The sequence below is a fragment of the Tenacibaculum sp. Cn5-46 genome, from assembly GCF_022347705.1.
Taxonomy (GTDB): domain Bacteria; phylum Bacteroidota; class Bacteroidia; order Flavobacteriales; family Flavobacteriaceae; genus Polaribacter; species Polaribacter aiptasiae.
The window spans coordinates 1-57,671 of the sequence record NZ_JAKRGD010000006.1 but is presented as its reverse complement, the minus strand read 5'-3'; the positions used below and the strand labels follow the sequence as shown (position 1 = coordinate 57,671).

The window sequence follows — 57,671 nt, the reverse complement described above, 5'->3', positions numbered from 1 at the left end:
GCAAGTGGATTAAAAATAAGTTTATTATCTCCTTCTTTTGGAATGTTAGCTTTTGTAATTGCTAGGCTAGGAATAATATTACTTACTTTAAAGAAAAACTAACTTAAAATATCACAATTAATTTTAATAATATGAAGAAAGAACTTTTAGCTCTTATTGTACTCTTATGCTCTTTTTTGAGCTGTACACAGAGTCAGAATTTAGATAGTTATTTAAAAAGTTTAGAGGAAGAAAACAAGGCTATGGGTAATGTTTTTATTCTAAAGGATGGAAAACAGGTATATAGTAAATCTATAGGGTTTGCCAATATGGATTTAAATAAAAAAAACAATATAGCAACAAGGTTTAGAATTGGTTCAATTAGTAAAACTTTTACAGCTACAATTATTTTACAGCTTGTAAAAGAAAACAAGCTGTCGTTTGATACTCCATTAAGCAAATACTTTTCAGGAATAACAAATTCAGAGAAAATTACTATTTCAGATATGCTATATCATAGAAGTGGTATCTATAATATAACTAACGATAAAAACTTTGAGGTTTGGATTAGTGAACCTAGAAAAAGGAAGGAGATGCTTGATAAAATAATGAGTTATCAAAGTCTATTTGTTCCTAATTCTAAAACAGAATATTCTAATTCTAATTATGTTCTATTAGCTTATATAGCAGAAGATGTAGAGGGTAAAATGTTTGAAGAGATTCTTAAAGAAAGAATTATAGATAAACTTAGTTTACAAGAGACAGACTTTGGAAAAAATATTGATTTTTCTAAGAATGAAGCAATGTGTTATTACCCAGAAGGAGGTAAATGGCATTCGATTACTTTTCATACCAATTTAACTGGAACAATGGGTGCGGGAGGAATAATTTCTAATGCCAAAGATGTTAGTATATTTTATAATGCATTGTTCACAGGTGAGTTTTTGTCAGAAAATATGATAAAAAAAATGACAGCAGCCCAAGATGAAATAGGAATGGGAGTTTCTGTTGTAGACTTTAATGGAATGACGGTTTATGGTCATAATGGTGCTATTGATGGATTTAGGTCAGCAGTAGCGTATTTTCCAAAGTTGAAATTAACTATCTGCCTTACTTTTAATGCTTCATCAGGTTCAAGTACTCGAAAATTAATTCAGGTTTTTAAGTCTTACTTAATAACAGAACAAGAAAATAATAAATATTAATTCAAAAACATTTGTACATATGAGAATGCCTTTACTAGATTTTTTAACAAACGGAGATTTAAAGTTTGTTGTTGTTTTATATGTTTTTTTAATAGTAGCATTTATCTACTTCTTTAAGAAGTTAAAGGAGAAGGAAAATCAAGAGGTTTATAACCAAAAAATTAAAAAGTTGGTAAATTGGAGTATAGTTATTAGTGTTTTTTCTTTGATGTTGGGATTATTACATAGTTTTTATTTTATATCAAAAGCAGGAGGCGTTAATAATAATTTACTTTTTGGTGGTTTATCTAATATGTTAATTACTCCAACTTTAGGAATGGCAATAGCTATAGTTATTCAATTATTAAGTACACCATTAAAAGAGCAAAAAAAGCTATGAAAAAAAGCTTAATTATTTTACTATTTAGTATTTCTACTTTAGCTCAAAGTAAAGGAGATATTCTTAGAGATAAAGGGAGTTTAGAGGAAGCAATTGATGCTTATAAGTTAAGTTTAAAAAAAGACTCCGATAATTATAATGATACTTATAATCTTGCATGTGCTTATGCATTGTTGTATAAAAAAGATAGTGCCTTTCACTATTTAAATAAGGCGCTAAAAAAGAGTAATTCTTTATGGTGTTTGGCAGATAATGATTTTTTACCATTAACAAAGGACGAAAGGTGGGATGAGATAGAAGAAATGCAGATGGCTAAATATCAGAAAGAAAAACTAAAGCTGAAAAATCCAGAATATGCAAAACAGCTGCTAAGATTAATAATGAAAGATCAATCTTTAGATTATCAATTGGATATGGCTAAACGTTATTATATGAAAAATGGTAAAGCTCCTCATTGGTATTATCCAATAGCAGAAATGAAAAAAGAACTTACCGAAGGAAATTTTGCTGCTATGGAAAAGTTAATTTCAGAAAACGGATGGCCTTCATATTCTATGGTGGGTAAGTTAGCTGCTGATGGACCTTTGCTAATAATAAATCATCATGAAAAAGAATCTGTGCGTATTAAATATTTGCCTAAAATAAAGCAAGCATGTTTAGATGGAGAGGGAAGTTGTGTAGAATATGCTAAAATACAAGATCGTATTTTGGTAAATACTGGGAAATTACAGTTATACGGAATGCAATTTAGATATAATAAAGAGAGGAAGTTGGAGCCATTTCCACTACAAAATCCTAATAATGTAGATGAAAGAAGGAAAAAAATAGGATTAGAACCTTTAAAGAAATATCTAAAGAGAAAAATTAATTACGACTGGAAAGTAAATTAAAACGATTTATAATTAGTTAGTTGAGAAAATACCCAATTCAATAAAGAATTGGGTATTTTTGTTGAAAATAAAGAATGTATGAAAAAAGTAAATTGCTTGATTATAATTTGTTTACTACTGGTAGGTTCAGTTTCTTCTCAAGAAAGTAGATTTCAAACTATTTTGTTTGATATTGATAAGTTTGAATTAAAGCAGTCTGAAATAAATAAAATAGAGAGTTTTAAAAAACAGTTGAATTATAAGAATGATAAAATTGAAATTATAGGCTATACTGATGAATTAGGTAAAGAAGGATATAATAATATTTTATCTAATAAAAGAGCTAAAGAAGTAGCTAAGTATTTTAAAGAGTTTGATGTAGTTAAAAGTACTGGTTTAGGTGAATTAAATGGTGTAAATTTTAAGAATAGAAAAGTAGAAATAAAAGTACTTTTATCGAAGGGGAAAAATAAGGTTAACGACTTTTCAGACTTAAAAAAAGAGAATAACATAACACTACAGAACGTGTATTTCTTACCAGGGCAAGATTATTTTACAGGAAATAGTAATAAAGCTTTGAACGAATTATATGAGTTTTTAAAAATAAATTCAGAAGTTAAAATTAAAATATTAGGTCATATTTGTTGTCCAAAAACAGATAACCCTAAAGAAGATGCTTATAATTCTAGAACAGGAAAAAAGAATTTATCAGAAGCAAGAGCAAAAAGAGTATTAAAGTACTTGGTAGCAAAAGGAATAAATAAGCAAAGACTTAGTTATAAAGGTATGGCATATACAAAACCTTTAGGAGGAGAAGAGCAATTTAATAGAAGAGTGGAAATTAGTATAATAGAATAAAGAGATGAGTAGAAAAATAAAACTAATTTGGGACTTTAAAGGACCAGATGGTTTAGAAACAGCAAAACATCATTGTATACATTTGAAAGAGTTTGCACAAATTGATAACTTACCATATGATGAGGTAAATTATAAAGAAGTAAATCCAATGCATACATATGCTTTTATTACTGTAGATGAAACGCATATGAAAACTTTTAGAGATGCATTAAAACCACATAGAGGAGTATTAGCTTAAAAAAATAGAAATTAGATATGTTTTTAATAAATGCCTTAGCAAAACCAAGAAAATCATCAGAACATTACGATGAAGTTATAGGAGCTTACGTAAGTTTATATATAGATTATAAAGATATAGAAGGAGCTATACGATTAGCCAAATTTTATATTAAAGATGAAGGGTGGAAAGTAACAGAAATAGAAGAAGAGTACTTTACATTAGACTCTGTAGATGATGTGGACGAAGATCAAAAAGAATTATATGAAGAAGCGTTAGAATATGGCTACTCGATAATTTTTAATTGTTACGAAGAAGAATAGTATTGAGTTTGTTTTTTGAAAAATAAATTTAAATACAGTATCTTATTAAAAAATTTATGTTGTATGAAGAACAAGCTTATATTAATGTCTCTATTTTTAGGAACTTTTTATGGTTTTTCACAGCATAAATTTTCAACTTATTCAGCGCATAAATCTATAACGGAAGCTATTCGTATTAACAGTGAATTAATTGCAGGAAGAACTTCTTTTTTTGAAAAACAGGCAGAAGAGAAGCCTTTGATGTTTCAAAAGACAAAAACTAGAATAGAAGAGTTTAATAGATTATCTAATAATTTGTCTAAGTATATTGAGAGACTTCAAAGTGAGGCGAATACAGAACAAGTTTTATATGATTTGTTGGAGGATGATCACTATAAAAACATACTTTTTCGACAAGGAGGAGCTTTAAGTTTTAAAGGAGTTAGACTTAAAGTGAAAATAGATAGTTTGTATAATCATTCCGTTAAAATAAACGTGCACAAGTTATCACAGCTAGAAAATTTTTATAATGGTCATTTCAAAACAAATGATATTTTCTATGATCATGATGGAAATGAAATAGATTATTTTAAGTATCGTTTTTACGATAAAACAAATTATGGGATTATGATGTCTATGAATTGTTTATTGTTAGATGTAAAAACATTCCAGTTATTGTACTATGGAACAATTATGAGTTATTAGTTGTTGTTTTTATTTGAAGTAGTGTTTTCAAAAGTAGTGTCATAGTCATCTCTTATAGTTCCCATTATTCTATCCCAAAAAAGGAAGTACAATCCATAATTACCATTAAATCTTTTATGGTGTAAATTATGTGCAACAGAGGTGTTAATCCATTTACCAATAAAGGTTTTGTGAAATTTTTTAGGATACAATTCAAAACCTAAATGCCCATAAACATTATAAATAATTTGGAATAAAAAGAATAGTCCAAAAGAAGAAATATGAACAGGTAATGTAAAAGCAATTAAAGGAGCAATAAGAGCTTCTAAAAAAGCTTCAAAAGGATGAAAAGCATAAGCAGTCCAAGGTGATGGGTTGGTTGATTTATGGTGAATTAAATGAACTTTTCTATAAAGTTTAGGATGATGCATTAAACGGTGCATCCAATAAAAATAAGTGTCATGTAAGAAAAACATCCAAACCCAACTCAATATATAGTATGTGGTACCGTATTCATCAAAATTAAAATAGATGTTAGTGTAGGGAAGCAAATAGTAAAACACAAAAAGAGCTACGGTGGCAAAAATTGAAACAGATATAAAAGAGTAGATAATATCTCTTTTATAATCTTTTAATTTAGGAAGCTTTTTTTGGATTTTTCTAAACCATAAAGTGTTCTTGAAAAGAATATAGAAAAGTATAAAGGCAGAACCTGCAATAACAAGGTAGCGAACTAGAATTTGAGTAGCGTCGCGAAGCCAAAATTCAATAAAAGTTTCTTCATTCATTATTTGTTAAAAATAAATGATTATTGAAGAGAATCAAAATAAATTATTGATTAGCAATAGTAGATGCGCAAATGAACCCACCAGTCCAAGCGTTCTGAAAGTTAAATCCGCCAGTAACAGCATCAATATTTAAGACTTCACCAACAAAAAATAAATTTTCATGTAGTTTGCTTTCAAAACGTTTAAAATTTATTTCTTTTAAATTGACACCACCAGCAGTTACAAATTCCTCCTTAAAAGTTGTTCGTCCATTTGCATTAAATAACCCTTTAGTTAATTGACCAGCTAAATTGTTAAGCAGTTTATTACTCAAATCACCCCAATTCTGATTTGTTTTAATGTCAGAAGCAACAACTAAGCGTTCCCATAAACGACGAGGAATATCAGGAAAAGGAGACTTTAAACTTACTTGTTTTTTTGCTTGTTGCTTTTTTAATTGAGATAATTCGTCTAAAACAGCATCAAAATCTTGTCCAAGCCAATTAACAAGAACATTGTATTGGTAGTTTTTCTCAGCTAAAAAACGAGCTCCAAAAGCCGAAAGTTTTAAGATGGCAGGGCCGCTTAATCCCCAGTGTGTAATTAATAAAGGACCATTGTTTTCCAGATTAGTACCAACAAGTTTTACTTCAGTATTAGGAACAGAAATACCGCCTAGGTCAATGATTCGTTTGTCTTTAATATTAAAAGTGAATAACGAAGGAACGGGAGGAACAATAGAGTGATCTAAAGTTTTACATAAATCCCAAACTTTTTTGGAACTACCAGCAGCAACGACTAAAAAATCGGCTTCAAATTGCTTTTCTTTAGTGTTAACAATCCATTTGTTTTCATAATGAGAAACACTATTTACGCCATGGTTTTTTAATACTTTAATACCAAGTTTATCAACAGCACTAGTGAAGCAGTCAATAATAGCTTGTGAAGTATTAGCTTCAGGGAAAACTCTGTTGTCACTTTCAATTTTTAAAGGAACGCCTTTATTGTCAAACCATTCAAAAGTATCACCAGTCATAAACTGATGAAAAGGTCCTAATAATTCTTTTTCGCCTCTTGGATAGAATTTTGTTAGTTCCTTAGGTTCAAAGCAAGCATGGGTAACATTGCATCTACCACCACCAGAAATTTTTACTTTTTGTAAAACTTCTTTTCCTTTTTCAAGAATAGTAATGTCTAGGCCAGGATTCTTTTCTTTCGCGTTAATGGCTGTAAAAAAACCAGCTGCACCACCACCAATAATTATTACTTTCTTCATTATAAAATCATTTCTTTATATGGTAAAATGGTGTCGAATCCTTTTTGATTGAAATAATCAATAGAGTCATCGTTACCAGTAGCTAAAATAAAGTCACCACCCCAAGCACCTAAGCTTTTAATTTCACCAAAATAATCAGAAAAAAGACGTTTTTTAACAGGCTGTTGTTTAATAATTGAACTAATTATCTGTTCGTGTTCAACAATTATTTTATTTAAATCTTTAGAAGAATTGGTAGTTAAAAACTCTTGAGTTAAAGCGTCTATTTCGTGAATTAAAAGTTTAGCTTCGTTTCTATGTTGTTTGTATTGGGAAATACCTTCTCTACTGTTTTGTTTTTGGTTTAAATAAACAAAAAAGAGTTCATCTGAAAATCCCGGATTGAATGAAACTTCATTAACAATAGGCTGGTTTTCTTTTAACTGATATAAAATAGGTGAGTTATGACTAGCACAAGCAATGTCGTAACCACTACCAGAAAAAGCATTCCATAACAAGGTAAACGGATTTACTTCGGCCCATGAAGCTATATTGTTTATTAAAGTAGAAGAACTACCAAGTCCCCAGTTTTGAGGGAAAGTTAGATTTGTTTTTACAATAAAACCATGTTGGTTATCCAAAAATTTAGGGTTTAAACGTTTGGCTTCTTGTAAAATATCTCGTAAAGTTTCGGCAATAAATTCAGCACTTCCTTCTTTGTCAGAGTTAAAAGTAGCAGAGGTTAGGCGTAGCTTAGGTAAATAAAAACTAGCTTCAAACCAACATTCACCTGTATTGGTAAAGCTTCCCCAAATAAGTTGAGGTTCTTTTATCGGTTCAACAATTAAATCTTGCCCAAACTTAGTAGGTACAGCTAATGAAATAGCCTCATCTAAGACTACATATTCACCAGTTAATAGTAATTTTCCGTTGCTATAAAATGTATTCAAACTATTTTCTTAATTCGTTAAATTTATCAACAACAGCACTATGAGAAACTGTTTTGTTTTCAAAAAAAGCTACTATTTTTTCTTTTTCTTTAGAAGTAGCTTCTAGTTGATTTAAAATATTCTGCAAATGCATTTTCATATGACCATGCTGTATACCTTTGGTTGTTAAAGCACGTAAAGCAGCAAAGTTTTGGGCTAAACCAGCTGTTGCCATAATTTCCATTAATTCTCTGGCTGATGGTCTTTGCATCATGTCTAATGATAATTTAGCCATAGGATGTAAAGCTGTTAGACCACCTACAGTACCTAAAGCTAATGGAAGTTCAATCCAAAATTTAAAAATGCCATTTTCAATACTACAATGAGTTAAACTTTTGTATTGACCATCTTTAGAAGCATATGCATGTGCTCCAGCTTCAATAGCTCTAAAATCATTTCCAGTAGCTAACACCACAGAGTCAATACCATTCATAATTCCTTTATTATGAGTAACAGCTCTGTAAGGTTCTATTTCAGCAATTTTTACAGCTTGTTCAAATTTTCTAGCAAATTTATACGGATCATCACCTCCTAAATCTTCAATTTTACAACTTACTTCAGATCTAACAATACACTCAGGAACATAATTAGAAAGGATACTCATTATAATTTCAATATCATCTTTTCTAAACTGATTAGCCATTGCTTCTAAACAAGAGTTAATGAAATTAGCTCCCATAGAATCTTTAGTTTCAAAAGTAACATGAAGTTGATAGTAATTTTCAAGATCGTTAGTTTTATCAACTAATTGAATATCTAAAATACCACCACCACGTTTTTCCATGTTTTTAGTTATAGATGCTGTGGCTTTGAATAATTCTGGTTTTTGCTCTTTAAAATAAGCTTCTAAATCATTTTTATTTCCAGAATACATAAAATGAACTTGTCCAATTTTAGTAGTAGAAATAACTTCGGTTTTAAATCCTCCTCGAGTACTCCAAAATTTAGCAACTAAAGAAGCAGCAGCAACTACTGAGCTTTCTTCAACTACCATAGGAATTACGTAGTTTTTGTTGTTAATAACAAAATTAGGAGCTATACCGTAAGGCATGTAGAAGTTAGAAATGGTGTTCTCAATAAAATCGTCATGTAGTTGTTGTAATTTTTCATCTACATTCCAATACTGTTTTATAGTTTTAATAATTTCTGGTTGGTTGTTAAAATAATTAGTAGACAACCAATCTATTTTTTCTTCTTTTGAAAGCTTAGAAAAACCTGAAATAATTTTCGACATTCTTTGTTAGTTTTATAAGGGCCAAAGATAAATGAATCCTGTTAAAATAGGGTTGTTATTTAGGATTTCTACCAATTTTGGAGGGATTTTTGATGATTTTTCCGTAAACTTGGCAAACTTTTTATACAAACAACAAATCAATATGAAGAAAATATTAATGTTTTTTATAGGGATATCTACGTTTGTGCAAGCACAAAAAAAAGATATTTCTTTAGAAGATATATGGAGAAATGGCACGTTTAGAGCTGATTACATGAACTCTTTAAATTCAATGAATGGCGATTTTTACTCATTATTGAATTATGCCGATGGAAGTACTTCTGTAGATAAATATAGCTATGAAACTTTAGAAAAAGTAGCCACAATTGTAGATAGTAAAGATTTAAGTGGATTAAAAACATTTCAATCATATAGTTTTAATAACGACGAAACAAAATTGATTTTAGGTACTGCCTTCAAACCGATTTTTCGTCGTTCTTTTTTAGGTACCTTTTATGTTTATGATATCGCAACGAAATCGTTAGATTTAATTGGAGAGGACATTCAAGAACCAACTTTTTCTCCAGATAGTAAAAAGGTAGCTTATGCAAAAGGAAATAATTTATTTATTAAAGATTATTCTGAAAACAATGTAGTTTACCAAATTACAAGTAATGGAAAGAAAAATGAAATTATTAATGGTATTACAGATTGGGTATACGAAGAAGAATTTGGTTTTGTAAAAGCTTTCGAATGGAGTAAGAATAGTAAATATTTAGCGTATTTACGATTTGACGAAAGTAAAGTGAAAACTTTTTCAATGGATGTTTACGGACAAGGAAAATATCCAACACAACATGTATTTAAATATCCAAAAGCTGGAGAAGACAATGCAAAAGTTTCTTTGCATATTTTTTCTTTTGAAACAAATAAAACAGCTGAGATCACTGTAGGAGAGTATGAGTATATTCCAAGAATTAACTGGACTAACGAAGGTAATATATTATCAATCCGTACGTTAAATCGTCATCAAAATGATTTAAAAATGTATTTTGTTGATGCTAAAACATATAACAGTTCTTTGGTGTTGAATGAAACGGATAAAGCTTATGTAGAAGTTAATGATGACTTAACTTTCTTAAAAGATAATAGTTTTATTTGGACAAGTGAAAAAGATGGATTTAACCATATTTATCACTATGATAAATCAGGAAAGTTAATTAACCAGGTTACTAAAGGTAATTGGGAAGTAACTTCATATTATGGTTATAATGAAGATAAAAAAACAATTTATTACCAATCGGTAGAAAATGGTTCTATCAATAGAGGAGTTTATAGTATTTCTTTAAAAGGAGAGAATAAAAAGTTATTAAGTAACTCTGATGGAACTAATAGAGCTTCATTTAGTAAAAACATGCATTATTTTATCAATACTTTTTCAGATGCTAATACGCCAAATGTGTATACATTAAGAAATGATGAAGGAAAAGTATTAAAAACAATAAAAGATAATGCAGCTTTAAAAGAATTAGTAGCACAATACAATTTAAGTAAAAAAGAGTTTTCAACTATTAATGTAAATGGTGAAGACTTAAATATGTATACAATTAAGCCAGCTAATTTTGATCCTAATAAAAAATATCCAGTATTGATGTATCAGTATTCAGGACCAGGATCTCAACAAGTAGCCAACCGTTGGAATAGTGCAAATGATTATTGGCACCAAATGTTAGCACAAGATGGATACATTATTGTGTGTGTAGATGGAAGAGGAACAGGATTTAAAGGACGTGACTTTAAAAAAGTAACGTACATGAATTTAGTAAAGCATGAAACAGAAGATCAAATTGCAGTAGCTAAAAAATTAGCTGAGTTGCCATATGTAGATGCTAAGAGAATTGGAATTTGGGGATGGTCTTTTGGAGGTCACATGAGTACAAACTCATTATTAAAAGGAAACGATGTTTTTGCTGCGGCAATTGCAGTAGCACCAGTTACTACATGGCGTTTTTACGATACAATTTATACAGAACGTTATATGCGTACACCTGAAGAAAATCCTACAGGTTACGATGAAAATTCACCATTAAATTACCCAGAGTTATTAAAAGGAAAGTACTTGTTAATTCACGGTACTGGTGATGATAATGTACATGTACAAAATGCTTACAGAATGGCAGAAGCATTAATCCAAGCAAATAAACAATTTGAATGGGGAATGTATCCAGATAAAAACCACGGAATTTATGGTGGAAATACTCGTTTACATTTGTACACAAAAATGACAAACTTTATTAAAAACAACTTATAAAATATGGCGCAATTATCAAACAAGCAACCTCATGAAAAAGAGGTTTTCGGACATCCAATAGGACTTTATGTTTTATTCTTTACAGAACTTTGGGAGCGTTTTTCTTATTATGGAATGCGTGCATTGTTAGTGCTTTTTTTAACAGCAGCAGTAACAAGTGATAATCCAGGTTGGGGTTGGACAGAGTCTGAAGCTATTTCGCTCTATAAGTGGTACACAACCTTAGTATATTTAGCTGCAATTCCTGGAGGAATTATAGCTGATAAACTTTTAGGGCAAAAGAAAACAGTAATGCTTGGAGGATTGTTGCTATGTATTGGTCATGGTGTTTTAGCTATTGATGCACCTTGGGCTTTTTATACAGGTTTAGGATTTATTATTGCTGGAGTAGGAGGGTTAAAACCTAATATTTCTACTATGGTAGGAGGATTATATGGAAAAGGAGATGATAGAAGAGATAAAGGATTTACTATTTTTTATATAGGAATTAATATTGGAGCATTTTTAGCTGGAATTATCATAGGACAGTTAGGGGAGAATGTTAATTGGCACTATGGATTTGGTTTAGCAGGAATTGGAATGTTCATTGGACAAATAATTTACATGTGGGGTCAAAAATACTTAAAAGGTACAGGTAATTTTATTGGAGCTAAAGAAGCTACTCTAGAAGAAAAGGAGGCAATGAATAGACCTTTAACAAATATTGAAAAGGATAGAATTAAAGTAATGTTATTATCTTTTTTAATTGTAATTGTATTCTGGGGAGCATTTGAACAAGCTGGAGGTTTAATGAACTTATATGCGAAATCTAAAACTGATAGAATGTTGTTTGGATGGGAAGTGCCAGCTTCTTATTTCCAGTCAGTTAATGCCTTCTTTATTTTTACTTTAGGTATTCTAGTGGCAAACTTCTGGATTAAATGGGGAAGAAAAGGAAAAGAATCTTCATCATTATTCAAGATGGCAACAGGTGTAATTATTATGGGACTTGGTTTTGTATTTATGTCATTTGCTTCTAGTCAGTATGAAACAACGGGTACTTCAGGAATGTACTGGTTAGTGTTGGCATATTTATTTCACACAGTAGGAGAGTTATGTACATCACCAGTATCTTTATCATTCATTACAAAATTAGCTCCAGTAAAATATGCGTCGTTAATGATGGGAGCCTATTTTGCTGCTACTGGTTTAGGTAATTTTGTTGCCGGGACTATTGGAGAACAAATTAAAAACTTTTCTGAGCTACAGTTATTTACAGGAATCACGATTTTCTGTGTGATTTTTGGATTATTAATTATAGCATTATTGAAACCATTGAAGAGATTAACGCATGGAGCTGAAGATATTAATGGTTCAAAGCATGAAGAAGCAGAAGGATTTGAACTAGCTGATAATAACTAATAAAAAAAACGAAACCTTGTAATATATATAAAGTATTACAAGGTTTCTTTCATTATATAAACTATACAACAGAAATATGAATACAGATATTGAAAATCTATTTAAAGACAAGGTGTTAGGACATCCAGCAGGGCTGTTCGTATTGTTCTTTACAGAAATGTGGGAACGTTTTTCGTATTACGGAATGCGTGCATTATTAGTTTTATTTTTTACAGCATCATTACTAGATGATGGTTGGGGCTGGCCTCGTGAATGGGCGTTCGCTATTTTCGGAACATATACTTCATTAGTTTATCTTTCTACTATGGTTGGAGGGTATTTTGCTGATAATATAATTGGTATTAGAAAAGCAGTAGTTTGGGGAGCCTTATTAATGACTTTAGGACATGCTTGTATGGCTGTAGAAACACCATTCTTTATTTATGCTGGATTAGGCTTATTAGTCATAGGTAGTGGTTTCTTTAAACCAAATATGACTTCTATTATTTCTGAAATGTATAAAGGGAAAGAAGAGAAAAAAGATGGAGCCTATACAATTTTCTATATGGGTGTAAATGCAGGAGCTTTCTTAGGAATTCTTTTATGTGGATATTTAGGAGAGAAAATAGGATGGTCTTGGGGATTCGGAGTAGCAGGAATTTTCATGTTATTTGGATTGTTACAGTTCTGGTTTGCACAAGGGATATTTGGAAATATTGGTAATGGTCCTAAAAATAAAAATGTAGATGTAATTGATGATATTACAGCTGATGAAAATGAAGCAGAAGAAGGAAGAAATCCATTTACAGGAGTTCAAAAAGTATTAATAGCTATTGCTTCTCTTTTAGGTTTATTATGGATATTTAATGACCCTATTTCTAAGATTTCTGAAGGAAAATACAATGTGTTTCCATTTGAAGTAGCTGGATTATCAGGTTCTACCATAGCAATTTTAGTAGCCTTTGCCATATTTATTGCTTTATTAGTAATTCGTATACCAAAATATACACCTGTTTTAAGAGATAGAATGTTAGCAGTAATGTTCTTTGCATTTGTAACTATTTTCTTTTGGGCAATTTTTGAACAATCTCCAAGTTCATTAACAGTATTTGCAAAAGATTATACACAAAGAACTCTTGTAGGAAGTGCAGGAATGATTTTTAAAATAGTAAACTCTTTAATGACTATAGTTCCTTTAGGTATTATAACGTGGGTTTTATGGTTATTATTTAAAAAGACATTTGCAAAATATGCTTGGTCAAATATATTCTTAGGAATCAGTTTTGTTATTATTTGGTTTATTGCTTTATGGATGTTAAACGAAGAGTTTCAAAAAGAGAAAGCTGAAATTCCAGCATCATGGTTCTCAGTATTAAATTCATTATACATTATTACATTAGCACCATTATTTTCTAAATGGTGGGAAAGTAAATACAATCCAAACGCTAATATGAAGTGGGCTATTGGAATGGGATTATTAGGTTTAGGAATGGCTGTTATTGCTATTGGAGCTGACGGAATAGAGCCTGGAGCTAAAACTGCATCAGTTAGCATTATTTATTTAATTTTAGTCTATCTTTTCCATACTATGGGAGAGTTATGTGTGTCGCCAGTAGCATTATCATACGTTTCTAAATTAGTGCCAGGTAGAATGATTGCTTTCATGTTTGGTATTTGGTATTTAGCAGTCGCTATTGGAATGAAATTAGCAGGAGTATTTGCTGAGTCTTCTGAAGCAATAGCACAAGAACAAGGATTAAGTAGCTTTTTCTGGTTATTAACATTTGTTTCTTTAGGTTTAGCAGTGTTGTCAGCAGTGCTTTACCCAGTAATTAAGAAGTTAATGCACGGGGTAAAATAACCCTAAATAAAAGTTAAAACAATATTACAACCTGCTAAATATTAATATTTGGCAGGTTTTTTTGTAAATTTGGAATACTTATTGAGACTTAAGAGATATGAAGAAATTAATATTAGTAGCAGTTTTAGTAATTGTTTCAGCAGGAGTGAAGGCTCAGGATAAAGTTAATTGGTTAACTTTTGAAGAAGCAATGGCAAAAAATAAAGTAAATCCTAAACCAATTTTAATCGATTTATATACAGACTGGTGTGGTTGGTGTAAGAAGATGGATAAAACAACTTATAAAAATGAAGTAATAGTTAAATATATTAATGATAACTATTATGCAGTGAAGATGGATGGAGAAGGAAGAGAAGATATCAGTTTTCAAGGAAAAACATATAAGTTTGTTCAACAAGGGAGAAGTAAATATCATGAATTAGCAGCTGCTATAATGAAAGGAAAAATGAGTTATCCTTCAACAGCCTTCTTTAACGAAAAAGAACAATTGATTCAAACAGTACCAGGTTATATGCCAAAAGAACGTTTTGAAAAAGTGTTAGCGTTTTTTAATAATGGCAATTATAAAAAAACAAGTTGGAAAGAATTTGAAAAGAACTTTAAAGGTTCAATCTAAAATACGTTTTAGTTAATAAAATAAGCTCCGTTTTTACCAGTATAGTAAAACGGAGTTTTTTTGTTTTTACAAGTTAAATTCCATCGAGTTACATCGCTTTTATAATTGCTTCCATCAGCAATTATTAATTTAGGATTTAATGTACTTATTAGACGAACTAAATTGACTTTGGGAGAATTTTGTAAAATAACAATTGAATTTTTAATTGAAAGTTTATAAATATTTAAACTGTCAATAATTAAAATAGTATCAGATTTAAATTTAAACACATTGGTTTGAGGGGTAATTACAGTTTTATTTATAGATTCATTTGTGTTATAATTCTTAATTATATTTTTAGTAGAATTATTCAGGATATCTAACGATTGAAAAACTTGTAGTTTTTTGCCATTTCGTATTCCTATTAAGTTTTTTCGTTGATTATGAAAAACGATTACTTCTTGTTTATTTTCTTGAATATACTTTTTGAAAATCAGATGCCCTTGAAGAAATAATACTGTTGTTAATGTATAGATGAAATAATTCACCTTTTTTGAAATAATGAATTGAAAAGAAAAGATGAGTATTAAATACCAAAACATCATTTCATAAAAAGACATTGAAATTTCCTGAAATAAAAACTTCTCTTGATTGGAAATCCAGTCAATAACTTTATTCATTTTAGAAATAATAAAAGCATAAGAGTTAATTAAAAATGAAGGTGTAGAATTACAAGAAGCTAATATTATAATTAAAATCCCACCAATTAAGATAAATGTTAAGCATGGAATTATAATGAGGTTTGAAATAATAAATAAACTAGGGAATTGATGGAAATAGAATAAGCTAATAGGTAATACACTAATTTGAGCTGCAATAGATACGGTAAATAAATCCCAGAATTTTTTAAAGAAAAAAAACTTAGGTTTCCATAAGGTTGATAATCTTGGTTGTATCCAAATAATGCCAAAAACGGCTAAGTAACTTAATTGAAATCCAATATCAAATAAAAATAAAGGTTTTATTAATAACAAAAAGAACATAGAGCTAATGATAGAGAACTCGATAACTTTCTTTTTTTCAAAAACCTTTCCAATATTAAGAAAGCTAAACATAGTAACTGCTCTAACAACAGAAGCAGATAATCCAGTTATAAAAGCAAATGACCATAGCAATAAAATAACAAAGAGAGTTGTAGCTATACGACCGTATTTAAGTTTTTCAAGAGGTTTAAATAAGTTGTTTAAAATTAATAGAATAATACCTACATGCAAACCAGAAATAGCTAAAATATGAATAGCTCCTGCTTTAGTGTAGCTCTCAAGTAATTTTCTCGATATATTTTTCCTTTCGCCTAATAATAGAGCATTAATAACTGCTCGTTCTTCAGGTTTGAAATGGAGTTTGTTTAAAGAAGATTGAATCTTGTTTCTGAAATTTTCAGCAAGACCAATTAGTGAAAATGTTCTATCTTTTAAAAGTTTGAATTCATTTTTATTAATAAAGGCTTGATGATAAATATATTGTTTAGCTAAATAGTGCTTGTAATTGAATTGATAAGGATTAAGAGGAGAAAGAATATCTTTAAATTGAGCTTTCATAAAAACTCGATCATCAATTTTTAAGGAAAAAGAAGAACTGTCTTTTTTTATGTTTAAAAGGATATTACCTGTTGTTTTCTTTGTGTCAACTTGAACTATTTGAGCAACAAATTTATGATAGTATTTGTTAGACCTTAATTTTTTTCTGATAACTAATACAATAGAAGAATTCTTAGAGGCAAACTTATAGTAGAAGTTAGAATAATTTTTAGGGTTATTTATAAATGTGGTAGAAACTCCAATAAAAATAAATAGCAGGAGTGCTGTTACTGAAAATAATTTACGTAGTTTTTTTCTCTTTAAAATGTATAATATAGATAGAGTTGAAATTGTAACAATACCAGTACTAATAAAATTATATTGCCAAACTTTAAAAAAATACTGTAAGATAATTCCACAAATAATACATAAAAGGAAATGAAAAGGTAAAAAGTTCAATAGTTTTCTCATAGCATTTCTAAAGCTATGTTTTTTTTATCTACTAGCATTTACCGTTTATTACATATTTACTACCGTTTATTACGTAAATGTATACGGTTATTGTTTTTCATGAGGAAATTAGCGATATAAAACGTCACTTTGCATATTGAAATAATTGATATCCTAAATTATTAAATATGAAAAAAGTAGTACTCATAATAACTCTACTAGTCTTATTCTCTTGTAAAAGAGAATCTAAAAAAGAGCTGTTTTTTTTAGGTAAAAATGCATACGAATATCCAGTTTGGCAAGATATGCTCTTACAAGAAAAAGTTAAGTTTACGGATGTTGTTTTAGCATTTAAAGCTTATGGTTCTACTCATGATTTAGATAATGAAACCATAGAGCATTTTGAAAAATTAGAAAAAAGATTAAAACCAACATTAGATAGTGAAGGTTATTTTACTTCAGATTTAGGGTACTATAAAGAGTTAATAGCATATAGAAAAGCATTGCCAAATACTATAAAAGCATCAACAAATTATGAGAAAGCAGCAGCGTTTTTTACATCGAGTATTCCTAATAGTAATGGTTACGGAAACTGGAAAAATTTAGGACCTTTTGGTGATCCAGAAGTACGTTGGGCAGCTACGGGAAATGGAGCTATTGAATATTTAGAAATGCACCCAACAAATCCTGCAATAATGTATGCGTGTGCAAGAAATGGTGGTATGTGGAAAACAGTTGATTATGGGAAAAATTGGGAGCCGCAAACCGATTATTTTGCTACTAATAATACCTCGTGTATTGAAGTAAGTAAAGAGAACCCATCAATATTATATTTAGGAGCTGCACAAGATCAAAAAATTTGGTATTCGAATGATGATGGAGTCTCATGGCAAGATCGAAGTTCAGGATTATCTGGAACTATTTACGATATACATTCAGATCCTTCTGATGCAAGTAGAGTACTGGCAGCAACTACCAATGGAATTTATTTGAGTACAGATTCGGGAATAACTTGGAATTTGAAGTTAAGTGGAAGATACACAGATATTGATTTAACGGATAATTGGGATTTAATAGTTGTATCAGATGATAATGATAATATAGCACCTGTTTTAAACTTTTCTAAAGACAAAGGGGATACTTTTATAGAGAAAAATATTATTACACATTTAAACGAAGTTGATCGATTTTATTTAGCAATTTATAAACCACCTACAGGAGCTACTAAAGTTTTCGCTTACGGATTAAAATTATCAAATACTCCAACAAGGTTTATTGGTTTATGGAAATCAGATTATGACCCTAACCCAGCAGATAATACTTCGTTCTTTAATTTTACAGAAGTAAAGCATCCAACATATAATTATCCTAATGGAGCTGTTCCTTTGGTAAAATCAAATACAGCACCTGGATATGCAGAAGAGACATCAGATTATTATGGTAGTATTAATCCCTACCAAACAGCAACTTGGATAAGTGATTTTTATGTAAGTCCAAATAACGAAAATAGGATGTTGTTATTCAGAGAGAAGTTTTGGGGAAGTGAAGATGGAGGTGTTTTATGGGAATACAAACCAAGCTATGGAGATAGTAACTGGGCTGATAATAGATATGTAACAACTAATGTTGCAAAAGACTCAGTATTTTGGTGTAATGATGGAGGTATTTGGGCAATAAAAGAAAGTGATTTATTTCCAACAGATGCGGAAGTAACAGCTTCAGGTTTGTCAAAAAATGCTTATTTAAATAGTAAAGTAGTTTCTAAAAATGGAGGGCTTTGTGTTTCTGAAGGAAGTCAAATGGACGTAAGTCAAATGAATAAAGGAGTATTTATGACTGGGGGGCAAGATATAGGTCAAGTATTTACCAGAAATGGAAGAGATAGTCATGTGGCTTCTGCTGATGTATATAGAGGAAGAATACAGCCTAATGATGATACTAAATTTATCACAGGAAGCCTGTTGGTAAAATTAGATGGAGGCACAGATATTTTTGCTGTTCATAATAATATAGAAGCGGATAACTTTAATTCTAATAGATTGTATGGTTTTACACTTGATGATGTACGTTTAGTTCGCTCTCCATTAAATAAAGATGGTTGGTTAGTAAACGGATTTAAAGGTGAAAATCAAGCAAATTCTTCTGGGCATTCATGGACACCAGTTCATGATAATTGGGAGACTGTGAAAGTAACTTCGGCTGGAATTACAACATTACATCCTGGAACTTTTGAACAATCCAAAGCAAATAAAGAGTTAGCTTTTTTAGGAGATGAAGTAGGAAATAGACTGTTTTACACAGAGAATTTATCAGCAGCAGAACCAACATGGATAGAGTTACCAAACGCGCCTAAAGTGTCTCGTTACAGAATTGCCACACATCCTTATAATGAGAATTTAATAGTTATAGCTACAAATTCAGGAGTATATATTTCTAAAGATAAGGGAGAAACATGGAAGTTAAAAGGAAATTTCCCATCAACAAATCCTAATGCTGTTTTAATTGATAAGAATACTACCGAAGGAATTTATGTTTACACCACTTTAACAGTATATTATTCAGATGAAAATTTAACTAATTGGATAGAGTTTAATAAAGGTTTACCATTGCAAAATAATACTGATATGCGAATAGCCTATTATCCCAATAATGATAATAGATTATACATATCAAAATATGGAAGAGGAGTTTGGAGTTCAAGCTTACAATCAGTTTTAGATAAAAATGGAAACAAACCTGTTGCGGATTTTAGTATTTATGGAAACGATCCAAATGAAATTATAGAAGGTGAATCGATAACACTTGTAGATTTATCATCAAATGCAACAGAATTACAATGGATTATAGAAAACGGAAGTGATGTAATAAATGTAGGTAATGTAGCGAGTCCAAAAGTAACATTATCTACAATAGGATATTATAAAGTAACATTAAAAGCAAGTAATACAAATGGCTCAGATACCATTGTTAAAGAACAATATATCTATGTTAAAGCCAATCCAATAACGCCCAATTGCGTATTAATTAGTACTTGGGATCTTCCATGGTTTAAAGGAATTAGCACTATTAAGTTAAATGAAGAAGAATATAATGTAACGGATAAGAGTAATTATGTGTCTGCAAATAAGGTGTTTAGGTTTTTTTCAGGAGAAGAATCATCAATTTTTATAAAAGATAGTTATGCAGGTTCGTTTAACCTTTATTTAAAAGCATGGATAGATTATAATAATGATGGTGATTTTGATGATACTAATGAAGAAATAATTAGCTCAGGAGGATTGGTAGATGAATATACGTCTAATTTTACTGTGCCTAATTCAGCGGTTAAGAATAAATATCTATTAATGAGAGTAATAGGTATTGAATCTTCAACAGCACCAACCTCATGCCAAACAACAGGTACTGCACAAACAGTTGATTTGCTAGTAGAAGTAAAATCTAAAGTAAATTTCAATAATATACAACATTCATTAGTTAATAGTAATAGTGTAACCTTAGAAGCTACATTTGATGGAACGACTAATGTTATCAATTCAGGATTTGTATATTCTAAATTTAATGGAGATTTAAATATCAACAACTCATCTGTTAGTATTCATTCTTCAATAGTATCAAATAATACGATATTTCAAAATACAATAAGTGATTTAGATTATAATGGAAAATACTATTATCGTCCATTTGTTAGGGATGAAAATGGAATTTATTATGGAGATATACAAAACTTTGAATTAGTACCATATAAAATACCTTTAGCAGAAAGTTTAGTGGCTTTAAACTTGGGGAATAATCAATGGAAGTTAAAAGGAGTGGTTTTTCCCGAGAATAATAATTTAGAAGGACTATTTATAGAATATGGTATATCTAATTTTGACAATAGTATTTCATTGAATCCAAGTTCATATAGTGGTAATAGCAAGTTTAATATTGAAACAGAGATTAACACTGTTTTAGGAAATTCATATAAGTTTAGAATTAAATATATCGCAAATGGAAAAACATATTATAGTAATATAATTGAGTTTAATACCGATAAAACAATATGTACGCCTTTTATAGATAATAGTCCATGGTTTAAAGTAATTGGAAATGTAACTTTTGATGGGAACTCTAATAATAGTTCAGGAAGTGAAGGGTATCAGGATTTTACAAATATAATTTTCGAAGTTAAAGAAGGAGAAAGCTATCCAATTTCAATTACCGATTCTTATGCTCCTGGGTTTAATTTAAGTTATGCAGTTTATATAGATTACAATAATGATGGAGATTTTACAGGGTATAATGAAGTAGTGGCTAGTCAAAGTGTAGCTAGTGGAGAAACTTTTACAGGAACTATAACTATTCCTACAGAAGATGTTGTTTATGATACTACTTTAAGAATGAGGGTTATTGGTTATGAAGGAAATCTAAATAGTTGTCAAATATCAACTGGTCAAATAGAAGATTATTTAATTAAAATTGAATCAGTACAGAATACGATTACAGCAGTAACAGAAACTTTTACAGGAATCAATGGAAAAGTAGGAAGAGTCACAGCTAGCGTTTTGTCGAATGATATGTTGAATGGTGTTTTATTAAATGCTTCAGAAGTAACTTTAACAGCAGGAACTTCCCCAGCACCTCAAAATGGAAGTATTGTAATGAACTCCGATGGAACAATAACCGTAAGTTCAGAAACCACAGCTGGTACTTATGATTATGAATATACCATTTGTGAAAAATTAAATTCATCAAACTGTAGTACAATTATAAGTAAGGTAGTTGTAGATAGTTCTATAATCGAAGCAAAAAGAGAAACTTTTACAGGAATCAATGGAAAAGTAGGAGGAGTTACAGCAAGTGTTTTGTTGAATGATACGTTAAATGGAACTTTATTGAACGCTTCAGAAGTTACTTTAACAGCAGGAACTTCACCAACACCTCAAAGTGGAAATATTATAATGAATTCCGATGGAACGATAACAGTAAGTTTAGGAACCTCCGCTGGCACTTATGATTATGAATATACCATTTGTGAAAAATTAAATCCATCAAACTGTAGTACAATTATAAGTAAGGTAGTTGTAGATAGTTCAGTAATCGAAGCTAAAACAGAAACTTTTACAGGAATCAATGGGAAAGTAGGAGGAGTTACAACTAGTATTTTGTTGAATGATACGTTAAATGGAATTTTATTAAACATTTCAGAAGTTACTTTAACAGTAGGAACTTCACCAACGCCTCAAAGTGGAAATATTGTAATGAATTCCGATGGAACAATAACCGTAAGTTCAGGAACGACCGCAGGTACTTATGATTATGAATATACTATCTGCGAGAAATTAAATCTATCAAACTGTAGTACAATTATAAGTAAAGTAGTTGTAGATAGTTCTATAATAGAAGCTAAAACAGAAACCTTTACAGGAATCAATGGGAAAGTAGGAGGAGTTACAACTAGTATTTTGTTGAATGATACGTTAAATGGAATTTTATTAAACATTTCAGAAGTTACTTTAACAACAGTTGCTTCCCCAACACCCCAAAGTGGAAGTATTGTAATGAATTCCGATGGAACGATAACCGTAAGTTCAGAAACCACCGCAGGTACTTATGATTATGAATATACTATCTGTGAGAAACTAAATCCATCAAACTGTAGTATAGTTACTAGTAAAGTAGTAGTGGATAGTTCAGTAATAGAAGCCAAAACAGAAACTTTTACAGGAATCAACGGAAAAGTAGGAGGAGTTACAGCTAGTGTTTTATCGAATGATATGTTAAATGGAACTTTATTGAATGCTTCAGAAGTTACTTTAACAGCAGGAACTTCACCAACGCCTCAAAGTGGAAATATTGCAATGAACTCCGATGGAACGATAACCGTAAGCCCAGAAACTACAGCAGGTACTTATGATTATGAATATACTATCTGCGAGAAACTAAATCCATCAAATTGTAGTACAGTTACTAGTAAAGTAGTAGTGGATAGTTCAGTAATAGAAGCGAAAACAGAAACTTTTACAGGAATCAATGGAAAAGTAGGAGGAGTAACAGCTAGCGTTTTTTCTAATGATATATTAAATGGTTCATTGATAAGTAATATTTCATACATCAATTTTACAGCTGGAACTTCTCCGAACCCATTAAATGGAAGTATTGTAATGAACTCTGATGGAATAATAATCGTAAGTTCAGAAACCACCGCTGGTACTTATGATTATGAATATACTATCTGTGAGAAATTAAATCCATCAAACTGTAGTACAGTTACTAGTAAAGTAGTTGTAGATAGTTCAGTAATCGAAGCAAAAACAGAAACTTTTACAGGAATCAACGGAAAAGTAGGAGGAGTTACAGCTAGTGTTTTGTCGAATGATATGTTAAATGGAGCTTTATTGAACTCATCAGAAGTTACTTTAACAGCAGGAACTTCACCAGTACCACAAAGTGGAAGTATTGTAATGAACTCCGATGGAACGATAACTGTGAGTTCAGGAACCACGGCAGGTACTTATGATTATGAATATACTATCTGTGAGAAATTAAATCCATCAAACTGTAGTACGGTTATTAGTAAAGTAATTGTAGATAGCTCTATAATAGAAGCAAAAGAAGAAATTTTTACAAACATCAATGGAAGAAAAGGAGAAGTAACTGCTAGTGTTTTATCTAATGATTTGTTAAACGGACTGCTATTAAATGTATCAGATATTGACTTAACAGTAGGAGCTTCTCCTAATCCATTAAATGGAAGTATTGTAATGAACTCTGACGGGACAATAACCGTAAGTCCAGAAACTACTGGAGGTACTTACGATTATGAATATACCATTTGCGAGAAATTGAATCCATCAAATTGTAGTACAATCATTAGTAAAATAATGATTGAAAATGATGTTGTAGATGCAAATTCAATAACTATATATCCAGTTCCAGTTACAAATACATTATTCATTTCAACTTATGGGCTTATTGGAGATCCTTTTGATATTCATGTTTTTGATGTTAATGGTCAGTCCATTTATAGAAAACGAGAATATTATAAAGGAGAAGATTTTAAGGTTGATACTAGTAAACTATCTGTAGGAATGTATATTATAAATGTTTATGGGACAAAGTTTAAGAAAGAAACTAAGTTTATGAAAATGTAGTTGAGGTTTCATCAGTGACTATAAATTTATAACCAGTGCCGTGTATGTTTTTTATTTGAATTGAAGTTGTGTTTTTAAAGTGTTTTCGAAGTTTGGAAATGAAAACATCTAAGCTTCTTCCAATAAAGTAGTTATCATCTTTCCATACGGAGTTTAAAATATAGTCTCTTTTAAGTAAAGTGTTTTTGTTTCTAGCGAATAATGCTAAAATATCAGCTTCTTTTTGAGTTAGTTGAGTAGTTTCACTATTATTAAAATTTAATATTAGGTTATCAAGATCTAAACTATAATTTGAAAAAGGAATAATATTTTTAAATGTTTGAATAGCAGAACTTCTTTTTAAAATAGCTTTAATTCGAAGCACTAATTCTTCAATATTAAAAGGTTTAGTTACATAATCATCAGCACCAATTTTAAAGCCATTAATTTTATCTTCTTTCATAGATTTGGCAGTTAGAAAAATAATAGGGATGTTAGTGTCTAATTTTCTTATTTCTTCGGCTAAACTAAAGCCATCCATAATAGGCATCATTACATCTAATAAGCAAATGTCAAAAGAATTTTTATTGAATTCGTTTAAAGCTAATTTACCATTAGGAAAAAGAGTTACATTAAAATGGTAGTTCTCTAAACTGTCTTTTAATAAAAAGCCCATGCTTTCATCGTCTTCAACTAATAAGATATGTTTTTGATTACTCATAATTAAATTTTAAATAGGTAAAAAAATGGTAAACGTAGTTCCTAAATTCTCTTTACTTGTAAAAGTAATTTTCCCTAAATGTTTTTCTATTATTGTTTTAACATAGCTTAAACCTAAGCCAAATCCTTTGGTGTTATGTATGTTTCCGCTTTCGGCTCTAAAGAACTTTTCAAAAATACGTTCTTGAGTTTCCTTGCTCATTCCAATACCTTTATCAATGATTTCGACATTAATTCCATTATTTAAGTTCACCGTTTTAATTGTAATCTCAGGATGAACTTTTGCATATTTAATAGCGTTTTCAATTAAATTATATACAACATTAGTAAAATGAGTTTCATCTGCTCTAATAATATACTTAGAGGCTTCTAAAAAAGCCTTTATACTACCTTCTTTTTTTTCGATGATTGGTTCAAAACTTAATAATACTTTATTTATAATAGCGTGAACATCGATTTCTTGAAAAGAGATAGATTCTTCTTGTTTTTCAATAGTAGAAATTTGTAGTACGCTATCAACAAGGTTTAATAATCGATTATTTTCATTGTAAATAATATCAGCATATTTTCCTAATTTATTAGTATCCATTTTATTACTTCTATTTCTTATAGCGTCAGATGCCACAGAAATATTTGTAATTGGAGTTTTTAGCTCGTGCGTCATATTATTAACAAAATCGTTTCTTAAATGTGCAATCTTTTTTTCTTTAAGAATAGAAATTATTATAAAAATAAAAACAGCTAGTATAACAAGCAAACTAATAGAGGAATACATCCATATTCCCATAGAGTTTATAAGGTAAACTGTTTTATTATTAATTATAATTTTGAAATCCAAAAGATCAACAGTTGAGGTTCTTTTTTCGCAAGATATTTCAGTGTTCTTAGTAACATCGAAAATAGTATTCCCTAATATTATTTCATTGTTTTTAGATTTAATAATGTTATAATCAAAATCAACATTTAAGTCTCTAGAGTAAAATTCTTTTCGAAGAGTTTTATCTAGAATATCTATATTAAAATGTGTATTTGTTTTAACAAGAAATTCATTAGAAGCAATTTTAGTTACGGGTGGAATTGTAGAAATAGAATCTTTTTCGAAGATTAATAATTGATGAGCTACATTTCTTAAAGCAATATTTATTTTATCATCAAATTGTTTCTCTTCAAGAGAAAAAGACTTTTTAAACCAATATACTTGCGTAACAAATAATCCTAAAATGGTTATTAGCATTAATAGTAGTATTGTACGTATAGTTTTATTTGCCATATGAGCAAAGTTAAGTTAATTATTGTTTGGCTTTTAAATATTTACATCTCAATAACAATTATTTACACTTCATTAACAACTATTTACATCTCATTTTCAATAACTAATAATTGCTCAGATAACTTTGTGGTAAGAACCATTAAAGTATTTAAAAAATGAAAGTAAAAATATTAATAGTAGGAGTTTTATCAATTTTAGGAAGTTTAATAATTGTTGGGTTTGCAAACAAAAATAGTTCCAAAGAGAATAAACCGACAGAAGTTAAGGTGTTAAAAAAAACAACTAATAAACTAAGTTGCTTTAGTAGCGATCGTTTTAATAAATTTTCTGAAGTAACACCTAATTACTTGGTTAGAGGAGCTAGTAATAGGACAATTACTAAAGATAAACTAAGCAAAGCAAAAACATTAAAAGACATTGTAGAAGATTACCCTTCTAATTGGATAGAAAATTACATTACTGTTGAAACATATAGAATAACGAAAGATGAAGCTATAAAAGAAATTGGAGAGGATATTAATTTAAATAGTAAACAACAAGAATTATTTAATAACATACATATTGGAGATGATATTTTAATAAGAGTAGTTTATAAAGACAAAGAATCTTTAGGGACTAACAATACCAAAAAAGAAACAAATATTACTATGACAGTAGTTCCAGAAGTGTCAGCTAGTTTTAGAGAAGGTAATAAACAACTTGTTGAATATTTGAAAAAGAATAGTACAGTTGAAATTTTAAACTGGAACTTTAATCCTATGCAAAATGCAACAGCGTTGTTTACAGTGAATGAAATGGGGGAAGTGGAAAATATAAAAGTTACAAAAACAACAGGTATTATTTCAGTAGATAAAGCCATTATAAAAATGTTGTATAAAATGCCTAAATGGAATCCTGCAAGAAACAGAAAGGGAGAGTTTGTATCACAACAATTTGAATTGATTATAGGAGAAGTAGGTTGTTAAATAAGCATAAAACAACAAAAGAGCTCCCAGGGGAGCCTTTTGTATAAGGGGTGGTTAAACATTAAATTCAAATTATCTATTTCTAATTTACCTTTTATATAAGTAGTTTTTGTCAATTTTTCGATAAATGGAATAATCTGCTTGTTGAAAAGCAAAAAAATATAGATGAATAGTATTTTTTAAGCAAAAAAAAGAAGCGTCCCCCCGGATAAACTTCTTTTTTAGTGATAACTCATTTAATAAGTTATTACACTGTAAAGGTAATTGTATAAAGGGGGTGATTTTTTGAAATTAGATGAGAGGAAGGAAAGTAAAGTTGAATAACCCTGTTTATTAAGTGAAGTAAAAAGAGATTATGATTATAAAATAAAAAACCACCTATTTTAGGTGGTTTTTTATTCATATAAACATGATTTATACTGCTAAAACAAATAAACCTTCTTCAGTTTTTTCAACTTTAGCTAATTTGTTTTTGGTTAAACTTTTTATAGTCTTATCCCATTTTTTGTTAGATAAACCAGACTCAGACTTTAATTCATTTAAATCTATTTTTTCTGCTTTGTCAATTAAAGCTAATAAAGCTTTTTCATCATCATTTAATTCAATAGAAGGAGCTTTTTTCTCAGGTTTCATTTGAGGGAAGAATAATACTTCTTGAATTGAAGGATTGTTTGTTAAATACATTATTAAACGATCCATACCAATACCTAAACCAGAAGTAGGAGGCATTCCATATTCTAATGCACGTAAGAAATCTTGATCAATAAATTCTCCAGCTTCATCATCACCACGAGCAGCTAATTTTAATTGAGCTTCAAAACGTTCACGTTGATCAATTGGATCATTTAATTCTGAATAAGCATTTGCAATCTCTTTACCACAAACCATTAATTCAAAACGCTCTGTTAATTCAGGATTATCTCTATGCTCTTTACATAAAGGAGACATTTCTTTAGGATAATCTGTAATAAAAGTTGGTTGAATGTAGTTTCCTTCACATTTTTCACCAAAGATTTCATCAATTAATTTTCCTTTCCCCATGGTATCGTCAACCTCAATGCCCATACCTTTAGCAGCAGCACGAATTTCGTCTTCCGATTTACCATTAATATCAAAACCAGTAAAGTGCTTTATAGAATCAGCCATAGTAACTCTAGCATAAGGAGCTTTAAAGTCAACTTTATGTTCTCCAAAAGTAGCTTCAGTAGTTCCGTTTACAGCTATAGCACAGTGTTCTAATAGTTTTTCTGTAAAGTCCATCATCCAGTTGTAGTCTTTATAAGCTACGTAGATTTCCATTGCTGTAAACTCTGGATTGTGAGTTCTGTCCATCCCTTCGTTACGGAAGTTTTTAGAAAACTCATATACACCATCAAAACCACCAACAATTAAACGTTTTAAGTATAATTCGTTAGCAATTCGCATGTATAATGGAATGTCTAAGGCATTATGATGAGTAATAAATGGTCTTGCTGCAGCACCACCTGGAATTGGTTGTAAAATAGGAGTTTCTACCTCAAAATAACCAGCATCGTTAAAAAACTGACGCATAGCGTTAAATAACTTAGTTCTTTTTACAAATACATCTTTTACATGTGGGTTTACAACTAAGTCAGCATAACGTTGTCTATAACGCATTTCAGGATCTGTAAAACCATCAAAGGTATTTCCTTCAGCATCAACTTTAGGTAATGGTAATGGTTTTAAAGATTTACTTAATAATTTAAAGTCTTTTACCATTACAGTAATTTCACCAACTTTAGTTTTAAATAATTCTCCTTCTATACCTACAAAATCACCTATATCTAAAAGTTTTTTATAAACTTCATTGTACAAATCTTTGTCTTCTCCAGGACAAATCTCATCTCTGTTGAAATATACTTGAACTCTTCCTTCGCTATCTTGTAATTCAGCAAAAGAAGCTTTTCCTTGTATACGACGACTCATTAATCTACCAGCAATTACCACCTTTTTTCCTTCTTCAAACTTATCCTTTATGGTTTTTGAATTTGAATTTAATGGAAATAAATCAGCAGGGTAAGGGTTAATACCTAATTCTCGTAATTTCCCTAACTTTTCTCTACGTACAACTTCTTGTTCTGATAATTGCATGGGTTAATTTTTATAATTTTTTAATGAAGGGGCAAAGATACAATCAATTGAAGAATTAAACAATGAATAACAGATTCACATTTTTTGTAAAAAAACTAAAAAAATTTGCAGGTATTAAAAAAGGTTGTATATTTGCAGGCTGCTTTTTTGTAAAGTAGCATTTAGTTGTGTTGTTAGGTACTTTAAATAGTACCATGGTTTTGTTAACCAATGGAAAGCTTCCCTGAGATGGGTTGCTTTTTTTTTGCATTAAATTTGACTTAAAAGAAAGCGTTTTTGTATTCCCAGAAAGTAGTTAAGAATAGAACAAAATATACTGTAGCTACAGAAAATTTGATGGTAGCAGAAACTAGGAAGCCTAAAAATGCTCCAAAAGAAGCTTTAATTGCTCTAGAAGTATCTTTACTATCATAAATTAATTCACCAATAAGAGCTCCAAAAAAAGCACCGATTAATATTCCAAAAGGAATAGGGGAGAATAAACCTATAATTAAACCTATAGTAGTTCCATAAACTCCGTATTTACTACCTCCAAAACGTTTTGTTCCAATGGCAGGAATAAAATAATCAATAATAAAAATAAAAATAGCAATGGCTAGTGTTATACCTAAGAATGTCCAATCTTGAGGTATCGCTTTTGTTAAATGTAATAATAGTAACCCTAACCAACCTGTTAAGGGACCTGGTAAGATTGGTAAAAATGAACCAATTATACCTAAACAAACACATATAAAACCAAGTAAGGTTAGCAATATATCCATATTTTATATTCTTTTTTTAGTTTAAAATAGCTTTATTTTTCTATTTATAGGACGAGTATAATGACTATTTGTTACATTTTTACAACTAAAAAATTAGTTTAAACTAATTTTTTAGTTATATTTGTGATGAAATATTTCAATAAAAGTTAGAATGAGTAAGCAATTAACAAAAGCAGAAGAGCAGATAATGCAAGTTTTATGGAACTTAAAAGAGGCATCTGTAAAAGAAGTTATAGCAGAGTTACCTGATCCGAAACCAGCTTATAATACAGTCTCTACTATTATTAGAATTTTAGAAACTAAAGAGTTTGTTGGGCATCAACCTAAAGGAAGGGGATATGTATATTACCCATTAGTAAAAAAATCGGAGTATAGTAATGAAAGTCTACATAAGTTAATGAATGGTTATTTTGGAGGTTCATTTAAAAGTATGGTGTCTTTTTTTATGAAGGAAAATAAGATGGATATTAATGAATTGGAAAGTATTTTGAAAGAGATAAATAAAAATAAAAAGTCATGATTAATTATATAATTCAGGTAGTCTTATTTCAAGTACTGTTTGTAGCAGTTTATGATTTTTTCTTAAGTAAAGAAACTTTTTTTTCAAAGAATAGATGGTATTTATTGTCAACATCTATAATATCATTTTTATTGCCACTAGTAAAAATACCTACCATAAAAAAAGCAGTTCCTGTAGAGTATACTATTATGTTGCCAGAAGTAGTTTTATCTCCACAGAGAGTAATTGAAAAAGCTGCTTGGTATCAGTCTATTGACTATTTAGATGTGCTGTTTTGGAGTGGGTGTTTAGTGTTTTTAATAGTGTTTGTTGTAAAATTATTACGCATTGTTCGATTAATATTTAAATATGAAATTGAACGTAGAAAAACATATAAATTGGTGCTGTTACCAAAGAACTCAAAAGCATTTTCTTTTTTTAATTATATTTTCTTAGGAAAAGAGATTCCATTAGATAAACAAGAAAAAATAATTCAACATGAATTAGTACATAGTAAACAAAAACACTCAATCGATTTGTTGTTTTTCGAGTTTCTAAGAATACTAATGTGGTTTAACCCAATGGTATACGTTTATCAAAATAGAATTTCTTTAGTTCATGAATACATTTCTGATGAGAAAGTGAGCAAAGCTACTTTAAAAGAAAATTACATTAACAATTTACTCTCTGATGTTTTTCAAGTTGAAAACATTTCATTCTTAAATCAATTTTATAAACATTCATTAATTAAAAAACGAATTATTATGATGACGAAAAAAGAATCGAAACAAATTAAACAATTAAAATACTTATTGTTAATACCGGTGTTAGCAAGTATGTTGGCTTATACCTCTTGTTCTCAAGATGCAAGCGCTACTGCACCAGAACAAAAGAAAGACAATACAGTACTTTATACTGATATTAAGGAGATAAAAAAGAGAGTTTCTGAAACTAAGCAATCGTATATGGATGTATTTTTAGGTTTAGAACCACCAAAGACAAAAGAATTGCAGTTGAATGATTTAACAAATGTAGAGTTAATAGAGTTAAACAATAAGAAAGAGCAGTATGAAAAATCAGGAAAAGATATTCCACTTAGAATTTTTGAAGGAATAGAAAATAAGAAAAGAAAAATTATTTTTTTAGATTTAGAAGAAGTTGTAAGAAGGGATGGTAAAAAAGAACAAACAAATGAATATAAAAACTCTAGTTATGTTCCATTTACTTTATTAGATAAATATCCAACATATCCAGGGTGTAATGAAGGAGATAGGAATTGTTTTACCAAAAGTATTACAAGGTTTGTAGCAAATAATTTTGATGTTTCTAAAGCAAATAACTTAGGAATTAAAAAAGGAAGAGCAAGAGTTTATGTACAGTTTAAGGTAGATAAAACTGGTAAGGTTACTCAGGTAAAAGCTAGGGCTCCACATGCAGAATTAAAACAATATGCTAAGGAAGTTATTGAAAAATTACCTAGAATGAAACCAGGAGAAAAAGATGGAAAAGTAGTATCTACAGGATATACAATACCAATAACATTAAACATTGAATAGTTTAAATAAAAAAATGAAAAAGAAAATTTTAATTGTATTATTTTTAATAGGGTTTATCAAAGTCGAAGCACAAACTTCGACTTTTAAATCCATTGATAATTTATTGAGTGCAGGACGTTATAAAAAAGCCTTGAAAGAATTGAATAAGCTACCTGTAACTTTCGTGTCTAATGCAAAGAAGGCTCAAATTTATGAAGCAATAGATAATTATAAATTAGCTTCAAAATATTATGAAAAAGCACTAGAAATTAAAAATGATTACTCCATAAAAGTTAAGCTGGGAAAAAGCTATAATAAAGAGAAAAGGTTAAAAAAAGCGATATCAATTTTTGAAGAAATTGTAGAAAAAGATGATGATAATTTATTGATAAAATATCAATTAGGTAAATTGTATTTAAAGACGAAACAGCCTTTAAAAGCTAAAAATTTATTTAAAAGTTTAATTAAAAAGGATAAAGAAAATGCAAATTATCATTACCAACTTGGAGTGGTATATGCTATGTTGAAGAAGAGAAACTTAAAAATAAATAGTTTTTTAGAGGCCTATAAAAATGATGATGAGCATATTAAGGCAATTCATCAATTAGCGCTTGCTTATGTTTTATTAAGAGATAAGGATTCTTCTGCTATTTTTACAAATAGAGGGTTGCAAGTAAATCCAAATCATATAGAATTAAACAAGTTAAAAATAAATAGTTTGTATAGAAAGAAGCAGTATTTAAAGGCAATCACTTTGTTGGAAAAAATAGATACATTAAAACCAAATGAGCATTACACTCAAAAAATGTTAGGAAGAGCTTTGTACAAACTAAAAGATTATGATGAAGCCGAAAAATATTTTAATAAAGCATTAAAAATAGATCGGTCGGATTTTAAATCATATACTTATTTAGGAGATATAAATTTTGATCAAAAAGAATATAAGAGTGCAATGTATAACTATATGTTAGCAACTTATGTAGGAAAAGAATCTAGAGATATTGAATATTACCAATTAGCAAGAGTGTATAAAGAATTAGGAAAACCTAAAGCAGAAATGAAGGCTTATAAAAATTCTTATAATGAAAATAGTAGAAACTACAGAGCGCTATATCAGTTAGCTAATACTACCGAAAACTATTATGAGGATAAAAAGCTAGCCTTAAAATATTATAAAAACTATATGGATAGGTTTGAAGAAAAAGACTCTTTACTTACAAGTCAAGTTAAAACCAGAATTAAAGAAATAAAAAAATATTATTTCATGAAAGGTGATGTTATAGAATAGACTAAATTTTTGTATTTTCATCTCAAAATCAATGAGATGAAGTGTTGCTGTGTTTCTTTAATTACGATTTTATTATTTGTGTCGTGTGATTTTTTTTCTTCACCAAAAAAGAATAAAGATCAAATGATAGATACTGTTATTGATTTTTCTAAAGTAGATGTTTCTCCTTCTTTTAGTGTTTGTAAAAACCTTATGGATGAAGCTAAAACAAATTGTTTTAGAAAAGAAATTCAACAAAGAATAACCAAGGAGTTACAGTTATATAATTTTGTGAGTAATGAATTAATAGATGAGGTAGTTTTAATAGACTTGCAAATTAGTAGTAAAGGGAAGTTTGAGTTAAAAGATATTTCATCATCCAACAATATAAAAGAGTACTTACCCAAATTAGATAGTGTAATTAGGCAATCTATAAAAAAGTTACCCAAAATAACACCTGGTTTTAAAAGAGGTATACCAGTATCAACACAATATCAATTACCAATTAGAATACAAATAGAAGAGGGAATAAACTGAAAGGAAATGAAAAAATAAAGAGACTAAAAAGTATCCAAAAAATAAAATAGATTGTTTGTGTAAAATTCATTTTATTTTGACCTTCTTTCTTTATTCTTTTTTTTAAATCTTCAATAGAAAGCTTTAAGAGTTCTTCTTTGCTAAGATTTAAATCGATAATACCAGTTACTTTTAATCCAGCTTTATAACCTCTATAAACGTCTTTTGGATAGTTTAAAAGAGAAAAACCCATTGCCCAAGTACTAATTATACCAATAGGTAATTTTTTCCACATACCTGTAGCAATTTCCCACCCAGCGATAAAAGCTTCTCCTTTCCACGTTGTATCACAGTTGTATAATACATGTTGTATATCATGAATGTGAATGATATCTTTTCTAAATTGAGAATTAGGAAGTTTTAACGTAAATAATTTAAATTTTAATTCAAAGGTATTTTCATCTTCGCCTCCATTTTTTAAGAGATTGTTTTTGGTGTAAAATCCTTGTAAAGCTTCTGCTATTGTCATGTTGTAGCTGTTTTGTACAACAAAGATATTTTATCAATTTTATGTTTTTCTTGATAATTATCAAGAAATTATTTTCCTCTAATTCTACTGAAGGTTTCGGGAGTCATACCTAAGAAAGAAGCAAGGTGTTTAGAGGCTACTCTATTAAATAGAAATGGTTTCTTTTGTAATAAAATATTATAACGTTCTTGAGCAGTATGAAGTTGTAAATCATCGATTCTTTCAACAAGGTCTATATAGATTTTTTGTAAAAATAAACGACCAAATCGTTCATATTTAGGATTGGAATCAAAAAGATTTTCTAAATCTGCATGCGTAATTTTTAGAACTTCCAAATCTTCTAAAGCCTCAATGTTGTATTTACTTTTTTTACGTTGAATAAAGCTATCAATAGTAGTTATACTTTCTTGTTCTGCTGAGAAATGTACAGTTATATCTTTTCCATCTTTGTAATAAAAAACACGAGCTATTCCTGATATGATAATATACATATGGTTACAAATATGCCCAGCTTCATGTAGTATATGGTGTTTAGGATATTTTTCAGGCTTTATAATATTTTGAAAAGCTTCTGCAAGCTCAGAGTTTTCTAATAGTAAATCGGCATTCTGTTCAAAAAAAGAGTTCATAACCTATAAGTTAAGTAATTCATCTACAAAATCACGTTTATTAGAAAGACGAGGTACTTTATGCTGCCCACCAAGTTTACCTTTTTTACTTAACCAATCATAAAATAATCCTTGTCGTGCTTGATGTACTTTAGGTAATGACAAGGTCATGTTATTATAGCGCTTGGCTTCATAATCTGAATTGATACATTTTAAAGCATTATCTAATAATTCTGTAAAAGTATCTATGCTTTTAGGAGGAGTACTAAATTCAATAACCCATTCATGCCCACCACTTTTATTATCATTCATAAAAATTGGACCAACAGTATAATCTCTAATAGAAGCATTAGTTTTTGTACTTGCAATTTTTAAAGCTTCCTCTGCATTTTCAATAATTAATTCTTCACCAAAAACATTGATATGGTGTTTTGTTCTACCAGTAATTTTTATTCGATAAGGATTTAAAGAAGTAAACTTAACAGTATCACCAATTAAATAACGCCATAAACCACCATTGGTAGTAATAACTACTGCGTAATTAACATCTTTTTTAACTTCAGATAATGGAATGGCTGTTGAATTTTCACCATCATAAGAATCCATAGGGATAAATTCATAAAAAATACCATAATCGAGCATTAGTAATAATTCTTCTGAATTATTTTGGTCTTGAATAGCAAAGAAACCTTCAGAAGCATTATAAGTTTCGTAATATTTGAAACTGTCTTTTGGAATTAATTTTTTATACTGTTCTCTATATGGATTAAAGTTAACACCTCCATGAAAGTAAACTTCCAAATTAGGCCAAACCTCTAGAATATTATTTTTACCAGTTTTTTCTAAAACTCTATTTAGAAGTACTAACATCCAGCTAGGAACTCCAACTAAACTAGTAATGTTTTCGTTAATAGTTTCATTAATAATAGCTTCCATTTTTGTTTCCCATTCGGCCATTAAAGAAACTTCTTGACTAGGTGCAGAGCTATAGTCTGCCCAAAAAGGTAAATTTTCGGTTATAATTGCAGATAAATCTCCAAAGTGAGAATTGTTATCTTCATAAATAGCAGTACTACCTCCTAATTTTAATCCTTTACCAGTAAACATTTGTGTTTCTTCATTGTTGTTAATGTATAAACACAGCATGTCTTTACCAGCTTTTAAATGGCATCCTTCTAAGGCTTCATTACTTACTGGAATAAACTTACTTTTAGCATTGGTAGTTCCACTTGATTTTGCAAACCATTTAATTGTTGTGGGCCAAAATAAATTTTGTTCTCCTTTTCTACATCTTTCTATAAGTGGTTCAATACTTTCATATCTCTGGATAGGAACATTATTAGTAAAATCGATGTAGTTTTTAATTGAAGAGAAGTTATGTTGTTTTCCAAACTCAGTATTCTTAGCAGTATTTAATAATTTTTGAAGTAATTCGTTTTGAACATCGATAGGATATTTTAAAAATAATTCTACCTGATGTTTGCGTTTTTTCAAAAACCATGAAATAATAGAATTTATAAATGGAAACGACATAGTTTGACTCTTAATTCAATTTTTTTACTGTAAGTTTGTGAAGCTAAAAGTAATAAAATTTAAGACATGCAATACCAAGGAGTTTTAAAAAAAATGACGACTGAAAATTTAGATACTGTACAGTATTACTTAGATATGAAATCTGATTTTTTAAATATGAATCAGCTTTTGAATAAAAAAATAACACTAAGTTTTGTTACTTACGAATGTTTAAATTGTCATTTAGAAAAGCAAATTTACCGCCAAGGATTTTGTAAAAAATGTTTTTTTGAAACGCCGAATGCTGGAGATTGGATTATGCGACCTGAGTTAAGTAAAGCGCATTTAGATATTGAAGATCGTGATTTAGAGTATGAGAAAAAAGTACAATTACAACCACATATTGTGTATTTAGCTAACTCTAGTAACGTAAAAGTAGGTGTTACTAGAAAACAACAAGTGCCAACACGTTGGATAGATCAAGGAGCTCATGAAGCTATTGAAATTGTTGAGGTGCCTAATCGTTATTTAGCAGGAATTACAGAGGTTGCTTTAAAAGAACATGTAGCTGATAAAACCAACTGGCGAAAAATGCTAAAAAATGATATTGAAGATGAAAATTTAGTATCGTGGCAAGAACGTTTAAAAGCTTTTATTCCTGAAGAAGCTCAGCAATATTATATTGAAAACAATAAAGAAACATCAATTAATTTTCCTGTAGAGAAGTACCCAGCAAAGCCTAAAAGTTTGAATATTGTAAAGGAGCAAAGCTATACAGGAACGTTAGTAGGTATAAAAGGACAGTATTTGATTTTTGAAGATGAAACTGTTTTTAATGTTAGAGCTAATGAAGGAATTGTAGTTGAAATTACAATGGCTTAAATTTTTTCTAATAATTGAGATTCAGAATTATAAAGTTGATTTAAAACATTCATTTTTGAGTTCTCTTGTTGTTGCTTTAAGAAAGCATAGAAACCATAATTTTTTGTAAAATAATAGATAGAAAATGTTACTTCGTTTTCTGTTTTCAAATAATTATTAAGAGCGTCTGTAACTAGTAAATTATTTATTTTATCAGTTACAGGCTCTTTTATCTTATATTTCTTTTTTATTAAGTTTTCAACCTTTTTCTTGTTAGATAATGAAGGAAAGGTATATTTAAAAAAAATAAGTTTATTCTTAAAAAAATGAAGTTCAGTCGTTATTCGATAACCACCTACTTTTGTTGTAAAAAAGATGATATCACACAAATCGGGGTTTTTAATAAAACGATACGAAGTATTAATGCCTTTTTTTACAGAACTAACGCAAGCACCAAAATCAATATCATCAGAAAAACGAATAGGTACGTTACTTTCAATGATATCATTGTCTTGTAAAACACTGTTAAATATAGACGTATAATTATCTATATTCTTATATTTCTTAATTATTTGACTGTAATAATTATTATAGTACTTTCTACTATTTAGTATATTATTTATTTTTTGGATTAAAAGCATATCAATTTAATTGTTATTGAAACTTGTAATCCCCCGAACGAAGTAGCTATACTTCAATATAAATATACAATTTTTTTAATGTTTTACAATAGTATAGTTCTTATTCATTTTCAATTCACTTAATACATTAAGTGCTTCATTTATATAAATATCCTTTTTTAAATTTTTATGCCAAGCAATACGTTTCTCCTTTAAAACAGTGTCTTTTTTAAATAGGTTTAATTCATATTTAGGAGAGTCAAAAGTAAGGTTAGAATCAAATTTAAATACTTCTTTAAATTTTTCACCTTCCTTAGATTTTTTATCGCTCTCTTCTTTAAATTTATTGTAGTTTAATGAATAAATTCTTTCATCTTGATTTTTCTTTAACCATTTAGCATATTCATTAATTTTCTTAAACTTATCATTTTTCATTACACGTTGCTTACTGTTGTAAACAACATCAGCAAAATTAGTGTAAGAATTTGTAGTACTATATTTGGCTTGTTGCACTTTATCCCATGGTAAAGCGCCATCTAAATCACGTTCCCCAAATTCCATGTAGCTTAATCTACTAGGTAAAGAAACATCTGAATAAACCCCTTCTATTTGAGTAGAACCACCGTTGATTCTATAAAATTTTTGAATAGTCATTTTTAAAGCTCCTAAATCACTAGGGTATTTTTCGTAAAAACGATTGATTGGTAATACATTTTGTACAGTTCCTTTACCATAGGTTTGTTTTCCACCAATAATAACACCACGTTTATAATCTTGCATAGCTGCAGCAAAAATTTCAGATGCAGAAGCAGAAAATTCATTTACCATTACTACTAAAGGACCATCCCATTGAATTTTTGAATCTGTATCATTTTTAACTACGGGTTGTTCATTTCTATACTTTACTTGTACAATTGGACCTTGTTTAATAAATAATCCACCAATTTCAATAGCTGTTTTTAAAGAACCACCACCATTATCACGTAAATCAATCACTAAACCTTTCACGTTTTCTTGTTTTAAACGTTCGATTTCTTTTTCCATGTCTTTAGCAGCATCTCTGCGGCTTAAGTCATTAAAATCAATATAAAATCTAGGTAAGTTAATTACACCATATTTTTTTCCATTTTTTTCAACAATACTAGATTTTACAAAGGTTTCTTCTAGCTCAACTACATCTCTAATAATTGGAATTACTTTTATTGAGCCATCAATTTTCTTTTTAACAGTTAAACGAACTTCGGTTCCTTTTTTCCCTTTAATAAATTTAATAGCATCATCCAATCTCATTCCTACAATGTCTAGTGGTTTTTTATCTCCTTGAGCTACTTTTAAAATGATATCATCAGGCTCTAAACCACCTTGCTTCCATGCAGGACCTCCAGAAATTAACTCAACAATATGTGTATAAATGCCTTTTTTCTGTAAACGAGCCCCTATTCCTTCTAATTTACCTGACATTTCCTGATCGAAACGTGATTTTCTTCTAGGAGACATGTAGGTTGTATGTGGGTCAAATCCACTTACTACACTATTTAAAAAAGTAGAATACCAGTCAGAGTTTTCAAGTTCATCAATACGTTGATATAAATCATTCATATTTTTTAAAACTTCTTTTCTAGCTTCTTTTTCTAGTTCAGTAAATGTTTTCTTTTTAAAGTTTTTATCTTTTTTAGCTTTCTCTTTTTGTTGATCTTCAGCATCTTCAATTCTACTTAAAATAGAAAGCTTTAATTGTTTTCTCCAGTAATTAATTAATTCACTATCATTTTTAGCAAAAGGAATTTTATCATAATCTACATCAATTACTTCATCTTTCTTATAGTTAAAAGGTTCAAGTAATAATGAACGATATGTTTTTTTTGCTGTACCAAGTTTCTCTAAAAAACGGTTATAAACCAATTTATAAAAATCAATTCGAGTATCTCTTAATTGATTGTCAATTTGATATTTGTATTTAGAAAATTCTTTCAAATCTTCTTGTGTAAAATATCTTTTACTAGGATCTAAGCCATCAATAAAAGTATTGTATACGTGTTCAGAAAAATCATCATTCAATTCTTTTTGAACATAGTGATATCGTGATAAAATATTTTTTAAGACATAAACAATTACTCTATCTTTTTCGGGATCACTATTAGAAACTGAATTAGAAAAAGTAGAATTTGAAAATAATAATGTAAATGCTAAAAATGGAATGATAAATTTCGTCTTCATGTATCTTCTGTCTTTTTATTTTTTTATTGTGTCGTTGTGTTGCTAAGCTACTAAAATAATGCCAACTTTTTTAGTTTTCTTGCTTTTTGTAAAACCCTTTAAAAACTTCTTTTATTTTTTTATGGTTTTTGTCAATATAATCCCAAACTTGAGTTACTGATCCATCAGAGTTTTTAGTCCAAGTAATTTGATTATAAAAATCACCGTTTTTGCTTTTTATAAGTTTACTCTTTAAAACCATTTTATTTGCACCATAATGCCCTTTTAATTCCAAAGAGAACCCTGTGTTGTCTACCCATAATTGATTCCAAGAATTATCAGATTTATTATAATAGTTATAACTTGTCCCTTTATTTTTAGATGTTTTAGAAACCCAATTCTCTTGAATAGCACAAGCATTAGATAGTCTAATAATATTATTGGTACCTATAAGATTATTCTTTGTGTCGTAAACATTCCAGTTTCCTAACCAAAAATCAAATTGAGAATACTCTGGAGAACTGCATTGTTTTATCGCTTTATTTTGCGCATTCACTACCGAAAAAATTGTACTTAAAGTGAAAAGAGTTACATAGATAATAAAACGAGCCATAACGTTTGTGTTTGATTACTACAATTTTACATATAAAATAAAGCTTTTTGTCTTTACAAAATGTTAAAAAAAGAGTCCTTTTTTTGTGTTACATTTGTTGTAAAACTATTCTACTATGCAAGAAAGACCCTTAATATTAGTTACAAATGATGATGGAATTACCGCTCCTGGTATTCGAATGTTAATTGAAATAATGAATAAAATAGGAGACGTTGTTGTTGTTGCCCCAGACAGTCCTCAAAGCGGTATGGGACATGCGATTACTGTAAATAACGTTTTGCATTGTAATCCGATTACAATTGACGAAGGTCCACAAATAGAATACAGTTGTTCTGGAACACCTGCTGACTGTGTTAAAATGGCTAAAAATAAAATATTAAATCGTGTGCCAGATTTATGTGTTTCTGGAATTAATCATGGATCTAATTCATCAATAAATGTTATTTATTCGGGAACAATGAGTGCTGCTGTTGAAGCTGGGATAGAAGGAATTCCAGCAATTGGTTTTTCATTACTTGATTTTGATTGGCATGCTGATTTTAGAGCAGCTAAAAAGTTTATTGAAAAAATAACGTTGAATGTTTTATTAAATGGATTACCAGAAGGAGTTGTGTTGAATGTAAACATTCCAAAGTTAAAAGAAAAAGAAATTAAAGGAATCCGTGTTTGTAGACAAGCAAATGGATATTGGAAAGAAGATTTTGATAAACGCAAAAGTCCATTTGGAAAAGAATATTATTGGTTGTCTGGAGAATTTGTTAATAGAGATAAAGGACAAGACACTGATATTTGGGCCTTAGAAAATGGATATATTTCTGTAGTTCCAGTACAATTTGATATGACAGCGCATCATGCAATCCAAAAATTGAATTCATGGGACATATAAGAAAAGAAATAGCTATAGGGATTTTAGTTTCTTTAATAGCTACAGCATTCGGTTTATTCATTTATTTAGAATATATATCGTATGATAGTATAGGTACTACTTTTCAAAAAGTAAAAGAAGGTGGTGTATTAGGTTCAGTAATTGCATTGGCTGCTATTCCTAATTTATTAGTGTTTTGGGTATTTCTAAAAAAGAATCAAGATTATAGAGCTAGAGGTGTATTGTTAGCTACTATTTTGACAGCGCTAATTACATTTATTATAAAATTTTTCTAAATAATATTTAATGAAATATTACATCCTTGCAGGAGAAGCTTCAGGAGATTTACATGGAGCTAATTTGATGAAAGCTTTGTTAAAGGAAGACCCAAAAGCAGAGATTCGTTTTTGGGGAGGAGATTTAATGCAAGAGGTTGGTGGTACACTTGTAAAGCATTATAAAGAACGTGCTTTTATGGGGTTTGTAGAAGTACTGATGAATCTACGTAAGATCCTAGGGATGATTTCTTTTTGTAAGAAAGACATTGCTAAGTTCAATCCAGATGTATTAGTACTTATAGATAATTCAGGGTTTAATTTACGTATTGCTAAGTGGGCAAAACAAGAAGGAATTAGAACGAATTATTATATTTCTCCCCAAGTTTGGGCAAGTAGAGCAGGTAGAGTAAAAGACATTAAAAGAGATGTTGATGAAATGTTTGTTATACTACCATTTGAAAAGGAGTTTTATAAGAAGTATGATTATGATGTAAACTTTGTAGGACATCCTTTAATTGATGGGATAGCTGGGAGAAAGCAGATAGATGAAGAAAGCTTTAGGAAAGAATATGATTTAGGGAGTAGAGAAATAATAGCTTTATTACCAGGAAGTAGAAAGCAAGAAATTACTAAAATGTTACCAGTAATGTTATCGTTAGTTGATGAATTTTCTGAGTATCAATTTGTGGTAGGTGGAGCACCTAGTCAAACAGAAGAGTTTTATCAAACATTTATTGGTAATAAAAATGTGAAGTTAATTAGTAATAAGACTTACGATTTATTAAGTGTTTCACATGCTGCCTTAGTAGGTTCTGGAACTGCAACTTTAGAAACAGCTTTGTTTAAAGTGCCACAAGTAGTTTGTTATAAAGGAAGCAATATTTCTTATCAAATAGCAAAACGAATTATAACATTAGAGTATATTTCGTTGGTAAACTTAATAATGGATAAAGAAGTTGTTAAAGAGTTAATTCAAAACGATTTTACCAAAGAAAATTTAAAAACAGAATTAGAATCTATTTTAGATCAAAAGAAAAGAGAAGAATTGTTTTTGTCTTATTTTGATTTAGAACAAAAGTTAGGAGGGAAGGGAGCTTCTGAAAAAACAGCCAAATTGATTGTTGGGGGAGCGAATAAAAAATAAACGTTAAATATAAAATTTAAAAATGCTATTGAATATATGATAAAAAAAATACTTTTCATTTTTTCACTTTCCTTATTAATGATTTCTTGTGGTTCGTCTAAAAATGTTCCTTCAAGTAAAAAATCAAAGCCAAAGTCTAAAATAGTAACAGCAAAAAAAGAGAAATCATCCTCACCTACCATAGCAGATAAAATAGTTTGGACAGCTGTTTCTTATAAAGGAACTCGTTATAAGTTTGGAGGTACTACTAATAAAGGAATGGATTGTTCAGGGTTAATCCATGTGTCATTTAAGAAGCGTAATATAGATTTACCTCGAACTTCTCGTGAAATGTATACAAAAGGATATGAAATATCTTTACGAAAAGTAGAACGTGGAGATTTATTGTTTTTTAAAACAGCACGAAAAAAAGGAAAAGTAAATCATGTAGGTTTGGTGACATCAGTTAAAAATGGTGATATCCACTTTATACATTCAACAAGTTCAAGAGGAGTTATTGTAACCTCGTTATTTAATAAATATTGGAAAAAAGCATTTATAAAAGCAAAACGTGTGTTATAACTAAAAGAGACCTGCAATTTTATGCAGGTCTTTTTAGTTTTTATAAAACTCCAACTATTTTTCCGTTAGTTAAGTTTATGATATCGTTTATAACTAGTCCGTCATCTAAATTCTTAGTATAGTCTAAAAGCTTACATTGAAAAGTAGCTTTAACTTCATAATTTTTGTTAAATCCAGATGTATCATCTTCTAACTTTTCTGAAGAGATAAATTTGAAGAAAGAATTTTTCATTAAATTATTATACTCATAAGGATTATTAGTGTCAGTACTATATAATGTTTCAAACAATAAACTAGTATATGTTTTGTTATTTTTAATATCCTTAATTTTAATAGTAAATCCTTTATGGCTATTAGTGTTTAAATCCTTTTTATAACTTTCTTTATAATCTACATATTTTACTCCAAAATTATCATTACTATACATTGTAGTTTTAAAATCTTCCCATGGTAGTTTAAACATACTTTCTTCTATATTGAAAGAATATTCTTTGTTAGAAAAATATTCATCAAAATATAATTGAATGTGATAATCGTCATTAGAAAATGTTTCAGAAATTCCAGCTAATATAGTGCCCTTTGGATTTTGTAGTTTCGTATTTCGGATTCCAATTCCAGTGTTTTGAGTTATAGGAAAATTAATAGTAATTGGCTTTCCATTTAATTCAAATTCGATTAAAAGACTTTTTGGTTTGGTTTCTTCTTTAACTAATTCTTGATCGTTGTTTGAACAAGAAAATTGAAGCATAGATAAGAGGATAAGTAATAATAGATTTTTAGTAGTTGTTTTTATCATAGTTTTATTTTTTTGAGTTATTTTACTCTGTGTTTCAATTAACATGCCAAAATATTATTGTTTAATTATTGGTTTAACTAGAGTAATATATGAGAAAACAATTACTATTATTATTGATAATTATAGGTTTTATTGTCTTTCGTTTTATTAAGCAAGGAGAAGAAACTTATATAGAAGAAAAATCAAAGGTGGAAGAATTAATTACTCTTGCTAATTCATATAAAGGAGTTGCTTATCGAGCAGGAGGAGTTACTAAAAGTGGAATGGATTGTTCAGGACTGGTGACAACAGTTTTTAAAGCTTTTGATAAGAAATTACCTCGTTCATCTGCCTCGATGAGTAAAAAAGGTAAAGAGGTTTCTCTTTCTGATGTTAAAAAGGGAGATTTATTATTTTTTGATATTTCTCGATTAAAAGGAGGAATTAATCATGTGGGGTTAGTTGTATCCGTGAATAATAATGATATTCAATTTATTCATTCAACAAGTTCAAAAGGAGTAATTGTTTCATCAATGAAAGAAAGTTATTGGAAGAAAGAATTTGTAAAAGCAAAGCGAGTTTTTTAATTGTATACCCTATTTATCATTTTTTTAAATAGATATAATATAATATAAAATAAAAAGCAACCTCTATAGAGATTGCTTTCTATTTTTTTATTAAAGAAATATGTTAGTTTAACATAGACCATAATTTATCTTTTAACTCCATTAAGCCTAGTTGAGCTACTGAAGAGATAAATAAGGTTTCAATACCTTCAGGTAATTCTTTTTTAATTTCTTCTTTTAATTCATCGTCTAACATATCCGACTTAGAAATTGCCAATAAACGATCTTTATCTAATAATTCAGGGTTATGTTTCCTTAATTCATTCAATAAGATATCGTATTCTTTTTGAATATCATCACTATCAGCAGGAATTAAAAAGAGTAGGGTAGAATTACGTTCTATATGACGTAAGAAATAATGACCTAAACCTTTTCCTTCTGAAGCTCCTTCAATAATACCTGGGATATCAGCCATTACAAAACTCTGGTGATTACGGTATTCTACAATTCCTAAATTAGGTTTTAAAGTAGTAAAAGCATAATCGGCAATTTTAGGTTTAGCAGCAGTTATAACAGATAATAAAGTAGATTTTCCAGCATTAGGAAAACCAACTAAACCAACATCAGCTAAGATTTTAAGCTCTATACGAAACCATCCATCTTTACCATCAATACCTGGTTGAGCATAACGAGGCGTTTGGTTAGTAGAAGATTTGAAATGCCAGTTTCCTTTACCACCTTTACCACCTTCTAATAATATTACATCACGACCATCTTCTGTGATTTCATATAAGATTTTATCGGTGTCAGCATCTCTAATAATAGTTCCTAATGGTACTGGAATAATAACATCATCAGCATCATGTCCAGAACTTCTACTGCTACTACCATCACCACCAGATTCAGCCCTAAAGTGACGTTTAAATTTTAAATGGAAAAGTGTCCACATATTTTTATCGCCACGTAATATTACGTGACCACCACGACCTCCATCTCCACCATCTGGTCCACCTTTTGTAATGAATTTTTCACGATGCAAGTGAGCCGATCCTCTACCTCCTTTACCAGAAGATGCGTAGATTTTTATGTAGTCAACAAAATTTCCTTCAGTCATTCTTTCTAAGTTGTTTTCTGTTTAATAAACAGAAGTAAAATTAATTTTTATAAAGTGTCAAGCACTTCTGATAAACGTTCTGTAATTTCTTCAATAGAACCTACACCGTTTACTCCGTAATAGTTGTTTTGATTTTGGTAAAAATCTTTTAAAACAGCTGTTTTAGTATTGTATTCGTTGAAACGGTTACGAATTTTACCTTCGTCCATATCATCAGTACGACCACTAGTTTTACCTCTTTCTAATAAACGCTCAACTAATAAGTCTTCAGAAACTTCTAAAGCAACCATACCATTTATACGTTCATTTTTTTCCGCTAAAAATTCATCTAAAGCTTTTGCTTGAGATTCAGTTCTTGGGAATCCATCAAAAATAAAACCAGCGGCATCAGCATTTTTTTCAACTTCAGCTTTTAACATGCTAATAGTAACTTCATCAGGAACTAAGTTACCATCGTCCATGTATGTTTTTGCTAATAATCCTAATTCAGTTTCATTTTTAATATTAAATCGGAATACATCACCAGTAGAAATATGTACTAAGTTGTACTTTTCTTTTAATACTTCAGCTTGTGTACCTTTTCCTGCACCAGGAGGTCCGAATAATACGATGTTTTTCATTTTGGGTTGTGTTGTTAATTGATAAATAGCAGGCAAATTTCTTCCATAACCTTTGTAATCTAATCCGTATCCTACAATAAATTTGTCTTCAATATTTTTTCCAACATAGTTTATAGGAAGTTCTTTTCGATACACGTCAGGTTTAAAGAATAGCGATACTATTTTAAGTTCTTTTAGATTTTTTGTTTTGAATATTTCGTAGATTTCTTGTAAAGTAGTACCTGTATCAATGATATCTTCTAATATGATAACGGTACGACCTGTTAAATCTTCGTTTATACCAATAAGTTTCTTTACATTTTCTGTTGAAGTAGTTCCTTCATAAGAAGCTAATTTAACAAAAGTCATTTCGCAATCTCCTTTGTAAGCTCGTAAAAAATCAGCAGTAAAAACAAAGCATCCATTTAAGATTCCTACAAAAAAAGGAACTTCATTTTTAGGTAAATCTTTTCTTACTTGTTCTGCCAGAGACTGTACAATGTTTGAGAGTTCATTACTTGAAATGTACTCTTTAAAATATAAATCGTGAAGTTTTGTAATTTTCATCAGATTGCAAAGATAGTTGCTTGATATTAAATGAAAAAACCGTTTTGAAAAATATTCAAAACGGTTTTTTGAGTGTTTTTTTATATATTATTTATTGTCTTCTTTTTTAGAAGTATCAAACATTACAGGTGTTGCCACGAATAATGAAGAGTAAGTACCTACAACCACACCTACGATAAGTGCAAACATAAATCCTTTAATACTATCTCCACCGAAGAAGAAAATAGCTAACATTACTAATAAAGTAGTTAAAGAAGTATTAATTGTTCTTCCTAAAGTACTACTTAAAGCTTTGTCTACAATGTTAGCAGTTAATGAGTTGCTGTTTGCAGCATATTCTCTAATTCTATCGAAAATTACCACGGTATCATTTAGAGAGTATCCAACTACTGTTAAGATTGCAGCAATAAATGATTGTCCTATTTCCATATCGAAAGGCATTACTTTGTAGAATATAGAGAAAACTCCTAATACTACTAATACATCATGGAATACAGCTACTACAGCACCAATAGAGAAAGACATTTTTCTAAAACGTAATAAGATATATAAGAATACTACAATTAAAGATCCTAATACAGCCCATATTGCAGCTTGTTTAATATCATCTGCAATTGTTGGCTCTACTTTCATATAGCTCATTATTCCACTACCAGCTTTTTCAAAACCAGGTTTAAAATCTTCGTAAGAAGTTGTACCTAAGTATGGCTTTAAACCGTTATATAAAGCAGTTTGCACTTCATTATCAACGTTTTTACCTTCTTCATCAATTTTGAAAACAGTAGTTATTTTTAATTGGTTTTGAGAACCATAAGTTTTTACTTCAGGAGCAGTACCAAAAGCACCTTTTAAAGCTGAAGCTACTTCATTAGCTTTCATTGATTGATCAAAACGAACAACATAAGAACGTCCTCCTTTAAAGTCAACACCTTGTTTTAATCCTAAAGTGAAGATTGAGATTAATCCTGCAATGATAAAGAACCCAGAAATAATGTAAGCTAACTTACGTTTTCTCAAGAATTCAATGCTAATATTTTTAAACCAGTTTTTAGAAATTCCAGTGTTAAATGTTAAGTTAGTTCCTTTGTTTACGGCTCCGTCAATAAATAAACGAGTAATAAAGATTGCTGTAAATAAAGAAGTAGCAATACCTAACATTAATGTATAAGCAAAACCTTTAATTGGTCCTGTTCCAAATACAAATAAAATAACACCTGTTAAGAAAGTAGTAATGTTTGCATCAATAATTGCAGATAAAGCTCCTTTAAAACTGAATCCTTCATTAACAGCTTCACCTAAACTCTTTCCTCCTGATAATGCTTCTTTAATTCTTTCGAAAATAATAACGTTTGCATCTACCGACATACCTATAGTTAAGATAATACCAGCGATACCAGGTAAAGTTAATACTGCGCTAAAAGATACTAACCATCCAAAAATGAATAAGATATTTACCAATAAGGCAATGTTAGCATATAAACCAGCTTTTCCATAGTATAAAATCATCCATGCTAATACTAATAAGATAGCTAATCCGAATGACCACATACTTGCATTAATAGATTCTTGTCCTAAAGAAGGTCCAACTACTTCTGATTGGATCATTCTTGCAGGAGCAGGTAATTTACCAGCTTTTAATACAGTTGCAATATCTTGAGCTTCGTTAACAGTCATAGAACCACCAGAAATAGAAGAGTTGCTACCTAATTGTCCATTAATAACTGGTGCGGTATAAACATAATTGTCTAAAACAATAGCAACAAATTTCCCTATGTTTTCTCCTGTTAATTTCGACCATTTCTTAGTTCCTATTCCGTTCATCGTCATAGATACAATTGGCTTGCTTAATTGATCATAGTCTTGTGTAGCATCAGCAATAACATCACCATCAATAGCAGCTTTATCATTTCTATTAGATTTTATTGCATACAAACCAATAATTTGATTTGTTCCATCTGCACTAGGTTGTGCTTTATAATCCCATAAGAACTTAACATATTTTAAGTTATTTGGTAATAAAGCTCTTACTTCCTTGTTAGCTAATAAACTGTTTACTTTAGCAGTATCTTGTACTCTAGATTGAGCTACTAAAGAACTCATTTGTTGTTGGTTTTGAGCTACATTAGGGAATAAGTATGTAAATAAGTTCTTTTGATTTTCAACTTTAGTAGAATCAGTAGACTCACCTAATAAATCATCAATACTATCAGTTTTAGTAGAATCTTTTGCTTTTTCAGTTGAAGAATCATCTTTTAATAATTCAGCAACCTTTGCATTAGCAGCAAATAGATAATTTTGAATTTCAGCATTTGTATATACTTCCCAAAATTGTAATTCTGCAGTACTTTGTAATAATTTTCCTACACGTTCAATATCTTTTGCTCCTGGTAATTCAACTTGAATACGACCAGAAGTACCGATTCTTTGAATATTTGGTTGAACAACACCAAATTTATCAATACGGCTACGTAATACCTCAAAAGCAGTGTTAATAGACGAATTGATTTCTTCTTGTAAAGTCGATTTTACTTGTTCATTTGTTTTGTTGAAATCAATTTTGTCACGTAAGGCTTTAGTTCCAAAAATGCTTGGATCGCTTAACTTAACGTTTCCATTGCTTAATTTTTCGAACTCGCTATAGAATAAATCTAAATAATTATCCTGACTGTTTTTTTGAGCTTCATCAGCTTTTGCTAACGCTTCAATAAAAACAGTGTTTTTTGAGTTGTTAGATAACCCAATTAAAATATCTTTTACAGATACTTGTAAAATTGCATTAATACCACCTTTTAAATCTAAACCAAGGTTCATTTCTCTCTCCCTGATTTCATCAAAAGTGTACTTTGCAATTCCTAAATTTAATACCTCTTTATTTGCTACACTATCTAGATATTTCCTTTCGGCTCTAGCTAACGCTCTTCCGTTGTTACCTTCTACATTTTCTTTTGCGTATACTTTTGCGCTATCTTCAACTTTGTTAGCGAAAAATGTAAACGACAACTGGTACAAACTCACTAGCCCGAACAGGATAGCAAATAATTTAATAAGACCTTTGTTTTGCATTTTTATTAATTTAAATCGACTTTTTTTAAAACGTGCAAATATAGTATTTCAAAAAAGATTTGCCAATTCTTTTACTATATTTATCTGTTTCGCACAGAATTAGTTAAATAATGCTAATAAATGTCAGTTTTTGTAGGGATTATATTATGTATATTTACCTGCTTTTTAAAGTAGAATAAACAACTAAAAATATATAATTCGCTATGGCGCATTTAACTGATATTGAGATAGCTCAAGCAAAAGAATTACAACACATTAAAACTGTAGCTAATAAGCTTAATCTAAATGAAGATAATTTAGAAATGTATGGTAAATACAAAGCGAAATTACCATTAAGTTTAATTGATGAAAATAAAGTAAAAGAAAACAATCTAGTTTTAGTAACAGCTTTAACACCAACACCAGCAGGAGAAGGTAAAACAACTGTTTCTATTGGTTTAACAGAAGGGTTAAATAAAGTAGGGAAGCAAGCTACTGTTGTTTTACGTGAGCCATCTTTAGGGCCTGTTTTTGGTATTAAAGGAGGTGCAGCAGGAGGAGGGTATTCTCAAGTAGTGCCTATGGAAGATATTAATCTACATTTTACTGGTGATTTTAATGCTATAGAAAAAGCGAATAACTTATTATCTGCATTAATTGATAATAATTTACAGAGTAAAACCAATAATTTAAATATAGATCCCCGTACCATTTTATGGAAACGTGTAATTGATATGAACGATAGATCACTACGTCATATAACTATTGGATTGGGAGGAACTGCCAATGGAATTCCGCGTGAAGATGGATTTAACATAACGCCAGCATCAGAAGTAATGGCAATACTTTGTATGGCAACTGATTTTGATGATTTGAAAAAACGATTAGGTAATATATTTATTGGGTTTACTTTTGATAAAAAACCAGTTTTTGCAAGCGATTTGAAAGCTCAAGATGCAATGGCAATTTTATTGAAAGATGCAATTAAACCTAATTTAGTTCAGACCTTAGAAGAGAATCCGGCAATTATTCATGGAGGTCCATTTGCTAACATAGCCCAAGGAACTAATACAATTATTGCTACTAAGATGGGATTGTCATTATCCAATTACGTGGTTACAGAAGCTGGTTTTGGAGCTGACTTAGGAGCAGAAAAGTTTTTAAATATTAAATCACAGCATGCAGGATTGAATCCTAAGTGTGTAGTGTTAGTTGCTACTGTTAGAGCATTGCGTCATCATGGAGGTGCACAAAAAGAAGAATACAACACGTCAAGTATAGAAAGAGTTCAAGAAGGATTTAAAAATTTAGAGAAACATATTGAAAATATTCGCAAATATAATATTGAGCCTGTAGTAGCAATTAATTCATTTATTTCAGATACAGAAGAAGAGGTGAATTTTGTTATCGAAGCATGTGGTAAGTTGGGAGTAAAAGCTGTAGTGTCTGAAGGATGGGCAAAAGGAGGAGAAGGAACTAAGAATTTAGCTGAGGCAGTAGTTGATGTTGTTGAAAATAAAGCAACTCGATTTAAACCATTGTATAATTGGACAAGCCCAGTTAAGGAAAAAATTGAAACGATAGCTAAAGAAATTTATGGAGCAGAAAAAGTTGAGTATAGTAAAAAAGCACAACTAAACTTAAGAAGAATTGATCGTTTAGGATTCAATGATTTTGCAGTGTGTATGGCTAAAACACAAAAATCTTTTTCAGATAATGATAAACTAATTGGGAGACCAGAGGGTTTTACTGTAACTGTTCGTGAAATAGAAATAGCTGCAGGAGCTCAATTCATTATTCCAATTTTAGGGAAAATGATGCGAATGCCAGGTTTACCAGCTGTACCAGCATCAGAAAATATGACTATTGATAATCAAGGTGTAATATCTGGTTTGTCTTAATTGAAGTAAAAGACTATTAAAAATAAAAATCCCGAGTTTTTAACTCGGGATTTTTATTTAGAAAACTTTTATAATTAAACTATTAACTTACACCACGTTGTTTGTTAATTTCATCTTGTAACTGACGTCTTAGTTTTTGTTCTTTTGTTAAGGCGTTTTTCTTGTGTTGTTCAAATTCTTGCTCAACATCAATTAATAAATCTTTAGTTTGTTTAGTAACAGCATTACTGTTTTTAAAACGAAAAATGAAAAAAGCCAAACCAACAAGAAGTGCAATTATAATACTCCATACTATAGTGTTGTAAGTGCCTTTTTTTAGAGGGATACCTATAAATGAAATAGCATCTTCTTTTTCTATAGAAGCAGATAAGTTATTGTTTAAATTATCAATCTTAGTTTGTAAAGAAGTGATGTTTTTTAATTGTTCGTTTATTTTAATTTGCTTAGCAGCAGCGTCATTTTTTATCGCTTTTATGCTGTCTAAAATATTTTTCTGTAAACTCAAAAACTCATTCTTTTTTATGACCTTATAGATTTGGTAATTGTTTGAGTTTTTATAAAGTTTTTTAAATTGATTTTCAACCGTATTAGGTAGTTCGGTTTTACTCGAGTTTTGTGCTATAATACCTTGAGTAAAAATAAAAATGAATAATATTCTTAAAGTTTTCATAGGTAAAGATTTTATGTTAGAATAATTGAATGTTTTGATTTAAAAAAACCCAAACGTTTAAGTTTGGGTTTTTAGTATAAGCAAGGTTGTGAAACTTATTTTACTTTTTCTACAATGGCCTTAAAAGCTTCTGGGTTGTTCATAGCTAAATCAGCTAAAACCTTACGGTTTAATTCGATATTATTAGCTTTTACTTTCCCCATAAACTGAGAGTAAGACATTCCAAACTGACGAGCTCCAGCGTTAATACGTTGGATCCATAATGAACGGAAGTTTCTCTTATTGTTTTTACGGTCACGGTATGCATATTGCATTCCTTTTTCAACCGCATTCTTTGCTACTGTGTAAACGTTTTTACGTCTTCCAAAGTAACCTTTTGCTTGCTTCAAGATTTTCTTTCTTCTATTTCTTGAAGCTACTGAATTTACTGATCTTGGCATAATTCAAATGTTTTTTGTAGTAGGCGATCGAAATTCGATACTTTATTGAGCCTAACTCCATGGTTAATAATTAAATTCCCTGGCTAACAATTATTTTAAAACTAATTGTTGCTTAATACTAGCCTCATCTGACTTGTGAACTAAAGTCGAATGAGTTAATGCAAGCTTACGTTTTTTAGACTTCTTTGTTAAGATGTGACTTTTGAACGCGTGCTTTCTTTTGATTTTTCCAGAACCAGTTAACTTGAAACGTTTCTTGGCACTAGATTTTGTTTTAATTTTAGGCATCTTTGTTTTTTAGTTTATCTTGCTTATATATTATAAGTATGATAGGTTTATTTTGTCTTTTTAGGAGCAATAAACATAATCATCCTTTTTCCTTCTAGTTTAGGCATTTGCTCTACCTTACCATATTCTTCTAATTCTTGAGCTAGCTTTAATAATAAAATTTGCCCTTGTTCTTTAAATACAATAGAACGTCCTTTGAAGAATACAAAAGCTTTTAATTTAGCTCCGTCTTGTAAAAACTTAATAGCATGTTTCTTTTTAAATTCATAATCATGCTCATCAGTTTGAGGACCGAAACGAATTTCCTTTACAGTAACTTTAGTAGCCTTAGCTTTTAAAGCTTTTTCACGTTTCTTTTGCTCGTACAAAAACTTTTTGTAATCAATAACTTTACAAACAGGAGGAACAGCTTTAGGAGAAATTTCTACTAAATCTAATTCTTGCTCTCGTGCTATCTCTTTTGCTTTAGCTAAAGGATATACACCTACCTCAATGTTTTCACCAACAAGGCGAACTTCATCAACATATTTAATTTTATCATTAATTCTATGCTGATCTTCTTTAATTACTCTAAGCGGTCTACGTCCGCCTCTTCTTCTAATTGCTATAACTTATAAATTTAAAAATTACTATTTTATTTTTCGTTTCCAAAAGGAACTAATGTCTTACCAACTTCTTTCTTTATTAGAGAAATAAATTCTTCTATCGTGAATGTACCTAAGTCTCCTTCTCCATGTTTCCTTACAGATACTGTGCCATCTTGCTCCTCCTTTTCACCTACAATAACCATGAAAGGTATTTTGCTAACTTCCGCATCACGAATCTTTCTTCCAGTCTTCTCACTACGATTGTCTACGAGGGCGCGAATTTCGGAATTTTCTAACAAAGTTAAAACTTTTTTGGTATATTTTTGATATTTCTCGCTGATTGGCAGTACAATAACTTGTTCTGGAGTTAACCAAAGAGGGAAATTACCACCTGTATGCTCCAGTAAAATTGCTATAAAACGCTCTAAAGAACCGAATGGTGCTCGGTGAATCATTACAGGACGGTGTAACTCATTGTCGCTACCTTTGTAGTGTAGGTCAAAACGTTCAGGTAAGTTGTAATCAACTTGAATTGTTCCTAGTTGCCAACTTCTACCTAAAGCATCCTTAACCATAAAGTCTAATTTAGGTCCGTAAAAAGCAGCTTCACCTTCTTCGATAACAAAATCTAAACCTTTGTCTTGAGCTGCATTGATAATAGCTTGCTCAGCTTTTTCCCAGTTTTCAACAGAACCAATATACTTATCTGGATTCTCAGGGTCTCTTACTGAAACTTGTGCAGTAAAGTTTTCAAAACCTAAAGAACCAAAAACATATAGTACTAAATCGATAACATTTTTGAACTCTTCATCAAGTTGTTCTGGTGTACAAAAAATGTGTGCATCATCTTGAGTAAAACCTCTTACACGAGTTAATCCATGTAATTCACCACTTTGCTCATATCTATATACAGTACCGAATTCAGCAAAACGCTTAGGTAAATCTTTATATGAATGAGGTTTGAAATTGTATACTTCACAGTGATGAGGACAGTTCATTGGTTTTAATAAAAACTCTTCATCCATTTTAGGAGTTTTTATAGGTTGAAAACTATCTTCACCATATTTAGCATAATGACCAGAAGTAACATAAAGATCTTTTTGACCAATATGAGGAGTCATTACCATTTCGTAACCAGCTTTCTTTTGAGCATTTTTTAAGAAGCTTTCTAATCTTTCTCTTAATGCAGCTCCTTTAGGTAACCATAAAGGTAATCCCTGTCCAACTTTTTGAGAAAAAGTAAATAATTCTAATTCTTTACCAAGTTTTCTATGGTCACGTTTTTTAGCTTCTTCTAGTAATTCTAAATATTCGGTAAGCATTTTTTGCTTAGGGAAAGAAATACCATAAATACGAGTTAATTGGTTGTTCTTTTCATCCCCACGCCAGTAAGCACCAGCAACGTTCATTACTTTAATAGCTTTAATTATTCCTGTGTTTGGAATGTGTCCACCTCTACATAAATCAGTAAAGTCACTATGGTCACAGAAAGTAATATCGCCATCAGTTAAATTTTCAATTAATTCAACTTTGTATTCGTTACCTTCTTCTTTATAGTAAGATAAAGCATCGGCTTTGGAAACAGAACGTAATTTAAATTCATGTTTACCCCTTGCTAATTCTAAAAATTTCTTTTCAATAGCAGAAAAATCTTTTTCAGAAATAGTTTCATCACCTAAATCTATATCATAATAAAAACCATTGTCAATAGCAGGACCTATAGTTAATTTAGCGTTTGGATGAAATTCCAAAATAGCTTGAGCTAATACGTGAGCAGAAGAATGCCAAAAAGCTTTTTTTCCTGCTTCATCATTAAATGTATATAGTATTAAAGAACCGTCGGTGGTTAATGGAGTAGAGGTTTCAATGGTTGTACCATTAAAGTTTGCAGAAATTACGTTTCTAGCAAAACCTTCGCTTATACTCTTAGCAACATCCATAGCGGTGCTGTTCACTTCAAATTCTTTGACGTTTCCGTCTGGCAATGTAATTTTAATCATTATTTAAATATGTCTTTAGGTTAAATTTCCTTACAAGTGGAAATTTCAAGTCGCAAAGATATTGTAAAACCGTTTGCTGTACAATATATAGTTTGTTGTATTTATAAGAAAAAGAAAAGATAAAGTAAGAAGGTGTAAAATATGAGAGAGTTTAGGATGAAATACTTATATTTATAAGTTAATAATGTGATATAGTATGTTTTTAGACTCTTTGAAAAAGATTGGTCGTTTAGAACCGTTTGAGATAAAGAACAATAGCTTAGTGCTTTGTTTGATTTCTCCAGGAGTGTATGTATATTCATTGTTAATCTTTCGATATAATGTAAATGCGTTAGAGATTCCTTATCTCAGAGAGGTGTTTGCAGTTTTATTTATGTTAGTAGCATTACTGCCGTTGACTAAACATAGAGTTGTAGTTGATTACTACGGGATTTTCGTTTTTATAATTTTATTATTGTTTCAACATTATCTAACATACACAGTAGCGTTGAATAGTTTCTCGATAGATTATCTGTTAGGGACATTTATAGTGATGTTTGGTGGGGTGTTAATGTTAAGTAGTAGGTTGTTGATAGTGTTGTTTAGTGCTTCGCAACTTATACATATGAGTTATTGGGTACTGAAATCAAACTTAGGTATAGTAGAAGAAGGTGCTATTATAATATCTACTACAACAATATTTGTTTATTCATTTATAATATTGAATGGTATTATAAGGTATAGGCAAGAGTTGGTGGAATTAAACGAAAGTTTAGAAGGTAAGATTAAAGAGAGGACAGAGGCTTTAGAAAGAAGAGCAAAGGAGTTAAGTGCGAGGAATAAAGATTTAGAAGAGTTTGCTTATGTGGTTTCACATGACTTAAAACAGCCGTTAGGAAATATATATACGTTAGCAGAGTGGAGTGAGGTTATATTGAAAGAAAATGAAAACGAAGAATTGAATTCAAGTATAACTGGAATTAAAGAGTTAGCGGAACAAATGGAAAAACTTATAAAAGGTATATTGAATTATTCCTTATATAAGAAAAAGGAAAAGGAATTAACAAGGGTTGATGTAGGGTTTATGTTAAGGAAGATTAAAAGTTCAAATGAAACGGATTCTTGTCAAATAATTATAAAAGATGAAATGCCAAAGATTTTCTTTAATGAAGAACAGTTGATTCAGGTTTTTCAAAATTTAATAGAAAATGGAATAGTGCATAATAATAGTAGCGATATTAAAATAGAGGTCGCATGCAAAGAAGAAGGAGATGAGTATGTTTTTTCGATTAAAGATAATGGGCCAGGTATTGAAAAGAAGTTTTTCGATAAGATATTCGAGTTGTTTCAAAGATTAGATATTGATTCTGGAGGTGGAGAAATAGGAGTTGGTTTGCCTTTGGTGAAGAAAATAGTAGAAAGATCAGGTGGTAAAATCTGGTTAACAAGTAAAGTAGGAGTAGGCAGTACTTTCTATTTTACCATACGAAAGAGCTTCGTTTAGCGATATAGGAGTAGTTAATTATATTTAATGAACATTATAAATCATACAAAACTTAGTTAAATGAATACCTAACCTAAAAAACTTTCACTTATAACTACCTGATAAATAGTGTGTATAAAAAATAATTCAAAAAAAGATTAAAAAAGATAGTTGTTATGTTAAAAAAGGGTTCTATATTTGCACCCGCTAACGAAAAAACGA

Annotated in this window: 50 protein-coding genes (1 of these 50 running past the window's edge); 26 read left to right on the top strand and 24 right to left on the bottom strand. The window is 29.8% G+C overall.

The window, feature by feature from the left end:
• The 8 genes from MHN29_RS12725 to MHN29_RS12690 form a co-directional block, all read left to right on the top strand.
• Positions 1–102: the end of a hypothetical protein gene (locus MHN29_RS12725; RefSeq protein WP_235274954.1), read on the top strand. Its footprint begins 255 nt before the window's first position; only the last 102 of its 357 coding nucleotides appear in the window; its start codon lies beyond the left edge, outside the window; it ends in the stop codon at positions 100–102.
• A 29-nt stretch (positions 103–131) separates the two neighbouring features.
• Positions 132–1,184 carry a serine hydrolase gene (locus tag MHN29_RS12720; protein WP_235274953.1) on the top strand — a complete coding sequence of 351 codons (1,053 nt, stop codon included), beginning with the start codon at positions 132–134 and terminating at the stop codon, positions 1,182–1,184.
• 19 nt (positions 1,185–1,203) lie between these two features.
• Entirely contained in the window at positions 1,204–1,563 is a 360-nt protein-coding gene (locus MHN29_RS12715; RefSeq protein WP_235274952.1) for a hypothetical protein, read from the top strand.
• A complete protein-coding gene (locus MHN29_RS12710; RefSeq protein WP_235274951.1) occupies positions 1,560–2,453 on the top strand; it encodes a tetratricopeptide repeat protein in 894 nt (297 codons plus the stop codon). Before MHN29_RS12715 ends, MHN29_RS12710 begins: the two co-directional genes overlap by 4 nt.
• 78 nt (positions 2,454–2,531) lie before the next feature.
• Positions 2,532–3,290, top strand: coding sequence for an OmpA family protein (locus MHN29_RS12705; protein ID WP_235274950.1), 759 nt, complete (start codon positions 2,532–2,534; stop codon positions 3,288–3,290).
• A gap of 4 nt (positions 3,291–3,294) precedes the next feature.
• The gene (locus MHN29_RS12700; RefSeq protein ID WP_235274949.1) at positions 3,295–3,528 is read left to right on the top strand and encodes a hypothetical protein; all 234 of its coding nucleotides are present in this window, start codon (positions 3,295–3,297) and stop codon (positions 3,526–3,528) included.
• 17 nt (positions 3,529–3,545) lie between these two features.
• The gene (locus MHN29_RS12695) at positions 3,546–3,830 is read left to right on the top strand and encodes a hypothetical protein (RefSeq protein ID WP_235274948.1); all 285 of its coding nucleotides are present in this window, start codon (positions 3,546–3,548) and stop codon (positions 3,828–3,830) included.
• 63 nt (positions 3,831–3,893) lie between these two features.
• A complete protein-coding gene (locus MHN29_RS12690) occupies positions 3,894–4,514 on the top strand; it encodes a hypothetical protein (RefSeq protein ID WP_235274947.1) in 621 nt (206 codons plus the stop codon).
• Here the strand turns inward: MHN29_RS12690 and MHN29_RS12685 are convergent.
• The 4 genes from MHN29_RS12685 to MHN29_RS12670 are packed head-to-tail and all read right to left on the bottom strand — an operon-like array spanning position 4,511 to position 8,738.
• Positions 4,511–5,281, bottom strand: a complete 771-nt coding sequence (locus tag MHN29_RS12685) for a sterol desaturase family protein (RefSeq protein ID WP_150900968.1) — start codon at positions 5,279–5,281, stop codon at positions 4,511–4,513. The genes MHN29_RS12690 and MHN29_RS12685 overlap by 4 nt on opposite strands.
• Before the next feature lie 43 nt (positions 5,282–5,324).
• The gene (locus tag MHN29_RS12680; protein ID WP_235274946.1) at positions 5,325–6,536 is read right to left on the bottom strand and encodes an NAD(P)/FAD-dependent oxidoreductase; all 1,212 of its coding nucleotides are present in this window, start codon (positions 6,534–6,536) and stop codon (positions 5,325–5,327) included.
• Positions 6,536–7,465 carry a GYDIA family GHMP kinase gene (locus MHN29_RS12675; protein ID WP_235274945.1) on the bottom strand — a complete coding sequence of 310 codons (930 nt, stop codon included), beginning with the start codon at positions 7,463–7,465 and terminating at the stop codon, positions 6,536–6,538. Before MHN29_RS12675 ends, MHN29_RS12680 begins: the two co-directional genes overlap by 1 nt.
• Before the next feature lies 1 nt (position 7,466).
• Positions 7,467–8,738: a hydroxymethylglutaryl-CoA reductase, degradative gene (locus tag MHN29_RS12670; RefSeq protein WP_235274944.1), complete on the bottom strand. Its 1,272-nt coding sequence runs from the start codon at positions 8,736–8,738 to the stop codon at positions 7,467–7,469.
• A 142-nt stretch (positions 8,739–8,880) separates the two neighbouring features.
• Here MHN29_RS12670 and MHN29_RS12665 point away from each other — a divergent pair, with 142 nt between their 5' ends.
• From MHN29_RS12665 to MHN29_RS12650, 4 genes are all read left to right on the top strand, one after another.
• Positions 8,881–11,028, top strand: coding sequence for a S9 family peptidase (locus MHN29_RS12665; protein WP_235274943.1), 2,148 nt, complete (start codon positions 8,881–8,883; stop codon positions 11,026–11,028).
• Between the two features lie 3 nt (positions 11,029–11,031).
• Entirely contained in the window at positions 11,032–12,429 is a 1,398-nt protein-coding gene (locus MHN29_RS12660; protein ID WP_235274942.1) for a peptide MFS transporter, read from the top strand.
• Positions 12,430–12,505: 76 nt separating this feature from the next.
• Positions 12,506–14,269: a peptide MFS transporter gene (locus MHN29_RS12655; RefSeq protein ID WP_235274941.1), complete on the top strand. Its 1,764-nt coding sequence runs from the start codon at positions 12,506–12,508 to the stop codon at positions 14,267–14,269.
• A gap of 97 nt (positions 14,270–14,366) precedes the next feature.
• Positions 14,367–14,885, top strand: a complete 519-nt coding sequence (locus tag MHN29_RS12650; RefSeq protein ID WP_235274940.1) for a DUF255 domain-containing protein — start codon at positions 14,367–14,369, stop codon at positions 14,883–14,885.
• Between the two features lie 8 nt (positions 14,886–14,893).
• Here the strand turns inward: MHN29_RS12650 and MHN29_RS12645 are convergent, their stop codons facing one another.
• Complete coding sequence (locus tag MHN29_RS12645) at positions 14,894–16,915, bottom strand: ComEC/Rec2 family competence protein (protein ID WP_235274939.1); 2,022 nt, start codon at positions 16,913–16,915, stop codon at positions 14,894–14,896.
• A 167-nt stretch (positions 16,916–17,082) separates the two neighbouring features.
• Between MHN29_RS12645 and MHN29_RS12640 the strand changes: the two genes are divergently transcribed.
• On the top strand, positions 17,083–24,027 hold the full coding sequence (locus MHN29_RS12640; protein ID WP_235274938.1) for a GEVED domain-containing protein: 6,945 nt from the start codon (positions 17,083–17,085) through the stop codon (positions 24,025–24,027).
• Here the strand turns inward: MHN29_RS12640 and MHN29_RS12635 are convergent.
• Positions 24,014–24,727, bottom strand: a complete 714-nt coding sequence (locus MHN29_RS12635) for a response regulator transcription factor (protein ID WP_235274937.1) — start codon at positions 24,725–24,727, stop codon at positions 24,014–24,016. The genes MHN29_RS12640 and MHN29_RS12635 overlap by 14 nt on opposite strands.
• A gap of 9 nt (positions 24,728–24,736) precedes the next feature.
• Positions 24,737–25,996, bottom strand: coding sequence for a sensor histidine kinase KdpD (locus MHN29_RS12630; RefSeq protein WP_235274936.1), 1,260 nt, complete (start codon positions 25,994–25,996; stop codon positions 24,737–24,739).
• A gap of 155 nt (positions 25,997–26,151) precedes the next feature.
• Here MHN29_RS12630 and MHN29_RS12625 point away from each other — a divergent pair, with 155 nt between their 5' ends.
• The gene (locus MHN29_RS12625; protein WP_235274935.1) at positions 26,152–26,961 is read left to right on the top strand and encodes an energy transducer TonB; all 810 of its coding nucleotides are present in this window, start codon (positions 26,152–26,154) and stop codon (positions 26,959–26,961) included.
• Between the two features lie 414 nt (positions 26,962–27,375).
• Here MHN29_RS12625 and lysS read toward each other — a convergent pair whose 3' ends face one another.
• Both lysS and MHN29_RS12615 read right to left on the bottom strand, forming a co-directional pair.
• Positions 27,376–29,073: a lysine--tRNA ligase gene (lysS, locus tag MHN29_RS12620; protein ID WP_235274934.1), complete on the bottom strand. Its 1,698-nt coding sequence runs from the start codon at positions 29,071–29,073 to the stop codon at positions 27,376–27,378.
• Between the two features lie 260 nt (positions 29,074–29,333).
• Positions 29,334–29,834 (bottom strand): DUF456 domain-containing protein, encoded by a 501-nt coding sequence (locus MHN29_RS12615; RefSeq protein ID WP_235274933.1) that lies wholly within the window; start codon positions 29,832–29,834, stop codon positions 29,334–29,336.
• 151 nt (positions 29,835–29,985) lie between these two features.
• Between MHN29_RS12615 and MHN29_RS12610 the strand changes: the two genes are divergently transcribed.
• The 4 genes from MHN29_RS12610 to MHN29_RS12595 are packed head-to-tail and all read left to right on the top strand — an operon-like array spanning position 29,986 to position 33,672.
• The gene (locus tag MHN29_RS12610; RefSeq protein ID WP_150900953.1) at positions 29,986–30,354 is read left to right on the top strand and encodes a BlaI/MecI/CopY family transcriptional regulator; all 369 of its coding nucleotides are present in this window, start codon (positions 29,986–29,988) and stop codon (positions 30,352–30,354) included.
• Positions 30,351–31,889 (top strand): M56 family metallopeptidase, encoded by a 1,539-nt coding sequence (locus tag MHN29_RS12605; protein ID WP_235274932.1) that lies wholly within the window; start codon positions 30,351–30,353, stop codon positions 31,887–31,889. The genes MHN29_RS12610 and MHN29_RS12605 overlap by 4 nt, the downstream gene beginning before the upstream one ends.
• 13 nt (positions 31,890–31,902) lie before the next feature.
• Complete coding sequence (locus MHN29_RS12600) at positions 31,903–33,156, top strand: tetratricopeptide repeat protein (RefSeq protein ID WP_235274931.1); 1,254 nt, start codon at positions 31,903–31,905, stop codon at positions 33,154–33,156.
• A 36-nt stretch (positions 33,157–33,192) separates the two neighbouring features.
• Positions 33,193–33,672: a hypothetical protein gene (locus MHN29_RS12595; RefSeq protein WP_235274930.1), complete on the top strand. Its 480-nt coding sequence runs from the start codon at positions 33,193–33,195 to the stop codon at positions 33,670–33,672.
• On the opposite strand, the gene MHN29_RS12590 is transcribed toward MHN29_RS12595, so the two are convergent.
• The 3 genes from MHN29_RS12590 to MHN29_RS12580 all read right to left on the bottom strand — a co-directional run bounded on the left by MHN29_RS12590 (position 33,641) and on the right by MHN29_RS12580 (position 36,321).
• Positions 33,641–34,180: a hypothetical protein gene (locus tag MHN29_RS12590; RefSeq protein ID WP_235274929.1), complete on the bottom strand. Its 540-nt coding sequence runs from the start codon at positions 34,178–34,180 to the stop codon at positions 33,641–33,643. The genes MHN29_RS12595 and MHN29_RS12590 overlap by 32 nt on opposite strands.
• Positions 34,181–34,248: 68 nt before the next feature.
• Positions 34,249–34,809, bottom strand: coding sequence for a Crp/Fnr family transcriptional regulator (locus tag MHN29_RS12585; RefSeq protein ID WP_150900948.1), 561 nt, complete (start codon positions 34,807–34,809; stop codon positions 34,249–34,251).
• Positions 34,810–34,812: 3 nt separating this feature from the next.
• Complete coding sequence (locus tag MHN29_RS12580) at positions 34,813–36,321, bottom strand: GH3 auxin-responsive promoter family protein (protein WP_235274928.1); 1,509 nt, start codon at positions 36,319–36,321, stop codon at positions 34,813–34,815.
• Positions 36,322–36,387: 66 nt separating this feature from the next.
• Here MHN29_RS12580 and MHN29_RS12575 point away from each other — a divergent pair, with 66 nt between their 5' ends.
• Positions 36,388–37,182 carry a DUF2797 domain-containing protein gene (locus MHN29_RS12575; protein WP_235274927.1) on the top strand — a complete coding sequence of 265 codons (795 nt, stop codon included), beginning with the start codon at positions 36,388–36,390 and terminating at the stop codon, positions 37,180–37,182.
• On the opposite strand, the gene MHN29_RS12570 is transcribed toward MHN29_RS12575, so the two are convergent.
• From MHN29_RS12570 to MHN29_RS12560, 3 genes are all read right to left on the bottom strand, one after another.
• A complete protein-coding gene (locus MHN29_RS12570) occupies positions 37,179–37,802 on the bottom strand; it encodes a hypothetical protein (RefSeq protein ID WP_235274926.1) in 624 nt (207 codons plus the stop codon). The two genes, MHN29_RS12575 and MHN29_RS12570, sit on opposite strands and share 4 nt — an antisense overlap.
• A 75-nt stretch (positions 37,803–37,877) precedes the next feature.
• Entirely contained in the window at positions 37,878–39,998 is a 2,121-nt protein-coding gene (locus tag MHN29_RS12565; protein ID WP_235274925.1) for a carboxy terminal-processing peptidase, read from the bottom strand.
• Between the two features lie 70 nt (positions 39,999–40,068).
• Positions 40,069–40,590, bottom strand: a complete 522-nt coding sequence (locus MHN29_RS12560) for a hypothetical protein (protein ID WP_235274924.1) — start codon at positions 40,588–40,590, stop codon at positions 40,069–40,071.
• A gap of 115 nt (positions 40,591–40,705) precedes the next feature.
• Here MHN29_RS12560 and surE point away from each other — a divergent pair, with 115 nt between their 5' ends.
• From surE to MHN29_RS12540, 4 genes are read left to right on the top strand one after another with little or no spacing between them, the layout of a single operon-like run.
• On the top strand, positions 40,706–41,476 hold the full coding sequence (gene surE / locus MHN29_RS12555; RefSeq protein WP_235274923.1) for a 5'/3'-nucleotidase SurE: 771 nt from the start codon (positions 40,706–40,708) through the stop codon (positions 41,474–41,476).
• Positions 41,464–41,751: a hypothetical protein gene (locus MHN29_RS12550; protein WP_150900941.1), complete on the top strand. Its 288-nt coding sequence runs from the start codon at positions 41,464–41,466 to the stop codon at positions 41,749–41,751. The genes surE and MHN29_RS12550 overlap by 13 nt, the downstream gene beginning before the upstream one ends.
• Before the next feature lie 10 nt (positions 41,752–41,761).
• Positions 41,762–42,877, top strand: a complete 1,116-nt coding sequence (lpxB, locus tag MHN29_RS12545) for a lipid-A-disaccharide synthase (protein ID WP_235274922.1) — start codon at positions 41,762–41,764, stop codon at positions 42,875–42,877.
• 36 nt (positions 42,878–42,913) lie between these two features.
• Positions 42,914–43,438, top strand: coding sequence for a C40 family peptidase (locus MHN29_RS12540; RefSeq protein WP_235274921.1), 525 nt, complete (start codon positions 42,914–42,916; stop codon positions 43,436–43,438).
• 40 nt (positions 43,439–43,478) lie between these two features.
• Here the strand turns inward: MHN29_RS12540 and MHN29_RS12535 are convergent, their stop codons facing one another.
• Positions 43,479–44,234: a hypothetical protein gene (locus MHN29_RS12535; RefSeq protein WP_235274920.1), complete on the bottom strand. Its 756-nt coding sequence runs from the start codon at positions 44,232–44,234 to the stop codon at positions 43,479–43,481.
• Between the two features lie 89 nt (positions 44,235–44,323).
• Here MHN29_RS12535 and MHN29_RS12530 point away from each other — a divergent pair, with 89 nt between their 5' ends.
• On the top strand, positions 44,324–44,800 hold the full coding sequence (locus tag MHN29_RS12530) for a C40 family peptidase (RefSeq protein ID WP_235274919.1): 477 nt from the start codon (positions 44,324–44,326) through the stop codon (positions 44,798–44,800).
• Between the two features lie 103 nt (positions 44,801–44,903).
• On the opposite strand, the gene obgE is transcribed toward MHN29_RS12530, so the two are convergent.
• From obgE to secDF, 3 genes are all read right to left on the bottom strand, one after another.
• Positions 44,904–45,893 (bottom strand): GTPase ObgE, encoded by a 990-nt coding sequence (obgE, locus tag MHN29_RS12525; protein WP_235274918.1) that lies wholly within the window; start codon positions 45,891–45,893, stop codon positions 44,904–44,906.
• Between the two features lie 47 nt (positions 45,894–45,940).
• Positions 45,941–47,059 carry an adenylate kinase gene (locus MHN29_RS12520; protein ID WP_235274917.1) on the bottom strand — a complete coding sequence of 373 codons (1,119 nt, stop codon included), beginning with the start codon at positions 47,057–47,059 and terminating at the stop codon, positions 45,941–45,943.
• Positions 47,060–47,146: 87 nt separating this feature from the next.
• Positions 47,147–50,122, bottom strand: coding sequence for a protein translocase subunit SecDF (secDF, locus tag MHN29_RS12515; protein WP_235274916.1), 2,976 nt, complete (start codon positions 50,120–50,122; stop codon positions 47,147–47,149).
• A gap of 203 nt (positions 50,123–50,325) precedes the next feature.
• Here secDF and MHN29_RS12510 point away from each other — a divergent pair, with 203 nt between their 5' ends.
• Positions 50,326–52,002, top strand: a complete 1,677-nt coding sequence (locus tag MHN29_RS12510; RefSeq protein WP_235274915.1) for a formate--tetrahydrofolate ligase — start codon at positions 50,326–50,328, stop codon at positions 52,000–52,002.
• Positions 52,003–52,084: 82 nt separating this feature from the next.
• Here MHN29_RS12510 and MHN29_RS12505 read toward each other — a convergent pair whose 3' ends face one another.
• The 5 genes from MHN29_RS12505 to thrS form a co-directional block, all read right to left on the bottom strand.
• Positions 52,085–52,672: a hypothetical protein gene (locus MHN29_RS12505; RefSeq protein ID WP_235274914.1), complete on the bottom strand. Its 588-nt coding sequence runs from the start codon at positions 52,670–52,672 to the stop codon at positions 52,085–52,087.
• Positions 52,673–52,767: 95 nt separating this feature from the next.
• Positions 52,768–53,112: a 50S ribosomal protein L20 gene (rplT, locus tag MHN29_RS12500; RefSeq protein WP_150900931.1), complete on the bottom strand. Its 345-nt coding sequence runs from the start codon at positions 53,110–53,112 to the stop codon at positions 52,768–52,770.
• A gap of 90 nt (positions 53,113–53,202) precedes the next feature.
• Positions 53,203–53,400, bottom strand: coding sequence for a 50S ribosomal protein L35 (gene rpmI / locus MHN29_RS12495; RefSeq protein WP_150900930.1), 198 nt, complete (start codon positions 53,398–53,400; stop codon positions 53,203–53,205).
• A gap of 47 nt (positions 53,401–53,447) precedes the next feature.
• Entirely contained in the window at positions 53,448–53,966 is a 519-nt protein-coding gene (gene infC / locus MHN29_RS12490; protein ID WP_175578760.1) for a translation initiation factor IF-3, read from the bottom strand.
• 68 nt (positions 53,967–54,034) lie between these two features.
• The gene (thrS, locus tag MHN29_RS12485; protein WP_150900928.1) at positions 54,035–55,987 is read right to left on the bottom strand and encodes a threonine--tRNA ligase; all 1,953 of its coding nucleotides are present in this window, start codon (positions 55,985–55,987) and stop codon (positions 54,035–54,037) included.
• A 196-nt stretch (positions 55,988–56,183) separates the two neighbouring features.
• Here thrS and MHN29_RS12480 point away from each other — a divergent pair, with 196 nt between their 5' ends.
• Positions 56,184–57,470, top strand: coding sequence for an ATP-binding protein (locus tag MHN29_RS12480; RefSeq protein ID WP_235274913.1), 1,287 nt, complete (start codon positions 56,184–56,186; stop codon positions 57,468–57,470).
• Positions 57,471–57,671 lie beyond the last annotated feature (201 nt).

What these genes read in the sequence shown, in the direction of transcription:
- MHN29_RS12720 (WP_235274953.1), top strand. Translation starts at nt 132, where the DNA reads ATGAAGAAAGAACTTTTAGCTCTTATTGTACTCTTATGCTCTTTTTTG.
- MHN29_RS12715 (WP_235274952.1), top strand. Translation starts at nt 1,204, where the DNA reads ATGAGAATGCCTTTACTAGATTTTTTAACAAACGGAGATTTAAAGTTT.
- MHN29_RS12710 (WP_235274951.1), top strand. Translation starts at nt 1,560, where the DNA reads ATGAAAAAAAGCTTAATTATTTTACTATTTAGTATTTCTACTTTAGCT.
- MHN29_RS12705 (WP_235274950.1), top strand. Translation starts at nt 2,532, where the DNA reads ATGAAAAAAGTAAATTGCTTGATTATAATTTGTTTACTACTGGTAGGT.
- MHN29_RS12700 (WP_235274949.1), top strand. Translation starts at nt 3,295, where the DNA reads ATGAGTAGAAAAATAAAACTAATTTGGGACTTTAAAGGACCAGATGGT.
- MHN29_RS12695 (WP_235274948.1), top strand. Translation starts at nt 3,546, where the DNA reads ATGTTTTTAATAAATGCCTTAGCAAAACCAAGAAAATCATCAGAACAT.
- MHN29_RS12690 (WP_235274947.1), top strand. Translation starts at nt 3,894, where the DNA reads ATGAAGAACAAGCTTATATTAATGTCTCTATTTTTAGGAACTTTTTAT.
- MHN29_RS12685 (WP_150900968.1), bottom strand. Translation starts at nt 5,281, where the DNA reads ATGAATGAAGAAACTTTTATTGAATTTTGGCTTCGCGACGCTACTCAA.
- MHN29_RS12680 (WP_235274946.1), bottom strand. Translation starts at nt 6,536, where the DNA reads ATGAAGAAAGTAATAATTATTGGTGGTGGTGCAGCTGGTTTTTTTACA.
- MHN29_RS12670 (WP_235274944.1), bottom strand. Translation starts at nt 8,738, where the DNA reads ATGTCGAAAATTATTTCAGGTTTTTCTAAGCTTTCAAAAGAAGAAAAA.
- MHN29_RS12665 (WP_235274943.1), top strand. Translation starts at nt 8,881, where the DNA reads ATGAAGAAAATATTAATGTTTTTTATAGGGATATCTACGTTTGTGCAA.
- MHN29_RS12660 (WP_235274942.1), top strand. Translation starts at nt 11,032, where the DNA reads ATGGCGCAATTATCAAACAAGCAACCTCATGAAAAAGAGGTTTTCGGA.
- MHN29_RS12655 (WP_235274941.1), top strand. Translation starts at nt 12,506, where the DNA reads ATGAATACAGATATTGAAAATCTATTTAAAGACAAGGTGTTAGGACAT.
- MHN29_RS12650 (WP_235274940.1), top strand. Translation starts at nt 14,367, where the DNA reads ATGAAGAAATTAATATTAGTAGCAGTTTTAGTAATTGTTTCAGCAGGA.
- MHN29_RS12645 (WP_235274939.1), bottom strand. Translation starts at nt 16,915, where the DNA reads ATGAGAAAACTATTGAACTTTTTACCTTTTCATTTCCTTTTATGTATT.
- MHN29_RS12640 (WP_235274938.1), top strand. Translation starts at nt 17,083, where the DNA reads ATGAAAAAAGTAGTACTCATAATAACTCTACTAGTCTTATTCTCTTGT.
- MHN29_RS12635 (WP_235274937.1), bottom strand. Translation starts at nt 24,727, where the DNA reads ATGAGTAATCAAAAACATATCTTATTAGTTGAAGACGATGAAAGCATG.
- MHN29_RS12630 (WP_235274936.1), bottom strand. Translation starts at nt 25,996, where the DNA reads ATGGCAAATAAAACTATACGTACAATACTACTATTAATGCTAATAACC.
- MHN29_RS12625 (WP_235274935.1), top strand. Translation starts at nt 26,152, where the DNA reads ATGAAAGTAAAAATATTAATAGTAGGAGTTTTATCAATTTTAGGAAGT.
- lysS (WP_235274934.1), bottom strand. Translation starts at nt 29,073, where the DNA reads ATGCAATTATCAGAACAAGAAGTTGTACGTAGAGAAAAGTTAGGGAAA.
- MHN29_RS12615 (WP_235274933.1), bottom strand. Translation starts at nt 29,834, where the DNA reads ATGGATATATTGCTAACCTTACTTGGTTTTATATGTGTTTGTTTAGGT.
- MHN29_RS12610 (WP_150900953.1), top strand. Translation starts at nt 29,986, where the DNA reads ATGAGTAAGCAATTAACAAAAGCAGAAGAGCAGATAATGCAAGTTTTA.
- MHN29_RS12605 (WP_235274932.1), top strand. Translation starts at nt 30,351, where the DNA reads ATGATTAATTATATAATTCAGGTAGTCTTATTTCAAGTACTGTTTGTA.
- MHN29_RS12600 (WP_235274931.1), top strand. Translation starts at nt 31,903, where the DNA reads ATGAAAAAGAAAATTTTAATTGTATTATTTTTAATAGGGTTTATCAAA.
- MHN29_RS12595 (WP_235274930.1), top strand. Translation starts at nt 33,193, where the DNA reads ATGAAGTGTTGCTGTGTTTCTTTAATTACGATTTTATTATTTGTGTCG.
- MHN29_RS12590 (WP_235274929.1), bottom strand. Translation starts at nt 34,180, where the DNA reads ATGACAATAGCAGAAGCTTTACAAGGATTTTACACCAAAAACAATCTC.
- MHN29_RS12585 (WP_150900948.1), bottom strand. Translation starts at nt 34,809, where the DNA reads ATGAACTCTTTTTTTGAACAGAATGCCGATTTACTATTAGAAAACTCT.
- MHN29_RS12580 (WP_235274928.1), bottom strand. Translation starts at nt 36,321, where the DNA reads ATGTCGTTTCCATTTATAAATTCTATTATTTCATGGTTTTTGAAAAAA.
- MHN29_RS12575 (WP_235274927.1), top strand. Translation starts at nt 36,388, where the DNA reads ATGCAATACCAAGGAGTTTTAAAAAAAATGACGACTGAAAATTTAGAT.
- MHN29_RS12570 (WP_235274926.1), bottom strand. Translation starts at nt 37,802, where the DNA reads ATGCTTTTAATCCAAAAAATAAATAATATACTAAATAGTAGAAAGTAC.
- MHN29_RS12565 (WP_235274925.1), bottom strand. Translation starts at nt 39,998, where the DNA reads ATGAAGACGAAATTTATCATTCCATTTTTAGCATTTACATTATTATTT.
- MHN29_RS12560 (WP_235274924.1), bottom strand. Translation starts at nt 40,590, where the DNA reads ATGGCTCGTTTTATTATCTATGTAACTCTTTTCACTTTAAGTACAATT.
- surE (WP_235274923.1), top strand. Translation starts at nt 40,706, where the DNA reads ATGCAAGAAAGACCCTTAATATTAGTTACAAATGATGATGGAATTACC.
- MHN29_RS12550 (WP_150900941.1), top strand. Translation starts at nt 41,464, where the DNA reads ATGGGACATATAAGAAAAGAAATAGCTATAGGGATTTTAGTTTCTTTA.
- lpxB (WP_235274922.1), top strand. Translation starts at nt 41,762, where the DNA reads ATGAAATATTACATCCTTGCAGGAGAAGCTTCAGGAGATTTACATGGA.
- MHN29_RS12540 (WP_235274921.1), top strand. Translation starts at nt 42,914, where the DNA reads ATGATAAAAAAAATACTTTTCATTTTTTCACTTTCCTTATTAATGATT.
- MHN29_RS12535 (WP_235274920.1), bottom strand. Translation starts at nt 44,234, where the DNA reads ATGATAAAAACAACTACTAAAAATCTATTATTACTTATCCTCTTATCT.
- MHN29_RS12530 (WP_235274919.1), top strand. Translation starts at nt 44,324, where the DNA reads ATGAGAAAACAATTACTATTATTATTGATAATTATAGGTTTTATTGTC.
- obgE (WP_235274918.1), bottom strand. Translation starts at nt 45,893, where the DNA reads ATGACTGAAGGAAATTTTGTTGACTACATAAAAATCTACGCATCTTCT.
- MHN29_RS12520 (WP_235274917.1), bottom strand. Translation starts at nt 47,059, where the DNA reads ATGAAAATTACAAAACTTCACGATTTATATTTTAAAGAGTACATTTCA.
- secDF (WP_235274916.1), bottom strand. Translation starts at nt 50,122, where the DNA reads ATGCAAAACAAAGGTCTTATTAAATTATTTGCTATCCTGTTCGGGCTA.
- MHN29_RS12510 (WP_235274915.1), top strand. Translation starts at nt 50,326, where the DNA reads ATGGCGCATTTAACTGATATTGAGATAGCTCAAGCAAAAGAATTACAA.
- MHN29_RS12505 (WP_235274914.1), bottom strand. Translation starts at nt 52,672, where the DNA reads ATGAAAACTTTAAGAATATTATTCATTTTTATTTTTACTCAAGGTATT.
- rplT (WP_150900931.1), bottom strand. Translation starts at nt 53,112, where the DNA reads ATGCCAAGATCAGTAAATTCAGTAGCTTCAAGAAATAGAAGAAAGAAA.
- rpmI (WP_150900930.1), bottom strand. Translation starts at nt 53,400, where the DNA reads ATGCCTAAAATTAAAACAAAATCTAGTGCCAAGAAACGTTTCAAGTTA.
- thrS (WP_150900928.1), bottom strand. Translation starts at nt 55,987, where the DNA reads ATGATTAAAATTACATTGCCAGACGGAAACGTCAAAGAATTTGAAGTG.
- MHN29_RS12480 (WP_235274913.1), top strand. Translation starts at nt 56,184, where the DNA reads ATGTTTTTAGACTCTTTGAAAAAGATTGGTCGTTTAGAACCGTTTGAG.